Raw genomic sequence first — 55407 nt, forward strand, 5'->3', positions numbered from 1 at the left:
GCCGGTGGCGCGCTCGGTGGCCTCATGCAGAACCAGCCTGGGCAGCAGCCGGTCCCGCAGCAGGGCATCGGTCAAGCAGGCTCTGGCCAGCAGGCCGCGCCGGCTCAGCAGGGCGGCGGGGGAGGCGGCGCGAGCGCCGCCGACCAGATCCGCGAGGCGAAGTCGATGCTGGACGAGGGCCTGATCACCCAGGAGGACTTCGACGCGCTCAAGCGCAAGGCTCTGGGCCTCTAGCCGCTGTTCCTCGGAGGACCCATGACTGAGCCCACCAGCTCCCCGGGCTCGCCCGCGCCGCAGCCCCGCGGCGCCGGCGAGCCGCCCATCAGCGAGAACGCTGACCCGCGCCTGATCGACACGACCACCGGCCAGGCGCACGGCCACGACGACTGCCCGCGGTGCGGCAGCACCGAGGTCAGCCGCAAGGGCAACACCATGAGCCTCATCTGCGGATTCTGTCGCTACGAATGGGTGGGGATGCGGCTCGAGGAGGCGCACGGTCTGGGTGAGGGCATCGGCGACCTCGCAGGGCGCGTGATGACGTCGGGAGCGACGGACATCACCAGCGCGGACACTCTCATCACGATCAAGTGCACAGGCTGCGGGTCGGAGGTCGTGGTCGACACCGAACGCACGCTCGAGGCGCGCTGCCACTGGTGCCGCTCGATCCTGTCGATCAACGACAAGATCCCCAACGGTGCTGTGCCGGACGGCATCCTGCCCTTCCACGTCACCAAGCAGGACGCGATGGCGCGCATCGGCGAGTTCGCGGGCAAGCGCACGTTCTTCGCCCTCAAGAAGTTCCGCGAGGAGTTCAAGGCGGACAACGTGCTAGGCGTGTACCTGCCGTACATGACCGTCGACGGCAACGTCAACGCTCGCCTGCACGGGCAGGGAGAGGTGCTGACGCGCAAGTACACGGTCCAGACCGGCAAGAACTCGCGCACCACCTACTACGACGCGGACGTGTACGACGTGGTCCGCGACTTCGACCTGCACATCGACGACCTCATCGTCGAGTCCTCCGCGACGCGGTCGAACATCGACAATCGCTCGAACACGAACAACATCATCAACTCGCTGCTGCCGTTCGATGTCAAGAACATGGTGGCCTTCGACAGCAACTACCTGGGCGAGGCCTCCGCAGAGAAGCGGGACCTCAACATCGACGACGTCGCGCGCAAGGCGCACTCGCAGTTCCTCACCATGGCACGCGAGTCGATCCGTGATGACATCACAGGCTATGACCGCGGCGTGCGCTGGACGCATGAGGAGATGGACGTCCACGGCAGTCGGTGGGCGTCGTTGTTCCTGCCCATCTGGCTGTACAGCTACGCGGAGACGCAGGACGACGGCCAGGTGATGGTCCACTACATCGCCGTCAACGGTCGCCACGGGAACGTGATGGGCTCGGTTCCCATCAACAAGTCTCGCCTGTGGGGTGTGACGTTGCTGTCCACTGCACTGGCAGCGGCCGTGATGTGGCCCATGGCGTTCCTGGTGACGGTGGCGGCGTGATCGCGGCTCAGGTCCAGGGGAGCGCGGCCGTGGTCCTGGCCTCGGACGGCGAGGGCGGTGCCGCGCTGTTCGGACTGGTGCTGTTCGCAGCGCCGTTCGTGATCGGCTGGTTCGTCTACACGACGCTCTACCGCCGCTACCGCAATCAGAACGCGCGCTACCTGTTCGAGCACACCACCTCGGCCAAGCGCAGCAACCTTCAGCGGTGGGACACGTTCACGCGCGCCAAGAACCGCCAGCGCAGCTCGAAGATCGATGGGCGCAACGACGATGAACCGCTGGAGCGCACGGCGCACTCGGTGGTGCGCGAGGCCATGGAGCCGCGGCAGGCTCAGGAGGAGCGCGTCGCCCAGGAGGCGCGCCTGGCGCAGGAGGCGCGCGAGGCGCAAGGGGCGCGCGAGGGCGCGCCTGAGCGACAGGCGGATGCGCCGCGCACCGAGCCGCCTACGCCCAGCGCCGGTGGCGGCCAGCAGGGGCCATCCGTCTGACCTGGTCATTGACCGTGCGCCCACCTACGCTGGGATGATGAGCGACGACACCCAGACCAGCAGGCCCTACGGCGGCAACACCCGAGCGGCGTGGCTCGCGACGGCCACCGGGATACCCATCTACGTGATCCTGAGCGCGGTGGTGTGGGGCCCTGGCGTGGCGCTGTATGCGGCGATCGCCGACGAGCCGGGCGCGACGGTCGACTCCGCAGCACTGGCCGTGATCGCCGCGGTGGGCATCCTCATCGCTGTGGTGGGCATCGCGTTCGTGGCACACACCGTGGGCCGCGTGGTCTTCGCCCGCACCAACGACCAGGAGCTGGGCAAGGCGGCGGTCGCCTTCGGAGCGATGGCCGCTGTCCTGGCCGTGGTCCCCGTGGTGCTCATCGCCATGGGCCAGGACGATCCCTGGGCTGCCGCGGCCGCATCCGTGGTCATCATCCTCTTCCCGTGCGCGCTCACGTCCGCCGCGACACGCGCCCTGCTGCCCTCGGTCGATCGCTTCGCGGCGTTGAGGACGGCCGTGATCGTGCTGCTGGTGCTTGCGGTGATCGCCGTGGTGGTGTTCACCTTCTACGCGTTCGTGTAGCCGCGCCGCGACGGGGCTCGGCCCCGATAAGCAGAAGCGGCGGCCACCCCCGTGGGATGGCCGCCGCTGAGCTGCGGTGAGAGCGCCTGAGCGCCCCCCGTCACTTGTCGCGGTCAGTTGCCTCGTTGTACTTCTCCGCGACGGCGTCCTTCGCGTCCTCGACCTTGTCCTTGGCGTCTGCCTTGGTCTGGTCCCACTTGCCCTCGGCCTCAAGCTGCTCGTCGTCCGTCGCCTTGCCTGCGCCTTCCTTCATCTTGCCCTTGGCGTCCTCGGCGGCGTTGTCCAAACGGTCTGAACCACTCATGGCTCTGCTCCTTCTCCTAGGGGTGTCCTGCACCCACGAGAACGCCAAGGGGGCGTCCCCACATTCCGAGGCAGCGGCGAACCGTTCAGTCCCGTGCCAGCAAAAACGCGATGCAGGCGGGAAGCGCGGAGGCGATGTCCAGCGCGGCGACCGGTCCGCCGGCGCCGGCCCGCTCAGCAGCCCGGGCGTGGATCCACGCCGCCCCTGCTCCCGCATCGGCCGCCGTCAGACCCGCCGCCAGCAGCGTGCCGGCAATCCCGGCGAGCACGTCGCCGGCGCCGGCCGTCGCCAGCCATGCAGGGGCCTCGGGGAGCTCGATGAGCAGCCCACCGGGCGAGGCGACGATGGTGCGCGCGCCCTTGAGGAGCACGGTCGCGCGAGCAGTCTCCGCGAGCAGCCGAGCATGGCCAGCACGGTCGGCCGCGATGTCCATGACGGTGACGTCGTGGCGCAGCGCCTGCAGGGTGCGCATGAGCTCCTCGGCATGCGGAGTCAGCAGGACCCGATCCGCAGCCGTCTCGCGCGACCCCGACGCGCGCGAGCGAGCGACGGCCTCGAGCCCGCCGGCGTCGACCACCATGGGCGCTCCCGAGGCCATGACCGCGCCGATCGCGGCGTCCTGCTCGGGGTAGTCCGCCACGCCTGGGCCCACGACCCACGCCTGTGCGCGCGGCAGCGACTCGGCCGCGTCGCCAGGATCGTGCACCACGCACTCGGGACGGAGGCTGAGCACCAGGTCCTGGGCGCGCCGCGGTCCCACGTACCTGACCATGCCGGCGCCGGAACGGACCGCTCCTGAGGTGACGAGCGCGGCCGCGCCCGGGTAGGCGTCGGACCCGGCGACCACCCCCACCACGCCGCGCGAGTACTTGTCGTCGGACTCCGTGGGCACGGGCCAGCGCTCGCGCACGTGCCGCGCAGACCATGTCGTGGGCTCAGTCACCTTCCCAGGGTGTCACAGCGGGACTGCGGTTCCGAGGATTGACCAGCCACGATGGAGCGGGCGTCGTGCCGTGAGACAATGCCGGGCATGGCCATGCGTGAGATCCGGACCACCGGCGACCCCGTCCTGCGCACCGTGTGCGAACCCATCACCACCACCGACGACCGTGTCCGCACGCTCGTCGAGGACCTGCTCGAGACCGTCGACCACGACGGGCGCGCGGGTCTCGCGGCGAATCAGATCGGGGTGAGCCTGAGGGCCTTCTCCTGGAACATCGACGGCGACATCGGCTACATCCTCAACCCGGAGATCGTCGAGCGCTCCGAGGAGCTCCAGGAGCTGGGGGACGAGGGATGCCTGTCCGTCCCCGGGCTGTGGTACCCGTGCGAGCGTCCCGCCTACTCCCGTGCCGTGGGCACGGACCTCGACGGTAACGAGGTGGTGGTCGAGGGCGAGGAGATCTGGGCCCGGCTCATCAACCACGAGGTCGACCACCTCGACGGCAAGCTCTACCTCGACCGCCTGGCCCGCGACGTCCGCAAGCGAGCGATGCGGGAGCTGCGCGAGTCGCTCGAGGCGGCGCAGTAGCCCCTGGTGCGCCTTCAGCGTCGGGGCACGCCCACGTCCGCGATCACCACGCGTCCAGCCGACGAGCGCGCAGGCTCGGTCACGAGGCACGGCTTGGCCGCGGTGAAGGTCACGGTGGCGTCCGCCTTCACGTGAGGTCCGTCGATCGCACCGTCGTCGACGCCCACGCCGCTCGGAACGTCGACCGCCAGCACGGCCGCTGTGTGCGGGATCGCGGCCACGAGCGTCGAGGCCGGCTCGCGCAGCCCGGGCCGCCCGCCGATCCCCACGATCCCGTCGATGACCAGATCCGCGCTCACGACTGCAGCGGAGGCTGACGAGGGATCCGTGCGTGCGTCGACGACCGATGCGCCGGCCGCCTGCGCCTCTCCCAGGCCCTGCTCGTGCCCGCTCGATCCCACCAGCGCCACCGTGACCTCCGCCCCCCGGTAGTGGAGGCGCGCACCCGCCAGCATGGCGTCGCCACCGTTCGCGCCGGATCCCGCCAGCACGGCCACGCGCGCACCGCGGATGCGTCCCGTGCGCTCCGCCAGCATCGCCTCTGCCTCCGCCGCCACCGCATCGGCCGCGCGTGCCATCAGCGTGCGCTCGGAGACCGTTCGCATCGCCCGAGCCTCCGCATCGCGGGTCTGCTGGACCGTCATCACCGTGGCCATGGGCCCAGGTTTCCACACGCCGGGGCGGCACGCTGGCGCATCGCCGCAGGATGAGGCACCATAGACACACACCCGGGCAGTCGGGAGTTCCTTCGAGGTCGTAGGGGAAGACGCACCTCAACAGGAAGGAAGAGTCATGGCTGCCATCACCCGCGGTGTTCTCTTCGTGCACTCAGCCACGCGCGCCATGTGCCCGCACATCGAGTGGGCGGCTCAGTCTGTGCTGGGTCCGCGCGCCTCCTTCGAGTGGACGGACCAGCCCGCAGGCACGGCGCTGTATCGCGCCGAGGTCGCCTGGCAGGGCACTCCTGGCACCGGTGCACGCCTCGCCTCGGCGCTGCGAGGCTGGGAGCACGTGCGCTACGAGGTGACCGAGGACCCGTCCTTCGGCTCGGACGGCGGCCGATGGTCGCACACCCCGTCGCTGGGAATCTTCCACGCCGTCACGGACGTTCACGGCAACATCGTGGTGCCCGAGGACCGCATCCGCGCAGTCCTCGAGTCCGGCGCCTCGGTCACCGAGTTCAAGCGCGCGATGGACCTCGCTCTGGGCGCGGCGTGGGACGAGGAGCTCGAGCCGTTCCGCTACGCCGGCTCCGGTGCTCCGGTACGGTGGCTCCACCGCGTCGGCTGACCAGCGCGGAGGAGGATCCGCCGCGGAAACGCCCAGCGGCGCACGAGGAGTGGACACATGCAGGAGCTGACCCGAGACGAGGCGCTGACCCTCCAGGCGATGGAGGAGGCCATGTGGCGGCCGGAGACGCGCTTCGACCCGCGCTACATGGATGCCGTGCTGGCGGAGAACTTCTCGGAGATCGGCCGCTCGGGACGCGCGTTCACCCGTGAGGACACCCTGGATCTCCAGCCCGTCGAGATCGACATCCAGCTGCCGCTGATGGACTTCACCGCCGTCGCGATCTGCGAGGACGTGGCACTCGTGCGCTACACGTCAGTGCCGTCGCGGGCATCGCGCGGAGCGACGCACCGCAGCAGCGTGTGGGTCAACGACGGCCGCTGGCGGCTGCGATTCCACCAGGCGACGCCCACAGACCTCTGAGGGGAGCCGCGCACGGCCTCACCCCGCATCAGCCGTCACGCGACACGCCAGCACGCGACCGGTGCTCGTGGGACGCAGGCGACGCGAGAGCGTGGACCGTGGCCCCACGGTCCTCACATGTCACGGCCGTGGGGAGGGCGACTCGCCACCCTGGCCGATGCGCGGTCTAGGCGTTCGTGAAGACCAGGGCGACGTTGTGCCCGCCGAACCCGAAGCTGTTGTTGATCGCGGCCACGTCGCCGTCCGAGGGCAGCGCGCGCGGGGAGTCGCGAACGAGGTCGACCTCGAGCTCGGGGTCGGGCGACGTCACGTTGATGGTGGGCGGTGCCGTGCGCGTCTCGAGCGCCTTGATCGTGAACACCGACTCCAGTGCGCCCGCACCACCCAGGAGGTGGCCCGTCATCGACTTGGTGGCGCTCAGCAGCACGTTCTCGGCGTGCGCGCCCAGCAGCCCGCGGATCGCGCGCGCCTCGATCATGTCGCCCACCGGGGTCGAGGTGGCGTGAGCGTTGACGTGCGAGACATCGGTCACGGTCAGGCCAGCCATCTCGAGCGCCTGTGCCATGGCGCGAGTCTGGCCCTTGCCCTCCGGCTCGGGCGCGGCGATGTGGTGGCCGTCCGCCGTGCGGCCGAGTCCCACCAGGTGTGCGTACACGCGTGCACCCCGCGCCGCGGCGTGCTCGGCCGACTCGAGCACGACGATCCCCGCACCCTCTCCCAGCACGAAGCCATCGCGCTCGGTGTCGTACGGACGCGACGCTCCAGCGGGGTCATCATTGCGCTTGGACAGTGCGGCCATGGCGGCGAATGAGGAGATCGGCAGCGGGTGGATGGCTGCCTCGGTGCCGCCGCACACGACCACGTCCGCGCGGCCCTGCTGGATCATCTCGTAGCCCATGGCGATCGCCTCCGCGCCGGAGGCGCATGCGGAGACGGGCGCGTGCGCACCGGCGCGAGCGGTGAGCTCGAGCGACACGTACGCGGCGGGGGAGTTGGGCATGAGCATCGGCACCGTCATGGGGAGGACGCGCCCGGCGCCCTTCTCCTTCATGGTGTCCCACGCGCTCAGCAGCGTCCAGACCCCGCCGATGCCCGAGGAGACCACGGCGCCCAGGCGCTCGGGGTCCACCTCGGGCGAGCCGGCGTCGGCCCATGCCTCGCGCGTGGCCACGATCGCCATCTGGGCGGACGGGTCCATGCGCTTGGTCTCGGGACGAGACAGCACCTCCGACGTGGGCACCACCAGCTGACCGGCGAAGTTCACGGCCATGCCGTAGGTCTCCGCCCAGTCGTTGTCGAGCGTCCGCACGCCAGAGCGGCCGGCGAGTGCGGCCTCCCAGGTGCTGTCCACGTCCCCGCCGAGCGGGTTGGTGGTTCCGAGTCCGGTGACGACGACTGTGGTCATGTGATGCTCCTGATGGGGGTGGTGCGGAAACTGCGGGAAGGGGTCAGCCCTGTGCGCCGGCGATGTAGTCGACGGCGTCGCCCACGGTGGTCAGGTCCTTGACCTTCTCGTCGGGGATGCGCACGTCGAACTTCTCCTCGGCGAGGGTGACGATGGTCATCATCGACAGCGAGTCGATGTCGAGGTCGTCGGTGAACGACTTGTCGAGCTGGACCTCGGCGGTCTCGAGGCCGGTCTCCTCGGCGACGATCTCTGCAAGGCCGGCGAGGATCTCGTTCTTGTCTGCCATGTTTCTCTCCTTGTGGTGGTGATGCGGGGGCATCGGGTTCGTGGTTGACCTCTGGAACTCTAGTAGCGGCCAGCGTCCTAGGGCAGGACGACGACCTGCGCGGCGTAGACCAGGCCCGCGCCAAAGCCGATCTGCAGCGCGAGGTCGCCCGACGTCGCGTCGCCGTCGCGAAGCAGCCGCTCCGTGGCAAGCGGGATCGACGCGGCGGAGGTGTTGCCTGAGTCGACGATGTCCTTGCCCACGGCGACGTGCGAGGGCAGGCCGATCTGCTTGACCATCTGATCGATGATGCGCACGTTCGCCTGGTGCGGGATGAACGCCTTGATGTCGTCCGGGGTGATGCCTGCCGCCTCGATGGCCTGCAGCGCGACCGGCGCCATCTTGAAGGAGGCCCACTTGAAGACGCTGGGACCTTCCTGGTAGAGCGTGGGGAACGCGGTGTCGGCGTCGTCCCGGACCTCGAGCCACGACGCCGTCTGGCGGATGAGCTGAGCACCGGAGCCGTCCGAGCCCCAGACCGTGGGGCCGATCCCGGGGGTGTCGGAGCCGCTCACGACCACCGCTCCGGCGGCGTCGCCCAGCAGGTAGGAGATGGACCGGTCCGCAGGGTCGACGAAGTCGCTCATCTTCTCCGCGCCCACCACCAGCACGTTCCGCGCCGAGCCGGACCGCACCAGCGCATCGGCCTGACCGATGCCGTAGCAGTAGCCGGCGCAGGCGGCGGAGATGTCGAACGCGGCTCCGGTCGAGCCGAGTCGATCCGCGAGCACCGGCGCGCCGCCGGGCGTCATGTGCGGATAGGTGATGGTGGACAGGATCACCGCGTCGATGTCGCCGCCCTCCAGGCCGGCAGCCTCGAGTGCCTCCCGGGAGGCGCGCTCGGACAGGTCGATCACCGACGTGTCCGCGTTGGCACGCACGCGAGTCGCGATGCCGGTCATCTTGCGAATCCACTCGTCTGAGGAGTTGATGGGCTCGATGATGTCCTCGTTGGGGACGGCATTCTCGCCGCGAGCGACGCCCAGTCCGGCGATGCGCGAGAACTCGGGGCCCCGGCGGATGTTCATGGTCGTCACGCGTGCTGCTCCAGGAGCTCTCGGGCTGCGGGGATGTCGTCTGGCGAGGTCAGCGCCACCGCAGGCACGCCCTTGAGGGAGCGCTTCGCGAGGCCGGTGAGAACGCCGCCGGGGGCCACCTCGATGATGCCGGTGACGCCCAGATCGAGCATACGCGCCTGGCAGAGGTCCCAGCGGACCGGGTTGGCGACCTGGCGGACGATGCGCGCGAGCGCATCCGGCCCGTCCGCCACCTCGGCTCCGTCCGCGTTCGACAGGAGCGCCGTGGCCGGAGCGACGGGGGCGACGGAATGTGCGGCCTCGGCGAGGGCCGCCACGGCCGGCTCCATGTACGAGGTGTGGAACGCCCCAGCCACCTGCAGCTCGATCACCCGCGTGCGCGCCGGCGGCTCGGCGGCGAGGGCCTCGATGCCGGCCTTCGAGCCCGCGGCGACGATCTGACCGCCGCCGTTCATGTTCGCTGGCGTCAGCCCCAGCTGCTCGAGCCGGTCGAGCACGTCCTGCTCGACGCCGCCGAGCACGGCGGCCATCGAGGTGGGCTCGGCGGCGGCCGCGGCTGCGGCCATCGCCTGCGCGCGCACAGTGACCAGGCGCATCGCCTCGGCTTCGCTCACGACTCCGGCGAGCGCGGCCGCACCCAGCTCGCCCACGCTGTGGCCGGCGACGAGGCCCGGGATCGCGCCGTCCAGCACCGCGCGGGCCGTCGCGAGACCGGCAGCGACCAGCAGCGGCTGGGCCACGGCGGTGTCGCGAATGGTGTCCGCGTCGGAGACCGTGCCGTGCGCGACGACGTCCGTGTCTGTGGCTTCCGACAACTCGCGCAGGTGTGCAGCGACATCGGCGTGCGCGAGCCATGGCTCCAGCATTCCGGGCTTCTGGGCTCCCTGGCCGGGGAAGAGTACGGCGATCATGCGTCTAGCATCTCCCATCTCGAGGATGCGCGCCGGGACGTGTGTCACCGATTCGTGCGCGTCGAATTGTGGACAGTCTACAAAGGCGTGTGGCTCGAGTCGCGCAGGCGACCGAGAGCGAAGGCAGTCTCAAGCACGTGTGCATCGCGGGTGGACAGCACGTCCCATCCCGTCAGCTGCGCCACCTTCTTGAGGCGGTAGCGGACCGTGTTGGCGTGGACGAACATGGTGCGCGCGGCGAGCTCGAGCGAGCGCCCGCAGTCGAGATAGGTGGCGATGGTGTCGCCGAGCGCGCCGCCCGCGCGCTGGATGGGGTCGTAGGCGATCGAGATGAGCCGCTCACGCGCGGTGGCGTCGCCGACGAGGACGCGCTCGGGCAGCAGATCGTCGGCAGCGGCGGGGCGCGGGGTGAGCGACCACGCAGGTGCGGCGACCACCCCGGACAGCGCCGCTCGCGTGGATCGCGCGACCTCGACCAGCGTGATCGCGGCCGGTCCGATCACGACGGGCCCCGGGCCGAACGACGTGAGCAGCTGTGTCGAGAGCGACTCGTGGCCGTCGTCCGCCCGCGCGATCACGATGAGATCCTCGCCGTGGATTCCCACCAGCGCGCCAGGGGCGGCTCGGCGGATGGTGCGTCGCAGCTCCGCGGACTGCACCTCTCCCAGGGTGCCGTCGGTGAGGCCGACCATCACGAGCGTGGGGCCGGGCTTCCAGCCGAGCGCGGCGGCACGGGAGGGGAGGTCGTCGTCCACCTCCCCTCGCACGAGCGCGTCGACCACCAGCGCCTCGAGACGCGCGTCCCAGGCGCCGCGGGTCTCGGCCGCACGCGCGTAGACCTCGGCTGCGGAGAACGCGATCTCGCGCGAGTAGACCAGGATCGCCTCCCGCACCTCGCGCTCCGAGCCAGGTGACGCGAACTCCCCGGCGTGCTCCTCGACCACCCTCACGACCGTGCGCACGATCGACAGGGTGTGCTGCAGCGACACGGACCTCGTGAGCTCCGGGGGAGCCGCGGCGAACACCTCGGTGGCGCTGCGCTGGCTGTGCTGCGGGTCCGCGTACCAGGACACGAACGAGTCGATCCCGGCCTGCGCGACCGTGCCCACCCACGAGCGCTCCTGTGCGGGCAGCTCCCGGAACCACAGGTACTCGGTGTCGAGACTCTTGAGTGCCGCCGTGGAGAGCCGGCCCGTCGCGGAGCGGAGCCGTCGCAGCGTCTCGGACCGCGCCTGAGTCATCGCCATGGGGCACAGCATAGGGACTCTTGTAGGCGATCGACAACGACGCGCCACGATCGACCGCAGGAACCCCGATTCGGAGCGCATCTGCTTGTTCGCTCCATCCAAACGCGCTGCCGTGCGCGGGGCGTTTGTCCTGCTAGCGCACGGGGTGTCGTATAGCGTGAGAGCACACGGAAGGGAGCATCACGATGACGGAAGCTCGACCGAGGCCTTGGACGGGCGCCCTGCTGGGACTGCTCCTGGGCGTGGTGGCGACAGGACTGCTGTGGCTCACGGGAGTGATCCCGCCCGATCGGCTCTCTCTGTTCGGCATCCTCGCCGTCTGCATCGTCGGCGCGATGGCGCTGACCACGCAGCGGCTGAGCGCTGCACGCGGAGGCGGCATCACGGTGATCGTGATCGCCTCGCTGCTGGGCGGCGTCGCCCTGACCGGCATTCCTGAGTTCGTGAGCGGCGGCGCGTTGTCCGAGCGCTGCACGTTCCAGGGCACCTCCTCACAGGAGGCGGACCCCGTCTCGCCCGCGGACACCTCCGCGCTCGACCCCTTCGATGTCACCACCACCGACACCGTCGAGTGGATGGGCACCGTGCCGGAGACCGCGACGGAGGCCGCGGTCGACGTGGGTCTCGAGGTGGGCGGCTTCACCATCCCGCTTTACTCGACCACGTACGCGAGCCCGTCGGGATCGACCGACTGGGGCGGCACGGTGGACGTCGCGAGCGCGCTGGCGGAGTTCAAGGATCAGTACGCCTTCGATCTCACGGGCACGTATCACTTCTCCGCACAGATCGAGGGCGAGGGAGACGGATGCACGGGCGCGGGCTACGCCCGCGTGCTGGCCCCCAGCGCGTTCGGCGGCGTGATGCTCGCGGTGCTGTGGGCGCTTCTCGCCGTCCTGCTGGTGGCGATCATCGTGGTAGCGGTGGTGGTGCGCCGCTCGATCTCGCACGCCGATGCCCTGGCCGCCACCACCTCCCGAGACCTGCCCCCGGAGGACTCGATCGGCACGGGAGGACCCATCGAGGACGATCCGTCACGCGGACGGACGGGAGGCGCTGGCGCCGCTGGTGCCGCAGCCGGCGCCAGCGCGGCGGGCGGTGGGGCCGCCCGTCGAGACGACGATGCCCCTGCCACCTCGACGAACGCCGATGCCGGCGCGGTGCACGCGCAGACGCCACCCGGGCAGGCGGGAGTCTCCCCGGAGCCGGAGCCGGAGCCGGAGCCGGAGCGGGAGCCGGAGCCGTTGCCGTCGGAGGCCGATCAGCCCACGGTGACGGAGTCATCTGGCGACGGGGGCGGCCCGGAGACGGAAGCATCGGCCGGGCAGACGCCCGCTCCGGAGGAGGGTCCTGCGCCAGAGGACGACCCCCGGAGCGGCCGCAGCTGACGTCATCCCTCCCGCGACGACGAGGGCCCCGCACCGGTGATGGTGCGGGGCCCTCGTCGTGAGCAGTGTCAGGCTCAGGCGTCTCCGCCCGCGTTGCCCGAGGTGCCCTTGGTCACGTCGTGGAGCTCGTAGCGCTCGATCGCGTCCTTGACGGCACTGCGGTCGATCTCGCCGCGCTTGGCGAGCTGCTGGAGCACGCGCACCGCGGTGGATGGTCCGTCGATCTTGAAGTAGCGCCGCGCAGCCGCACGGGTGTCGGAGAAGCCGTAGCCATCCGCTCCGAGCGTGGCGTAGTCGCCCGGAATCCACGCGCGAACCTGGTCGGGGACCAGGTGGTCGTAGTCCGTGGTGGCGACGAAGGGGCCCTTCGCGCCCTCGAGCTTCTGCGTGAGGTACGGCGTGCGAGCCTCCTCATCGGGGTAGAGGAACTCGTGCTGCTCGGCGTCGAGCGCGTCGCGTCGCAGCTCGTTCCACGAGGTCACGGACCACACCGTGGCGCGGACGCCGTAGTGCGCGGCCAGCAGCTCCTGGGCCTCCATCGCCCACGGCACCGCGACGCCGGACGCCAGGATCTGTGCCTCCGGTCCGTCGCCGGCAGGGGCGTCCGCGAACTTGTAGATGCCCTTGAGGATGCCCTCGACGTCGACATCCTCCGGCTCGGCAGGGTGCTGGATGGGCTCGTTGTACACGGTGAGGTAGTACATGACGTTCGGGTCGCGATCGTCGTCCCCGTACATCCGCTGGATGCCGTCCTTGACGATGTGGCGGATCTCGTAGCCGAACGCCGGGTCGTACTGCACCACGGCAGTGTTGGTGCCGGCCAGCAGGGGAGAGTGTCCGTCGCCGTGCTGCAGGCCCTCGCCCGCGAGGGTGGTGCGTCCCGCGGTGGCACCGATGATGAAGCCGCGGGTCAACTGGTCGCCCGCCGCCCAGAACTGGTCGCCGGTGCGCTGGAAGCCGAACATCGAGTAGAAGATGTAGAACGGGATGAGCGGCTCGCCGTGCGTGGCGTAGGAGGTGCCGACGGCCTGGAATGCGGCGGCCGAGCCGGCCTCGTTGATGCCGGTGTGCATGATCTGCCCGGCCTCGGACTCCTTGTAGCTCAGCATCAGCTCGCGGTCCACGGGCAGGTAGTTCTGCCCCAGCACGTTGAAGATCTTGGCCGAGGGGAAGATCGAGTCCAGGCCGAAGGTGCGGGCCTCGTCGGGGATGATCGGCACCAGGCGGTGCCCGAAGGCCTTGTCCTTGACCAGATCCTTGAAGAGCCGCACGAAGGCCATCGTGGTGGCGATCTGCTGCTTGCCCGATCCCTTCGCGAGCAGCTCGTAGGCCTTGTCGTCGGGCATCTCGAGCGACTTCTTCGGGTCGCGGCGCTCGGGCACGAAGCCACCCAGCTCCTTGCGGCGCTCCAGCATGTACTTCACCGCGGGATCGTCCATCCCCGGGTGGTAGTACGGCGGCCGGTAGGGGTCCTCCTCGAGCTGCTCGTCGGTGAACGGCAGGTCGTAGGCATCGCGCAGGACCTTGAGGTCCGCAGCGGCGAGCTTCTTCATCTGGTGCGTGGAGTTGCGCGCGGCGAAGTTGGTGCCGAGCCCGTAGCCCTTGATGGTCTTCGCGAGGATGACCGTGGGCTTACCGTTCGCCTCAGTGGTGGCCTTGGCATAGGCCGCGTAGAGCTTCTGGTAGTCGTGGCCGCCGCGCTTGAGCGCCCAGATCTCGTCGTCGGTCATGTCCTTGACGAGCTCCTTGGCGCGCGGATCGCCTCCGAAGAACTGGTCGCGGATGAACGCGCCGGACTCGGCGCGGAAGGTCTGGAAGTCGCCGTCGGGGACGGTGTTCATCAGGTTGACCAGGGCGCCGTCGTCGTCGCGCTCCAGCAGCGGGTCCCAGTTGCGGCCCCAGACCACCTTCAGGACGTTCCAGCCGGCGCCGCGGAAGTACGCCTCGAGCTCCTGGATGATCTTGCCGTTGCCGCGCACCGGGCCGTCGAGGCGCTGCAGGTTGCAGTTGACGACGAAGGTCAGGTTGTCGAGGTTCTGGTTGGCTGCCAGCTGCAGCATGCCGCGCGACTCGGGCTCGTCCATCTCGCCGTCGCCCAGGAACGCCCACACGTGCTGCTGCGACGTGTCCTTGATGCCGCGCAGGTGCAGGTATCGGTTGGTCCACGCCTGGTAGATGGCCGATGCGGGGCCCAGGCCCATCGAGACGGTGGGGAACTCCCACAGCTCCGGCATGAGCCTGGGGTGGGGGTAGGAGGACAGGCCGCGCCCGCTCGCCGACTTCTCCTGGCGGAACGAGTCGAGGTCCTCCTCGGAGAACCGTCCCTCGACGAAGCCGCGTGCGTACACGCCGGGGGCCGCGTGGCCCTGGAAGTACACCTGGTCGCCACCGCCCGGGTGGTCCTTGCCGCGGAAGAAGTGGTTCAGGCCCACCTCGTAGAGCGTCGCGACCGAGGCGTAGGAGGAGATGTGGCCGCCCACGCCCTTGTCGCCGGCCTGCGCGCGGGTCACCATGACCGCCGCGTTCCAGCGGATCCAGCCGCGGTAGCGCCGCTCGATCTCCTCGTCGCCGGGGAACTCGGGCTCGTCGTCCACGTGGATGGTGTTGACGTAAGGAGTGTTGAGGCTCAGCGGCACCGACAGCTGCTGCGACGCCGCGTGCTCCACCATCCGGTCGAGGATGTACTCGGCCCGCGACTCGCCGCCGCTCTCGATCAGTCCATCGAGCGATTCAAGCCACTCGCCGGTCTCGTTCGGGTCCTTGTCAACCTCGCCGTGTGATGCCACCGGTGACCTTCCTCTTGGGCGCAGGGGTGGTGCGCCGAACGCATAGGGGTGGAGGCGGATGTGCCGCCGCTCCCGCCATTCTTGCCATATCTGGCTCGATTGTCACGCCAGCCCCTGTGACGCAGTCCACGGGCGCCGAGGAGCGCTGCCGTTGCCACGCATCGCCGGCGGCATCTACTGTGAGTCCTGGGCGCGCACCTGCGCGCATCGCCAACGAAGGGAGCGTCGCCACCGTGGCGTCACAGGACGGTGCCAGCACCGTGGATGCAGGGATCATCGACCGGTTCGGATTCGAGCGCGGCATGGTCATCCAGGAGTTCGGGTATGACGACGATGCTGATGAGTCGCTCCGCGCCGCGATCGAGGATCTCACCGGAGAGGACCTCGTCGACGAGGACTTCGGCGATGTCACCGACGCGGTGCTGGTGTGGTTCCGCGACGGCGACGACGACCTCGCCGATCTGCTCATGGACGTGCAGTCGCTGCTCGACGACGGCGGCGGTGTGTGGCTGTTGACCCCCAAGGCGGGAACCACGGGCCACGTGCTCCCTGGGGACGTCCAGGAGGCCTCGTCGCTCGCAGGGCTGCACGCGACGTCGACATTCGTCGTGGGCGAGGGGTGGTCGTGCACCCAGCTCGCCGAGAAGGGGCGCAGCAAGTGAGCGACGGACTCGTCGGCCATCCCGCCCCGGATCTCACGCTCACGGACCAGCACGGTCGCCACGTCACGCTCAGCGACTACCGCGGTGCCGCGGTGCTGCTGGTGTTCGTGCCCTTCGCGTTCTCGGACACCTGCACCAACGAGCTGATCGACCTGCGGGACGCATCGGACCTCACGGAGGACCGCGCGCTCGAGGTGATCGTGGTGTCCTGCGACTCGATCTACACGCTCAAGGCGTGGGCGGACGCGCACGGCTACACCGGCGAGCTCCTCAGCGACTTCTGGCCACACGGCGAGGCGGCAAGCGCCTACGGCGTGTTCAATCCGCAGAAGGGCCTCGCCACGCGCGGCACCTTCCTGATCGATGCGGACGGCTCGGTCGCGTGGTCCGTGATCAACCCCACGGGTCAGGCCAGAGAGATCGACGCCTATCGCGAGGCCATCGCTCAGCTGGGTCGACCTGCGGCGCGCTGACTCGACCCGTCGAGCCGATGCGCAAGAATGGGGCGCGGGCCCTTAGCTCAGCTGGTTAGAGCACTGCGTTTACACCGCAGGTGTCGTCGGTTCGAGTCCGGCAGGGCCCACGCGACAGCCGGACGAGGGGAGCCTTCACCGTGGCCGAGCCCATGGGCGCCAGATATGACGCCTACGCGAAGCGCACTGACACCTGGATGGCCGTGCTCGCCATGGTGTTCCTCGTGGTGTGGTCTGCGCGCATCATCTTCTTCGAGTCGATCCCCGGAGCCCTGAACGGCACGCTGCTCGCGGTGCAGGGATGGATCTGGCTGGTCTTCCTGGTCGACATCGTCGTGCGCACCGTGATCTCGGAGAAGTCCTGGAAGTTCCTGTGGACCCATCCCCTCGACGTGATCGCGGTGCTGATCCCGGCCGCCCGCCCGTTGAAGGTCCTCACCGCCTTCACGCAGGGAGCGGCCTTCGCCTCCGCCAAGGGTCGCATGCGGACCATGCAGGCGGTGGTGATCTCGGTGGTGCTGCTGCTGTGGATCGGCTCCGTCGCGGTGCTCTCGGCAGAGGGCGAGGTCGAGGACTCGGCCATCGACAACTTCGGCGATGCGCTGTGGTGGGCGATCGTCACCGTGACCACGGTGGGCTATGGCGACTTCTCGCCGGTGAGCATCACCGGCCGCATCGTCGCCGTCATCATGATGCTGCTCGGCATCGCGCTCATCGGCGTCGTGACGGCCTCGGTGGCCGCGTGGTTCGTCTCGGTCACGTCCGGCGAGGGCGACCGCGAGGAGGAGCAGCGCGAGGTCGACCGCCACTCCGAGCTCCAGGAGCGCATCGACCGCCTGGAGGCGAAGATCGACCGGCTGGTCGAGTCCGCATCCGACGAGCGCCGTTCCGACTCCTCCTAGCGAGTCGGCGGCGGTCCGCTGAGGCCGGTACCGTGGCCCCATGGCCACGGTCGCTGACATCGCCGGGATCCTCGAATCTCGCTTCCGTCCCGAGCTCGCAGAGCCGTGGGACGTCAATGGTCTCGCAGTCGGAGACCCCCAGGCCGCGGTCACTCGCGTGCTGTTCGCCGTCGACCCCACGCTCGCCGTGGTGGAGGAGGCGCTCGACCAGGGCGCGGACCTCATCGTCACCCACCATCCGCTGCTGCTGCGTGGCGTCACGTCCGTGTCGGCCTCGACGCCCAAGGGCGCGGTGGTGCACCGCCTCATCCAGGCCGGCGTGAGCCTGTACAACGCGCACACCAACGCCGATGCGGCGGCCGGGGGAGTATGCGATGCGCTCGCCGCCGCGATCGGCGTCGTCGACGCCGTCCCCCTGCTCCCCGCCGCGGACAGTGCCTCCGAGGGCACCGGACGGGTGGGCATGCTCGCGGGCCCGCTGACTCTCGAGGAGTTCGCCCGAGCCGTCGCGTCCGTGCTGCCTGCGACCGAGCACGGCGTGCGCGTGGCGGGGGACCTCGACGCGCTCGTGACCACGGTCGCCGTGGTCGGCGGCGCCGGAGACGGCTTCTTCGACGCGGTGCGCCGCAGCGGCGCCGATGCCTACGTCACCGCGGACCTGCGTCACCACCCGGCGTCGGAGGCGCGCGAGTACGCCGAGCTCCACGACGGCCGGCCGTATCTCGTGGATGTCTCGCACTATGCGTCCGAGTGGGCGTGGCTCGCTGACGCCGCGGAGCATGTCGCGGACGCCGCCGCCGTGGACACGATCGTGTCCACTCTCTCGACCGACCCCTGGACCGCGCGCTTCAGCGCCTGACACCCCTTTCACGGAGGACCCCTGTGCCCACTGCCCCCCACGACCATCAGCTGAGGCTCCTGGCCGTCCAGGATGCGGACCTGCGCATCCAGCAGGCGCAGCATCGTCGCGCGACGCTGCCCGTGCTCGCCCAGATCGACGAGCTCGTCCAGCTCGACCGGGGACTCGAGGAGGAGGCGGTGGCGCGCGGCACCGAGGTGAACGATCTTCGCCGGGCTGTCGCGAAGGCGGAGGACGACGTCCAGTCCGTGAGGGATCGAGCGGAGCGCGACCGGGCGCGGCTTGCCTCCTCGTCGACCTCGCCCAAGGACCTGCAGGCGCTTCAGGCGGACCTGGAGATCCTCGAGCGCCGCACCAGCGACCTCGAGGACGTCGAGCTCGAGGTGATGGAGAGCCTCGAGTCAGCGGAGGCCGCCCAGGCCGAGGTCGTGGCCCGCCGCGAGAACGGCGTGAAGCGGCTGCGGGAGCTCGAGCACGAGCGCGATGTCACGTTCCGGTCGATCGACTCCGAGATCGAGGAGGCCGCGCAGGAGCGCGCGGCGGCCGCAGAGGGCCTCGACGCCGGGCTCGTGAGCCTGTACGAGCGGCTCCGCGAGCAGCACGGTGGCGTGGGCGCGGCGGCTCTCGAGGGCGGCACCTGCATGGGCTGCCACATGTCTCTCAACCCCGCGGACCTGCGCACGATCGACACTGCGCCGGCCGAGCAGATCGTGCGATGCGAGGAGTGCGGACGGATCCTGGTGCGCAAGGAGCGCGCGTGACGGATCGCCATCCGGAGGACACGGGCCCCGACGCAGGACCGGAGTACGACGACCACGTTGAGTCCGCCACCGCGGATGACACCCCCGTCGAGTCCTCTCAGACGCGTGGACGTTCGCTCTTCGCGGTCGCCGGCGGCGACCTCGTCAGCCCGCTCACCATGGTTCTGGTGCGACATGGCGTGACGGACATGACGCTCTCGCACGCTCTGTCCGGCTCGAGCGTGGTGGGCCCGGCGCTGAACTCCCAGGGACGCATCCAGGCGGCCAAGGCCGCGGATGCCGTGTACCGCATCGGCCGTCGCGACTGGGACCGCGTCGCCCACGTGACTCGCGTGTTCGCCTCTCCCATGACCCGCACCCAGGAGACGGGTGCTGCGCTGGGCCGGCGCATCGGCGCCCATGTCGAGACCGAGGACCGCGTGCGCGAGATCGACTTCGGCCACTGGGAAGGCCTCACCGGAGACCAGGTGGCCGAGCGCTTCGGCGACGCGATCCACCGCTGGAGGTTCGGCGAGATCGCGGCGCCCGGCGGCGAGTCCATGCCTCAGGTGGGGGAGCGCTTCGACGCCTTCCTCCGGGACGCGGCGCGCGAGCATGCGCAGCTGTGCGCCGACGGCAGCGACATCGCGCGTGCGTGGGCCGTCGCCTCCCACGCCGTCGCCATCAAGTCCGCCGTGGGCGTCTCGACGGCGATGCCCGTGGACCACTGGGGACACATCTGGCCGCAGCCCGCGTCGCTGACGCTGCTGCAGCTGAGGGTGCGCTCCGACGGCGAGATCGCCGAGCGTCACGTGCTGTGCGTGGGCGCTCCCACGCATTGAGGCGACGGATGGCTGACCGAACGGTGCTGCTGCGCGAGCCCTGGCACGCGATCCTGCGGCGCCTCGCGGTCCGCGTCGCGATCCTGCTCGGCGGACTTGCCTTCGCCGGCATACCGGGGGTGTGGGTCGGGCTCGTGGCCTCGCCCGTGCTGTGGGGGCTGGGCAGTCTGGTCGCCCTCCTCGGCGCGCTGTTCGTGGTCCTGTCGCTCGCGAACCTGGTGCGCACGCGCCGCGCGCTGCTGGTGCTCGAGCCCTCGGGCGCGATCCGGCGCCCCGCCTCCGTCCAGGAGGGCTGGCTCAAGCGCCCCGTCGAGCGCGTGGAGGGCGCGGATGTGGTGGTCACTCCCGCACTGAGCTCGGTGATGGGGTCGAAGGCGGATCCGCGCGTGACGCTCACCGCGGGCGGTCGCTCCATCGCAGACGTGCCGCTGTGGGGGGTCGACGTCGAGGATTTCGTCGCGCGCACCAACGCGCTGCTGGATGGCGACCGCCTGCGCTACGCGCCGCCGCAGATCCCCGGCGACTGACGCATCGGCCGTTCGCGGCTGTCACGCCTCCGTGTCGCCGCTGCGCTTGCGCATGAGCCGCTGAGCGTCGTTGGCGTAGGCGTAGTACCAGCCGATCAGCAGCCCTCCGCCCACAAAGTTGCCGAGGAGCACGATGCCTACGTTCCCCAGCGCCAGGCCCACATCGATCCCGTTGCTGAGCCCCATGATCGTGAAGAGCACCGTGTTGGCGACCGAGTGCTCGAAGCCCACGAAGGCGAACACGAAGACGCTCATCACCATCGTCACGGCGGAGGTGAGGTCGTCGCGGATGCGGCCGTTGTAGACCAGCAGCATCGCGAGGTTGATCATGAAGTTGCACAGCACCGCGCGCATGAACAGGTCCGACCACCCGCCGACGCCGCCCGCGACGTAGTCGAGCTTGTGGTCCACGCTCATCTGCATCTGATCGCCCACGGCGCCGTCCGCGAGCGTCGACGCCGCGACCATGAGGGCCACCGCGAGACCGCCCATGACGTTGCCGGCGTAGCAGTACAGCAGGATGCGCAGGGATCGCAGCGGCGTGGTGCGCCGGTAGTACGCGCCGATCGCGACGATCATCATGTTCGACGTCAGCAGCTCGGACTTGCTGTAGTAGATGAACACCAGCGCGAACCCGAACACGGCGGCTCCCACCATGCGGCCGATCGCGATCAGGTCTCCGTCGCCCACCTCCGCGAACCCCGCCAGGACCGCGTAGTAGGTGAGGTACATGACGCCTATCAGCGCACCGGCCATGGCGGCTCGCATGATGTAGACCCGAGCGAGCTGACCGCTCATCGCCGTCTTGGTCTCGAGGGCGTCCAGGACGGTCGAGATGAACGTCGAGCCCGGGAAGAGCCGGTCTTCTGCTGTCATGGCACCACGCTACTCAGGTCCCGGGGGTGCGGGATGTCGCGAGTCGCTCAGGCGGCGACCACGAGCGTCAGCTCGTGCTCGGTGAGCGTCACGTCGATCACACCGTCGATGGTGCGCGCGGCGTCGGCCAGGTCCTGAGCGGTCTCCGGCACCGCATCGGCCCTCACCAGCGCGCCCGTGAGGAGGCCGCGAGTGTGCTTGGCCATGTGGCTGACGACGGTGCGCCTGCCGTGCAGCTCGCGCTCGACGCGCACGGACACGTGGGGGATCCCTGCGGGGCGCCAGGCGGCGACGTAGGACGAGCTGCGGCAGTCGACCACCAGGCGGCCGTGGGCGAGGTGTCCCAGCTCCGCGGCCAGGTGCTGGCGCCAGAACGACGCCAGGGGGCCGATGCGCCCCAGGCTCGTCGACATCGACAGGCGGTAGGCAGGGATGAGGTCCGAGGGGGAGACGGCGCCCCACAGCGCGGACACGATCCGCACGCGCTCGGCGGCGTGCTCGAGGTCTGCGCCGGTCCAGTGCGCGGCGCCGGCGGCGTCGTAGAGCACGCCGGTGTAGACGGCCGATGCGGGAGCGGCGGGGTTGTCCCAGAGCGTGCGATTGCGTTCGACCTCGGCTCCCAGGCTCGCGCCCACGCCGAGCACGTCGTAGGCGTTGCGCTGGGCGCTCACCTTCGCGAGCGCGTCGCCCACGCGACGGCGTGCGCGCGCGAGGCCCGGGTGGGCGAGCGACTCCAGATCCACCGGGGGACCGGAGGCGGGCGCGGTCTTGCCTTCGGACGGCGGGAGCAGGATCAGCACGCCACCAGGGTACGGGCCGGATGCCGGGCTCGGACCGTTCGGGTGAGCGTGGCCGCCCACCCCGGGTAGTCTGGAGGCGCGGATGAGCTGGCCAGGCGGCCGCGTGGTCCTTCACGGATCCCGAGGAACGTCCGGGCTCCGCAGGGCAGGGTGATGGCTAACGGCCACCCGGGGTGACCCGCGGGACAGTGCCACAGAGAGAAGACCGCCTCCCGGCGTCGCAAGGCGCCGGGCGGTAAGGGTGAAAGGGTGAGGTAAGAGCTCACCGCGCGACTGGTGACAGGAGCGGCACGGTAAACCCCACCCGGAGCAAGGCCAGACAGAGAGCGCTTGAGGGCTGCCCGCCCGATGCTCTCGGGTAGGTCGCTGGAGCCCTGGAGCAATCCAGGGCGTAGATGGATGGTCGCCCGGTGCGAGTGCAGCAATGCGCGCACCCGACAGAACCCGGCGTATCGGCCAGCTCATCCGCCTCAGGGCTGGCTCGCGGCAGCTCTCGTCAGAGGGTGCTGGCGTCAGCGTTTGCTAGAGTCGCCTCAGGCGGCTCACCCGCGCCTGTCCCGCACGATGTCCCGATCAGGGCACATCAGCGGTCGTTCACCCCGGCGATCGAGAGCGGGCACCACCCCCGGTAGCGCAGCAGTGGCCACCAGCGTCCGCGTCGGGGTCACAGGCGCGGCTCCGGCGCTCGGCGTGCAGGCGGGTTGCTCCGCCGACGCGCACCTGCGTGGAGACACGAGGGAGCGGACGGCGGTCCAGCCGCCGCGTGGCGGACTCGTCTCGAACGCGAGGCGTGCCGTCCCGATGGCGACACCACGAACAGGAGGCTCAGTGTCTCGATCAGCTCAGGGGCGCTCCGGCCGTGCGCGCGCCAAGGGCGGCACGCCGCGCCCTCGAGGCGGTGGCCGGAAGCAGCAGGCGACCAGGCCCCGCGAGAAGGGCCTCATCCCGCTGCTCGCAGCGCTCGCGAACGATGTCGACCGCGCACTGCAGCGTCCTCCTGTTCGCGCCAGCGTGCGCACCACCTTCCAGGTCGTGGCGCTGCTGGTGCGCGAGGAGCGGGCGGCGGTGAAGGACGACGCATCGCTCAGCTCTTCCGCGCGAGAGGAACGCCTGCGCAGGCTCGACGGCGTCGGGGAACTGCTCGCGAAGACTGCCGCGCGCGACACGTCGCTGCTGACGCTGCTCGCGGAGGACGCGCGCGTGAGCGACGCGGCTCGCGGCCTGAGGCTCGACGTGCTGCGCCAGGCGGGACGCGACGTACCGGACGAGCCCGAGCCTGCGCACGAGCCTCCTGCCGCGCCGTCGCCTGGTGCCGAGAAGCAGGTGGTGCCGCAGTCCGCGCTGTCGCGCCAGATGGCGAACCCCTTCCTGGCACCGTCCTTCGGTGCAGCCCGCGAGCAGGAGGCCGCACGGCCTCGACGTCTCGCAGGGTGGGAGCTCCTCACCCCGCTGTTCCGCTCCTTCGAGCACGACTCGCCGGGAGTGCCCGCGTGCATGGCGCTGCCCGAGCGAGGGTCGACCGCCGGAGCGACACGCCTGCCGCTCGGCCGCTCTCTGATGCCGCACCAGGACCAGGTGGTCGGAGCCGCTGCACGAGGGCATCGCACCTTCCTGCTCGCCGACGAGCCCGGACTCGGCAAGACGGCCCAGGCGCTGCTCGCCGCGCAGGCCGCCGACGCGTACCCGCTTCTCGTGGTGGCGCCGAACGTCGTGAAGACCAACTGGGCGCGCGAGGTCGACATGTGGACTCCGGGCCGCCGTGCGACGGTGGTCCACGGTGACGGCGACGACGTGGATGCCTTCGCTGACGTGGTGATCGTCAACTACGACATCCTGGACCGCCATGCCGGGTGGTTCGGCACCCACGGATTCCGCGGAATGGTCGTGGACGAGGCGCACTTCATCAAGAACAAGTCGTCGCAACGCTCGCAGCATGTGCTCGAGCTGTCAGCGCGCATCCAGCAGCGCACCACCCGCCCGCTCCTCATGGCGCTCACCGGCACGCCGCTGATCAACGACATCGAGGACTTTCGGGCGATCTGGCAGTTCCTCGGCTGGATCGACGAGGACAAGCCGCGAGGGCCGCTCATGGCGGCGCTCGAGGCGACAGGCTTGGATCCGAGCGACCGGGGATTCTTCGCGGCCGCGCGTTCTGCTGTCATCGATCAGGGGATCGTCCGCCGGCGCAAGGTCGACGTCGCGGCGGACATCCCGTCGCGGCGCGTCGCTGACCTGCCCGTCGAGCTCGACGGACCCGCCGGTCGCACCATCCGTGCTGCCGAGGCCGCTCTCGCCGAACGGATGGTCGCCCAGTACCGGCGCGCCGTCAGCGCCCGCGAGGACGGCGAGCCGGTCGACGGCGTCGACCTCGGCATCGCACGCGCGATCGCAACGGCCGAGCTCAAGGATGCGGCCTCCAAGAAGTCTGGCGACACCGTGTTCGCTCTGGTCCGTCGCATCGGCCAGGCGAAGGCCGGGCTTGCGGCCGACTATGCGGCGCAGCTGGTTCGCAACGTCGGCAAGGTCGTGTTCTTCGCCAAGCATGTCGACGTCATGGACGAGGCGGAGCAGACCTTCGCGGACCGTGGGATCGGCTATGTCTCGCTGCGCGGCGACCAGAGCGCCAAGGCGCGAGAGCGGAGCATCGCCTCGTTCACGGACGATCCTGATGTCCACGTCATCGTGTGCTCGCTCATGGCCGCCGGAGTAGGCGTGAACCTGCAGGCTGCGTCGAACCTCGTGCTTGCTGAGCTGTCGTGGACCGATGCAGAGCAGACGCAGGCCATCGATCGCATCCACCGCATCGGCCAGACCGAGCCAGTGACCGCGTGGCGCATCATCGCGACGCAGACCGTCGACTCAAGGATCGCGCAGCTCATCGACAGCAAGTCCGGACTCGCGGCTCGCGCGCTCGACGGAGCTGTGGGCGACGACGCCGAGCCCTCGGCTTCGGCTCAGGTCGAGGCCCTGGTGGGGCTGCTGGTGGATGCGCTCGATGCCGAGGCCGCCGACTGACCCTGCGCGTCACGAATGTGCCCTCCCAGTACCATCGAACGGTGCCTCCTCACACTGCCAGCTCCGTCCTGGTCGAGATCGTGATCGATGACGTCGAGGGTGCGGTGGTCGCCGAGCGCGAGGGCGCCGACCGCGTGGAGCTGTGCGCGGACCTGGGCCAAGGAGGAACCACGCCGTCGATCGGGATGATCCGGCAGGTGCTGGCGCGCGTGGCACGCGTGGGAGTGCAGGTGATGGTGCGGCCACGCGGCGGTGACTTCGTGTACGACGAGGACGAGGTCGCGGTGATGGTCGAGGACGCGCGGGCGATCCGCGACCTGGCCGCCTCGGCGCGCGTGAGGGTGGGCATCGTGACCGGGGCTCTCACGGCGGAGGGCGCCGTCGACGAGCAGACCGTCGCGCGCATCGTCCAGGCAGCGCAGCCGGTCCCGGTGACGTTCCACAAGGCCATCGACGACGCCGCGGACCTCGACGCGGCGTATGCCGGGCTCGCGCGACTGGGGGTCGAGCGCGTGCTCACCTCTGGCGGTGCGCCCACGGCGGCGCAAGGAGCCGATGCGCTGGCGCGGCTGGCGGCGGCGCCGTTCGGGCCCGCAGTGCTCGCCGGCGGGGGAGTGCGTCCGCACAACGTGGGCGCCCTGCTCGCATCGGCTCCCGTGCGCGAGGTGCACCTGCGCGCGCAGTCGCCCAGCCTCCGCGGCGACGGCACCCTGCGCACTGACCCTGAGACCGTGCGGGCGGCGGTGGAGGCCGCCCGTTCCTGAGCGTCCGGCGGGCGGCGGATGTCGACTTCGCCACTTGTGCGCGTGCTGCAGACGAAAGTCGCGCGTCTCGCGACTACCGTGTCGGCATGCGCAACGCAGCGATCATCGTGGCCTCCCTGTCCCTCGCGGCCTGCTCGGCCCCTGCGGCTGACGGCTCCGTCGAACCCGCGCCGGTGGAGACCACGGAGGGCGCGCCTGCGGCCCCAACCCAGTCGGCAGCACCCACCTTCTGGGAGCTCGCGCCGCTGGGTGAGGGCGAGCACCTCAAGGTTCACATCGATGATCGGGCGCGCGCCGGCGACTGCGAAGAGCTCGAGGTTCAGTTCGAGCGTTGGGTCGAGGCCGACCTCATCGAGGGCTTCACCCATGAGGTGCTCGCGTACATCGAGGCTCAGACCCGGGGCGCCGGCTGCGCCACCTAGGTGCGCGCGGGGTGGTGGCCGCCCCGGCACGTCGCGCGCCGCATCTGGCACTGCGAGCGCTAGCCTCGCAGGGTGACTTCCACGGGCGGTGGCGACCGCAGCAAGCGTGACGGCGCCCCGGGCGCACGCCGGCCCATGCCGCCGTCGATCCAGCCCAAGCAGCCCTCGAGCTCCGGGTCCGGACCACGCCGCGTGCACGCCTACCCTCCCGGTCGCGACGCGGTCGACGAGACGCGCGTGATGCCGCCGCAGAAGGGTCCGCAGCAGCAGGGAGGCCGTCCACCGCAGCCCGCTGGGCGTCCCGCTCCACGCCCGCCGCAGCGACCAGCCGGAGGGCAGGGCGCGCGTCCAGCCGCGCCCCGGCCGCGCAGGCGCCGCCGCCACCGCTGCTGCACGGCGGCCTTCGTGCTGATCCTGCTGGTCGCGATCCCGGTGATCGGGTTCATGCTGTGGGCCCAGGGGCAGATCCAGACGGTGCCCGCGCTCAGCGCAGCGCCGGACACTCCCGGACGCACCTACCTCATCGTGGGCTCGGACTCGCGTGAGGGCCTCGACACTGGCGACCCCACCGAGGGTGCGCGCACGGACACCATCATGCTGCTCCACCAGCCCGAGTCCGGTCCGACGGCTCTCATCAGCATTCCGCGAGACTCGTACGTCGAGATCCCGGGATACAGCGCGAACAAGGTCAACGCAGCCTTCGCGTTCGGGGGCCCGGAACTGCTGGTCGAGACGGTCGAGAACCTGAGCGGACTCACGATCGACGGCTACCTCGAGGTGGGCTTCATGGGAGTCGCGGACATGGTCGACGCGGTGGATGGCGTCGAGCTCTGCTACGACCAGGACGTCTCCGACGAGCTGAGCCAGCTCGAGTGGGAGGCGGGCTGTCACCTCTCTGACGGGGAGACCGCCCTCGCGTTCTCACGCATGCGCTACAGCGACCCGCTCGGCGACATCGGCCGCGCCCAGCGCCAACGCCAAGTCGTGGGTGCCGTCGCGGAAGAGGTGCTCAGCCCCTCGACGCTGCTCAACCCCTTCCAGCTCGTGCCGGTCACCTCGGCGGCGCTCGGCGCCTTCACCTTCAACGACGACACCGGCGTGATCGACATCGGCCGCATGGCATGGGTGCTTCGCTCCGGACTCGGAGGCGAGGCCGTGACAGGCACGCCGCCGATCGCGGACATGGGGTACGGCGTCGACGGGGTGGGCTCCACCGTGCTGCTGGACCCGGATCTGGTCGATCAGTTCTGGGACGACATCGCTCAGGGCGCGTACCCGCCTGGCGCCACCGTGGGCGGCGTCGAGTAGTGCAGGCGCGGCGCTTCCGACACCTCGCGAGCCACCACCGCCCAGCGAGATAGAATCGGGTGCTCATCCGGCGAGAGCCAGCCAGACTCGCCGCGCCCGACGTGGGCGCCCACCCTCGAGGAGTAGCCCCGCCCATGCCCAGCACCCCGATGCAGGCCGCTCGCCGCCGCCTCTCGTCGACGGCGGGACAGAGCGCCATCACCATCTGGGTCGTGGTGCTGCTGATGTCGGGACAGGGCTTCCGCTACCTCGTGGGCCTGCCCATGTACGGGGCGATGTGCGCGCTGACGGTCGTCACGGTGGTCGTGGCCTTCCGCACCACCTGGCGCGACCTGCGCCCACCGCTGCTGGTGGGGGCGTTCGTGGGCCTGGCGGCACTGAGCATCCTGTGGTCCGCGACTCGCGCGATCACCCTGCTCGCCGTCGTGGTGATGCTGGTGACCACCTACATCGCGATCGTGACCGCCCGGGGCACCTCCGCGACCGAGTTCATGGTGAGGCTGTACCGAGGGCTCCAGATCAGCCTGGCGCTCGGGATCATCTTCGAGATCGTGGTCGCGTCGCTGTTCCTGGGGCAGATCGGCCCGTTCATGCCGGACCTCGTCAACATCGCGGGAGAGGGCTCCGGCCTCAAGGAGGTCGTGTGGTCCGACGGCGTGCTCTTCCAGGGCGGCCCCATCCAGGGCTTCGTGGGAAACCGCAACCCGTTCGGTGCGATCGCCCTGTTCCTCGTGATCGTCACGTTCGTGCTCATGCTCGAGCGGCGCATCGGCCGTACGGAGGGGTGGGTGTCCATCGGCGCGGCCGCGGGCGTCCATCTGCTGACGCAGTCCGCGACGGTCACCGCATCGGCGGCATACCTCGTCGCGATCGCGGTGGGCGCGATCGTGATCCGCAGGGTGCCCCTGCGCACCAAGCGCGTCCTGTCGTTCACCATCCTTGCTTTCAGCGCCGTGGCGGCCGTGCTGACCCTCAAGTACAGCCAGGGGATCTTCGCGCTCCTAGGCCGCGACTCGGACCTCACCAGCCGCACCGAGATCTGGGAGGACGTGATCGCGTTCGCCCAGCAGCGTCCCGATGGCTGGGGCTTCGTGGGCTACTGGCCCATCTGGCAGTACCCGTACTCCGAGATCGGCACCGAGGTGAAGTGGGTGCGCCCCACGCACGCCCACAACGCGTTCCTGGACGTCTGGCTCCAGCTCGGGCTCATCGGACTCGTGCTGCTGGTCGCGATGCTGGTGCTGCTGTTCGGAAGCGCGTGGCGCCTGGTGGAGCGCGCCGGCAAGGGCGACACGTTCATCCCGCTGGGCTGGGCGCTGCTCACCGTCGCGCTGTCGCTCCAGGCCCTGACGGAGTCTCGCCTCCTGGTCGAGGGCGGGTGGTTCCTGCTCGTGGCGCTGTACTGCATGGGTCCACCGGTGTTCCGGCTCACCATCGTCGATCCCGAGATGGTGCACTCGGGTGTGCGACGCAAGGACCGCCGGATGGCGGGAACGATCACCGAGTTCACGGGCATCGATCACGTCCTGCTGACCATCCCGGTGGGTGGCGAGGAGCAGGCGCGGCGCTTCTACGGCGAGGTGCTGGGGATGGTCGAGGTCCCGCGCCCCGACACCATCCGCCACCCCGACGCCTGCTGGTTCGAGGCCGGGGACGTGGTGCTGCACCTGGTCCCGGACGATCGCTTCGAGCCCATCCGCACCGGCCATCCGGCGATCGTCGTCGAGGATCTGGGCGCGATCGAGGCGGCGTTGAACGACGCTGGCCACGCGACCGAGCGCTCCGACCACTCGCTGCCGGGCATCCGGCGCTTCCACACCACGGATGTGTTCGGCAACTCCCTGGAGTTCCAGCAGGCCTGACCGGCGGATGCGCGCTAGCCGAAGGCGCTCGGGTCAGCTCTTCTTCGAGGACTTCTTGTCCGCGTCCTTGCGCTTCTTCTCGTCCTTCTTGTGCTCGGAGGCCGCCCATGCCGCCGCCCCCACGATGCCCGCACCGTTGCGCAGCTCAGCGGGGATGATGGGAGCCCGCAGCGTGAGGTGGGGAAGGAACATGTGGTGCGACTTCGAGACTCCGCCGCCCACGATGATGAGATCCGGCCACAGCAGCTTCTCCATCTCTGAGTAGAAGCGCTGCAGGTTCTTGGACCACGCGTCCCAATCCAGCCCGAGCCGCTCGCGAGCGGAGTCCGCCGCGAACGACTCGGCCTCCTCGCCGCCGATGTCCGTGTGGCCCAGCTCGGTGTTGGGCACGAGCTGACCGTCCACGATCAGCGCCGAGCCGATGCCCGTGCCGAGCGTCGTCATGAGGATCACGCCGTCCTGTCCATGTGCGGCGCCATGCTTGTACTCGCCGTAGCCCGCCGCGTCCGCGTCGTTCATGACGTAGACGTCATGCCCGGCGTAGTCGCGGATGATGTCGCGCAGGTTGGTGCCGATCCACGCGTCGTCCACATTGGCCGCCGTCTTCACCACGCCGTTCTGGACCACTCCGGGGAATGCGACGCCGATCGCGGTCTTGCGACCGGGGGAGAACTTCGCGATGCACTTGGCGACCGTCCTGGCGACCGCGTCCGGCGTCGATGGATCGGGGGTGGGGATGCGGTAGCGCTCCTCCTCGAACTCTCCCGTCTTGAGGTTGACGGGCGCGGCCTTGATGCCAGTGCCGCCGATGTCGACTCCGAGTGCGATGTGCTTGCTCATGGCTGCGTCAGGACCTCCGGGCCATCGTCGGTGATGAGGATCGTGTGCTCGAACTGGGCGACCCACGAGCCGTCGTCCGTGACGACGGTCCAGCCGTCGTCCCACTCGTGGTTGGACTCGGAGCCCGCGCACAGCATCGGCTCCACGGTGAACACCATGCCCGGCTCGATCACGTCCGCATGCGCGGGTGCGGCGTCGTAGTGGGGGATCACCAGGCCCGTGTGGAAGGCGGGACCGACACCGTGACCGGTGTAGCTGCGCACGGACTCGAATCCGTGACGCTTCGCGTACTTCTCGATCACGCGTCCGATCACGTTGACCTCGCGCCCGGGCTGCGCCGCCTTGATGCCGCGCATCATCGCCTCGTGGGTGACCTCCACCAGCGACCGCGCCTCGTCGGAGCCGTCGCCGGCGATGAAGGATCCGCAGTTGTCTCCATGGGCGCCATCCTTGAAGGCCGTGATGTCGACCTTGACGATGTCGCCCTCCTCGACCACGGTCGAATCGGGGATCCCATGGCAGATCACCTCGTTGACGGAGGTGCACAGGGCCTTGGGGAACGGGGGGCGCCCGGCGGCGCCCGGGTATCCCAGGGTCGATGGGTAGGCGCCGTGGTCCAGGACGAACTCATGGCCGATGCGGTCGAGCTCGTCTGTCGTGACGCCCGGGACGACGTTGCGCCCCACCTCCGCGAGCGCCTGAGCCGCGATGCGCGCGGAGACGCGGATGCGCTCGAGCATCTCGGCATCGTGGACGTCGCCACCGTTCCAGCGGGTGGCCCGCGCTCGTCCCACGTACTCCGGCCGGGGGATGGACCGCGGTACGTCGCGCCACGGGGACACGACACCCTTCACGACGCTCTCGCGGACGGGACTCATACCTGGCAGTCTATTCATGGAGGCGATGCGGATGTCATTCGACGGTACGGAGCAGGTCGAGTACTTCTTCAACACGCGCACGCGCATGGTGGAGAAGGGCAGGCAGAGCTCGTGGGAGCACCTGATGGGTCCCTACGGCTCGGCCGAGGAGGCCGCGCGCGCTCTCGAGAAGGCGCAGGAGCGCACGGAGGCATGGGACGAGGACGACGCCGAATGGCGGGGCGACGACTAGCGTGACGCGGCTCGTCCTCTGAGCGCTGCCACCAGGAATCCCACGGCGGAGCCGATGGCGTGCCACCAGATCGCGGCAAGCGTCAGGACGAGCACGATCCCGCTCCACGCCACGTTCGGATCCCTGGGCGCCGGGCTCAGCGCGATGACGCCGGCCAGTTCGATCGCGGACGCGCCGAGGCCCATCCAGCCCCAGCGGGCCTGAGTGGTCACGCCTGCTGCCATGGCGGTGAGTGCGGCGACGGCGCACAGGGTCAGCGTGAGCGTCCAGCCTGCCATGGTGACCCGGCCACCGGCCTCGAGCCACAGGGAGGCCTCGGCCCACAGTCCCAGCAGCAGCACGGGAGCGGTCACCATCGCGAGCGCTGCTAGCACCCACACGCCCCAGCGCTTGCGGCCGGTGCTCTCGACCGCGGCCACGGGGTCACTCATCGAACGTGTGGTCCTCCGACGGGAACGAGCCAGCCTTGACGGCCTCGACATAGCCGGCGGCTCCCTGCTGCATCACGGCGCCCACCTGCGCGAACTGATGCGAGAAGCTGGGGTGCCAGTCGCCCACGCCCAGGGCGTCCAACCACACGAGCACCTGGCCATCGGTGCCTGACCCCGCGCCGATGCCGATCGTGGGGATGTCGAGGGCTGCCGTGATCTTCTCCGCCACCGGCGCGATCACCATCTCCAGCACCACGGCGAACGCCCCCGCCTCCTGCAGCGCCAGCGCATCCGCGAGCATCTCGTCGTACGCGCCGTCTCCGCGACCCTGGATCCGGCGCCCGCCCAGAGCGTTCTCGGACTGCGGGGTGAAGCCCAGGTGGCCGCAGAAGGGGATGCCCGCATCGGTCACCGCCCGGACCTGCGAGGCGATGCGGCGGCCGCCCTCGAACTTGATCGCCTGGGCTCCAGAGAGCTTCATCATCCGGATCGAGGACTCGACGGCCTGCTGCGGCGAGACCTCGTACGAGCCGAACGGCAGGTCAGCCACCACGAAGCTGTGCGGCGCGCCCTTCGCGACGGCACGTGCGAACGGGATCATCTCGTCCAGCGTGAGCGGCACGGTCGAGTCGTACCCGAGCATGTTGTCGCCGACGGAGTCGCCCACGAGCAGCATGTCCACGCCAGCCTCGTCGAAGGCGCGGGCGGTGGGGAAGTCGTACGCGGTGAGCATGGTGATCTTCTCGCCGCGCTGCTTCATCTGAGCGAAGTGGTGGATGCGGACCTTCTTGCGTTCCATGCCTTCACTCTAGGCGGCTGCGCCCGTGCCCGAGAATGGGACGGTCAGCCGTTCTCGCGCCAGCGGCTCGTGATGGGCAGGCGGCGGTCGCGCCCGAAGGCCAGCGCCGTCACCTTGGGGCCGGGCGGGTACTGGCGGCGCTTCCATTCGGCGCGGTCCACGAGCGACAGCACCTTGTCCACCACCGCCGCATCGAAGCCCCTCGCCAGCAGCTCCTCGCGGCCCTCGGCGTGCTCCACGTAGGCGTCCAGCACCTCATCCAGCAGCTCGTACGGGGGCAAGGAGTCCTGATCCGTCTGGCCGGGCCGCAGCTCCGCGCTGGGCGGCTTGGTGATCGAGCTCTCGGGAATCGGTTCCACCTCGCCGCGCGACCGCGCGTAGGCGTTGCGCCACCGGGCGAGGTCCCACACCCGCGACTTGTCCACGTCCTTCAGCGGAGCGAAGCCGCCGATCGATCCCGCGTCGTAGATCGTGGCGTACCCGGTCGCGAGCTCGGACTTGTTGCCCGGCGCGATCACCAGGTGCCCCTCGCGGTTGGACAGCGCCATGAGGATCACGCCGCGCAGTCGTGCCTGCAGGTTCTCCTCCGCGACGCCCTCGAGGGCGAGCTGTGCCTGGAACGCGTCGACCAGGCTCGCGATGGGCTCGACCCGGTAGTCCGCGCCGATGCGCTTGGCGAGGTCCGCGGCATCGTCCCGCGAGTGCTCGGACGAGTACGGCGACGGCATGGAGACGCCCACGACGTTGCCGCCGCCGAGGGCGTCCGCGGCGATCGCCGCCGTCAACGCCGAGTCGATGCCGCCTGACAGTCCCAGCACCACCGAGCCGAAGCCGTTCTTCAGCACGTAGTCACGCAGTCCCGTCACGCACGCCCAGTACACCTGCTCGGTGTCGGTGGTGCGCTCCGCGATGGTCGACGGCGCGGGAGTGTCGAAGTCGTCAGGGACCTCCCACACCACCAGCGCATCGGTGAAGCCGGGCGCGGATGCCAGGGCGCGACCATCCGCGCCGACGATGAAGCTGTGGCCGTCGAAGACGAGGTCGTCCTGACCTCCCCACAGGTTCACGTAGGCGACAGGTGCGCGGACCTCTCGCGCACGGCGTTGGGCGAGCTCGGTGCGCACATGCCCCTTGCCCTCCTCGAACGGCGAGCCGTTGAGCACGGCGAGCAGGTGGATGTCCGCATCGTCCATCTGGGACACGGGCCCGCCGTCCTGCCAGATGTCCTCGCAGATCACCACGCCCACGCGGTGGCCCCTCACGTCGACCACGCAACGATCCTCGCCAGCGGCGAAGATGCGGCGCTCGTCGAACACCCCGTAGTTGGGGAGGTGATGCTTGTTGTAGCGGGCCTCGACCGCTCCGTCGCGGATCACCACCGCCTGGTTGAAGGGCTTGCCGCCGCGGCTCACGCCCAGCGTGCCCAGGATCACCACCAGATCCGCAAGGCCCTCGTCCGCGAGCGCAGCGGCGATGCTCTCCACGGAGCGCTCGGCCGCGCGCTGGAAGCTCTCGCGCAGCGCGAGGTCCTCGATGGGATAGCCCGTGGTGGTCATCTCCGGAAAGATCACGAGGTTCGCTCCCAGCCGGTGGGCGGCGCGACAGCGATCCATGACAAGCGCGGCGTTACCAGCGATGTCGCCCACGCAGGTGTTGATCTGGGCGAGTGCGATTCTCAAGCCTGGCATGCGGTCAGCGTAGCCGCCGGCGCGTGGCCGGGTCGCGTGACGCGAATGAAACACAGGTAGGGCAGGATGGGCACATGGACAAGCAGCAGGAATACGTGCTCCGCAGCGTCGAGGAGCGGGACATTCGCTTCATCCGTCTCTGGTTCACCGATGTGCTCGGCATCCTCAAGTCGGTGGCCATCGCGCCGGCCGAGCTCGAGAACGCCTTCAGCGAGGGGATCGGCTTCGACGGCTCAGCTGTCGAGGGCCTGACCCGCGTCTACGAGGCGGACATGCTCGCCAAGCCCGACCCCTCGACCTTCCAGATCCTGCCGTGGCGTGGCGCCGAACACGGCGTCGCGCGCATGTTCTGCGACATCTCGACGCCCGATGGCGAGCCCGCGCTGTCCGACCCCCGCCAGGTGCTCAAGCGCAACCTCGACCGCGCATCGGACCTGGGCTTCACGTTCTACACCCACCCCGAGATCGAGTTCTACCTGCTCGAGAAGCCCCAGCCGGGGGAGCTGCCCAAGCCGGTCGACAAGGCCGGTTACTTCGACAACGTGCCGCGCGGCACCGCTCACAACTTCCGCCGCGAGGCGATCACCATGCTGGAGTCGATGGGCATCTCCGTCGAGTTCTCGCACCACGAGGCGGGACCCGGCCAGAACGAGATCGACCTGCGGTACGCGGACGCGCTCACCATGGCGGACAACATCATGACGTTCCGCACGGTCATCAAGGAGGTCGCGCTCGAGCAGGGCGTGTTCGCGTCGTTCATGCCCAAGCCGCTCGCGGACGGCCCCGGCTCCGGGATGCACACTCACATGAGCCTGTTCGAGGGCGACCGCAACGCTTTCTACGAGGCCGGTGCGGACCACCAGCTGTCTCCGGTCGCCCGCCAGTTCATGGCAGGCCTGCTGCAGTACGCGCCGGAGATCAGCGCGATCACCAACCAGTACGTGAACTCGTACAAGCGCCTGTGGGGCGGCGCCGAGGCCCCTTCCTTCGTGTGCTGGGGCTCGAACAATCGCTCCGCGCTGGTGCGCATCCCCATCCACAAGCCCGGCAAGGGCCAGTCGACGCGCGTCGAGTACCGCGCGATGGACTCGGCCGCGAACCCCTATCTCGCGTTCTCCGTCCTGCTGTCCGCAGGGCTCAAGGGCATCGAGGAGGGGCTCGAGCTGCCGGACGGCGCGGAGGACGACGTCTGGAACCTCAGCCCGGCTGAGCGCAAGGCGATGGGCTACCAGGCGCTGCCTTCGTCGCTGTCGCAGGCCATCGAGGTGATGGAGCGCTCGGAGCTCGTCGCGGAGACGCTCGGCGAGCGCGTGTTCGACTTCGTGCTGCGCAACAAGCGCGCGGAGTGGCAGGCCTACCGGGCTCAGGTGACGCCGTACGAGCTCGAGCAGTACCTGCCCGTGCTGTAGGGGAGCCGTGAGCTCTCGAGAGGTCTCCCTCGCGACGAGGCTGCGGCGCGCCGGAGTCTCCGACACCGAGCGCGCGCTCAGCCTGATCCAGCAGATCGAGCACGTCGCCGGGGTGGGTCTGGAGGATCCGGCGCTCGCGGTGTCGTACCTCGCGGATCCCGAGACCGGTCTGCTCCAGCTGCTGCGACTCGCGGAGGCGGCGCGCGACAGCGGCCACCTGGAGGACCTGGTCGCGCTGCGCGACCGCCGCGCCGGAGCGCGGTTGGGGGTGCTGCTGGGCGCATCCGTGGCGCTGGGTGACTTCCTGGTCCGCCACCCGGAGTACATCGCGGACTTCGATGCCTGGCCCGAGGACGATGCTCTGGGCACCGTGGACCAGCGGCGGGTGCTGCTCGAGGCGGTAGGCGCGGACCCGGATGCGGACGTTCCTGTCGCATCGATGGCGGGGTCGGACGGCGTCGCCGCGATGCGCGTCGCCTACCGACGCCAGCTGATGCGGGTCGCTGCCGTCGACCTGTTCGAGGACGTCCCCGCCACCGTCTTCCCCGCCGTGGCGGCCGTTCTGGCCGACCTCGCTGGGGCGGCGCTCGAAGCGGGCCTCGCGATCGCGCGTGCGGACGAGCCCGACCATGCCCTCACGAGGCTCGCGATCATCGGCATGGGCAAGTGCGGCGCGCGCGAGCTCAACTACGTGTCCGACGTCGACGTCATCTTCGCCGCCGAGCCCGCCGAGGGGGCGGAGGACGACGTCTCGCTCAAGATCGCGACCCGGCTCGCCGCCGCGGCCTCCCGTGCCTGCGACCGGCCCGGGCCGGAGCCCGCACTGTGGCAGGTCGACGCGAACCTGCGCCCGGAGGGCAAGGACGGTGCGCTGGTGCGCGGCATCGGCTCGCATCAGGCGTACTACGAGCGCTGGGCGCAGACCTGGGAGTTCCAGGCGCTGCTCAAGGCCCGGCCCATCGCAGGCGACCCGGAGGTGGGACAGCACTACCTCGATGCGATGTCCCCCTTGGTGTGGAACGCCGTCGAGCGCGACGGTTTCGTCGAGAGCGCGCAGGCCATGCGGCGTCGCGTCGAGGAGCATGTTCCCGCTCACGAGCAGGAGCGGCAGATCAAGCTGGGCCCCGGTGGACTTCGCGATGTCGAGTTCACCATCCAGCTGCTGCAGCTGGTTCACGGCCGCCACGATCCCTCCCTGCGATCGCGCACCACGCTGGACGCCTTGGCAGCCCTGCGTCGTGGCGGCTACGTGGGACGGCCCGATGCCGCCAAGATGGACCGCTCGTACCGGCAGCTGCGGGTATGGGAGCACCGCCTGCAGCTGCGCAAGCTCCAGCGCACTCATCTGATGCCCGTGGACGACGCGGACAAGCGAGTGCTGGCGCGAGCGTCCGGCTTCGCCACCGTCGAGTACATGGAGGAGGTGTGGCACGACATTCGCCGCGACGTGCGCGCGATGCATCTTGAGATGTTCTACCGGCCGCTGCTGCCGGTGATGGCGTCGCTCAGCGCGGACGAGGCGCGCCTCGACGACGCCGCCGCGCGCGATCGTCTCGCCGCGGTGGGCTTCGACGATCCGCAGGCGGCGCTGCGCCACATCACGGCGCTCACCGAGGGCGTGTCGCGCCGTGCCGCGATCCAGCGTCAGCTGCTGCCAGCGATGATCGGCTGGTTCGCCCAGGGCGCCGATCCCGACTCCGGGCTCCTGGCGTTCCGCAAGCTCTCCGAGCAGCTGAAGGACGCGCAGTGGTACTTGAAGCTGCTGCGCGACTCGGGATCGGCGGCAGAGCGCCTGGCGCGCCTGCTGTCCACCTCCGTGTACGTGACCGATGCGCTCCTCGCCTCGGCGGAGGACGTCACCTGGCTGGGGGATACCGCGGCGCTGTCCCCGCGAGCGCCCGAACGTCTGGCGCGCGAGGCCGATGCGATCCTCACGCGCTCCGACGACGCCGACCAGTGCATCACCGCCCTTCGGGGCCTGCGCCGCCGGGAGCTGGCACGCACCGCGGCGGCGGATGTGCTGGGCATCATCGACTCCGTGCAGGCCGCCGCATCGGTGTCGACGGCGGCGGACGTGCTCATCGCCGGCGCGCTGCGCATCGCGAGTGCGGTGGTGGCGCGCGAGGAGGGGATGGACGATCTCCCCATCGAGTTCATCGTGGTGGCGATGGGACGCTACGGCGGCTCCGAGATGTCCTACACCTCGGACGCGGACGTGCAGTTCGTGTTCGACGGCGATCACCCGGACGCCGCGTCACTCGCGGTCAAGGTGGCCAAGCGCATCCAGCGACTTCTGAAGCAGGTCAATCCGCAGCCGGCGCTCGAGATCGACGCGGACCTGCGTCCCGAGGGACGCAACGGTCCGCTGGCTCGGTCGCTCGCCTCCAGCACCGAGTACTACGAGCGATGGTCCGACCCCTGGGAGGCGCAGGCGCTGCTGCGCGCACGACCCTGTGCGGGGTCGCCCGAGCTCCTGGAGCGCTTCACCGCGATGATCGACGCCGTGCGCTATCCCGCCGAGCTGCCTGCCTCCGCTCTCAAGCAGATGCGCACGCTCAAGGCCCGCATGGAGTCCGAGCGGCTGCCACGCGGCGTCGATCCGCGCCGGCATCTCAAGCTGGGACCGGGCGGACTGTCCGACGTCGAATGGACCGTTCAGCTGCTCCAGCTCCAGCATGCTCACCGTGTTGAGGCGCTGCGGACCACGCGCACGCGTGAAGCCCTGCACGCGGCGGTCTCTGCGGAGCTGATCTCAGCCGAGGACGCCGCGGAGCTCGACGAGGCATGGGTGCTCGCCACCGATCTGCGCGGTGCGTTGGCGCTGCGAGGCCGTGAGCGCACGCCGGACGTTCTGCCCGGCGACACTCGCGAGCTCAAGGTGCTGGCAGAGATCATGAACGTCCGCGACACTGGTGCCGAGCTCCTCGACCGCCACGGCCGGGCCACCCGTCACGCGCGGGCTGTCACGGAGCGAGTGTTCTTCGGATGGGAGAGTGGCACGTGAGCCTGCTGAGGACGGTTGTCTCCGCGCTGTGCGTGCTGGCCGGCGCGTTCCTGATCGCCTCGTGGGCGGTGAGCTCCGTGGTCGTCACGTCCGTCGAGGACGGCACCGCGCTGCGGGGCATCACCGAGCGTGCGCTCGAGTCTCCTGCCGTGCGCAGCCTCGTGGCGGAGCGCATGACGGACCGGGCCGTCGCCGCGTTCGCGGACGCAGGCGTCGACGCGAACGGCCCGGTGGTTCGCACCGCGCTCGAGTCCGGCATCGCGGCCGCAGTGGGCACCGAAGCGTTCAAGACCAGCGTGCTGAGCGAGGTCGAGGCAGCGCACGGCCAGTTCTCCGAGCAGCTGACCGACTCCTTGCGCGAGCCCGCACCGCTCGTTCTCGACGTCGATGTCTCGGACACCATCAACGCGCGTCTCGACGAGATCCCGGTCGTGGGCGAGGCCATCCCGGATGTCTCCGTGAGCACGGTGAGCGTCGAGGTGCTGAGCGCCGGGACGTTCGAGGTCACTCGCGACACCTACCGTCAGATCGAATGGGCAGCGCAGTGGGGCCTGTGGGCAGGCATCGCGCTCCTCCTCGTGGGCATCCTGGTGTCTCAGCGCCGTCGATGGTTCGTCGCGAAGCTGCTCCTGGCGCTGGGGTTGATCTGCCTGCTGTTCGGCGGCGCGATCGCCCTGCTGGGCCCTGACACGATCATCACCTTCATCCCCGGCGGCACGGACGGGCCCCTGTCGACCATCTGGCGCGACATCATCACCGAGGAGACGGCTCCGCTGGTGATGGAGCGGAGCCTGTGGGTCGCCGGCTTCGCGTTCGCGGGAGCATTGGTCGCGATGCTCCTGGGCGCGATGCTGGGCGGCCGTCGGCGTTGACGCGCGCTCCGGCATCGCAGCACTGACGCTCGACGCTCGCCCGCGATCACCTCGAGTGGCCGGGTGCAGACGGCTCCACGGCCGTCAGACGGGAGGGCGGTGCGTCACCGCGCCGCAGCGTCGCGAGGACTCGATGTCGACGTGCGCACCACGAGCTCGTACGGCAGGGCCTCGTTCGCCGGTGGGGAATCGTCGCCCTGGAGCTGATGCAGCAGCGTCTCCACGGCGCGCCGACCTTGCACCTCGGGGAACTGGTCCACCGTGGTCAGCCCGAAGAATCCGGCGAGATCGTGGCCGTCGATGCCCACCACGGACACATCTGCCGGGACCTCTCGACCCAGGTCGCGCGCGGCGAGCATCGCGCCGATGGCCATCTCGTCCGATGCCGCGAAGATCGCAGTGGGGTGGATCCATGGATCGCCGAGCAGCTGCAGCGTCGCGTCGTAGCCTCCTGCGATGGTGAAGTCCGCAGAGCGGACCAGCGAGGGGTCGGGGGCGAGGCCAGCGGCCTTCAGTGCGTCCTCGTATCCCGCGCGTCGCGTGGTGGGCAGGTGGAAGTCGAGCTCGAAGTCGGAGTCGCCCGCGATGTGCGCGATCTGGCGGTGGCCGAGCGCGAGCAGATGCTCGGTGGCCAGCCGTGCGATCGCACGGTCGTCGACGGACAGGGTGGGCACGCCGGGCAGGGGGCCCCCGATCCCCACCACGGGCTTGCCGAGGCTGCGCATGCTCTCGAGCTCGTTCGCGTCGAGCTCGAGGCTCACGGCGATGAGCGCGTCCACGCGCTTGCGGCGCAGGAACTCCTCGAAGAGCCGCCGTCGGCGTGGGTTGTGCTCGGCAGGAAGGTCCGCCCCCACGTTCGTGTCGAGGTGGTAGAGCGTGAGGTCATAGCCGGCGTCCGACAATGCCCGCTGCACCCCGCGCAGCACGGTCATGTAGAACCACGAGCTGAGGAACGGCAGCACCACACCGACGCTGCGAGTGCGTCCCGAGGCCAGGCTCGATGCGCTCGCCGACACGACGTAGCCCAGCTCCTTGGCGGCGCGCTCCACCCGGGCGCGCGTCGCGGGGGACACCGTGGGCTTGCCGGCGAGCGCGCGGGACACGGTGGCGGTGGAGACGCCGGCGAGCTCTGCGACCTTCTCGATCTTCGCCATCGTCTCCTCCTTGAGCGCGAGGCCCGCAGCGATCAAGGCGCTGCAGGTGCCTGCGGCGATGGTATCCCGGCATCCAAGCCCCGATCACCTCGCCATCGGGCCCACCGATGCGCCTGCGTGCGCGTGCAGAGCCACGCTGGGCGCCAACGCAGCGACGAGCGTCAGGAGCGCGTGAGCCAAACGGTCGTGTCGGGAGGGAGCGCGCCGTCGACCTCCCCAGAGGCGAGGAGCACGTCACCTCCGGGCAGGTCGAGAGGCGCATCTCCGAGGTTCGTCATCACGGTGACATCGCCCACCTGGAACGCCAGTCCGTGCTCGGGCACGTCCAGCCAGCTCAGCTGCGCCGTCGCCAGGCCGTGCTCCCGCCGCAGCCGGAGCGCGCTGCGGTAGAACTCGAGCGTCGACCCATGTGCGCCCTCCTGCTGGTCGCGTGCCAGGTCCGCCCACACCGCCGGCTGAGGAAGCCATGACGCCCCTGTCGGCGAGAAGCCGAACGCGGGCGCATCGGCGTTCCACGGGATGGGGACGCGGCAGCCGTCGCGGCCGTACCGCTCACCCTGGGTCCGATGCCACGTGGGGTCCTGGCGTGCGTCCGCCGGGATGTCGAGCACCTCCGGCAGGCCCAGCTCCTCGCCCTGGTACATGTACGCGGAGCCCGGCAGCGCGAGCATCAACTGCGTGGCAGCGCGGCCCCGGCGCAGTCCGGTCGACGCGTCTCCCAGGCCGGGGGTGTCCACGCCGATGCCTTGTCCCTGAGGGTTCGGGGCAGTCAGTGCGAGGCGCGACGGGTGGCGCACCACATCATGGTTGGACAGCACCCAGGTGGCGGGGGCCCCCACGGATGCGAACGCGTCGAGCGATGCATCGATCACGTCGCGCAGCGCCCGCGCATCCCAACCCGTCATGAGGTAGGGAAAGTTGAAGGCCTGGTGCATCTCATCGGGACGAACCCAGGCGGCCATGTCCGCCAGCGGCTCGACCCAGGCCTCCGCGGTGAGGATGCGGTCGTCGTACTTGTCGACCACTGCGCGCCAGCGCCGCCAGATCTCGTGCACGCCCTCCTGCGCCCAGGCGGGGTGGCCCATCTGCGCGGCGCCCATCGAATCGATGTCCTCCGTGATGACGAAGTCGGGCAGATCGGGCGCCTTGGCGAGCCCATGCGCGACATCCACGCGGAAGCCATCCGCGCCCCTGTCCATCCAGAAACGCAGGATCCGGTCGAACTCGACCCGAACCTCCTCGTTGGTCCAGTCCAGGTCCGGCTGGCTGGAGTCGAACAGGTGCAGGTACCACTGCTCGGGAGTGCCGTCCGGGCGAGTGAGCCGGGTCCAGGCGGGCCCGCCGAACACGGACTCCCAGTTGTTCGGCGGCTCGTCGCCGTCCGGGCCGCGACCGTCGCGGAAGATGTACCTGGCACGCTCCGGCGAGCCAGGCTGCGAGGCCAGCGCGGCCTGGAACCACGCGTGCTCGCTCGACGTGTGGTTGGGGACGATGTCGACGATGACCTTCAGGCCCAGGTCGTGGGCCCGCTCCAGCATCGTGTCGAAGTCCTCGAGCGTGCCGAACAGTGGGTCCACGTCCGTGAAGTCCGCGACGTCGTAGCCCGCGTCGCGCTGCGGCGAGGTGTAGAACGGCGAGAGCCAGATCGCGTCGACCCCCAGGGCGGCGAGATCGTCGAGCCGCGAGGTGATGCCGGCGAGATCACCGATTCCGTCCCCCGAGGCGTCCGCGAACGATCGCGGGTAGATCTGATAGATGACGGCGGTGCGCCACCATTCGGTCCGAGTCGCTGCGGATTCCATCCGTCCATCCTAAGCACCTTCGCGCACGGGTCGAGGCGCGAAACCGGAGCCCGCGCACGGCGCACGTAGAGTGGAGCAGGACGCGCCGATGTGGGCGCCCCGAGACGCGAGGAGGCGTGCGTGGGAGTGACGGACGACGCCGGCCCCGGCGCCTACCCCACGCTCCTGAGCCCCCTCGAGTTGGGCCATGTCACCCTGCGCAACCGCGTGGTCATGGGGTCGATGCATCTGGGGCTCGAGGACTCGAGAAGCGACCTGCCCAAGCTCGCCGCCTTCTACGCCGAGCGGGCCCGGGCTGGTGTCGCTCTGATCGTCACCGGCGGCTTCGCGCCGACGCGGACGGGATGGCTGACGCCGTTCGCAGGAGCGATGACGAACGCGCGCGCCGCAGCCGCCCACCGACCTGTGACCGAGGCCGTGCACGAGCACGACGGTCGCATCCTGCTGCAACTCCTCCACGCCGGGCGCTACGCCTACCATCCCCTCGCCGCGAGCGCCTCGGCGGGGAAGTCGCCCATCACGCCGTTCCGCGCGCGCGCGATGACGGGCCGCGAGGTGGACCGCACCGCGACCGCCTTCGCGCGCGGCGCCGCTCTCGCACGTCGCGCCGGCTACGACGGCGTCGAGATCATGGGCTCCGAGGGCTACCTGATCAACCAGTTCCTGGCCGCGCGCACCAACCGCCGCACGGACGCCTGGGGCGGCACGCCCGAGCGGCGCATGCGGTTCCCCCTCGAGGTGGTGCGCCGCACGCGCGACCTGGTGGGCGCGGACTTTATCGTGCAGTTCCGCCTGAGCGTGCTCGATCTGGTGGAGGGTGGCCAGACCTGGGACGAGACCATCGCCTTCGCGCACGCGCTCGAGGCTGCCGGAGTCAGCGTCCTCAACACGGGCATCGGCTGGCACGAGGCGCGGGTGCCGACGATCGTGACCTCGGTGCCGCGCGCCGCCTTCGTCGACGTCGCCGCCCGCTTGCGCGCCGCCGTTGCGATTCCCGTGGCGGCTACCAACCGCATCAACCGGCCAGAGGCGGCCGAGGAGATCCTCGCGCGCGGGGACGCGGACCTCGTCACGCTGGCCCGGCCACTGCTCGCGGACGCCGAGTTCGTGGCGAAGGCCACAACCGGCCGCAGCGATCAGATCATCACCTGCATCGCCTGCAACCAGGCCTGCCTGGACCACGCCTTCTCCCGCAAGCGCGCGACGTGCCTGCTCAACCCTCGATCCGGCTACGAGACGGAGCTGGTGCTGGGACCCACAAGGCGAGCGCGGCGGATCGCCGTCGTGGGCGCCGGGCCCGCAGGCATGGCTGCCGCGGTCGAGCTCGCCGGGCGTGGACACCGGGTCGAGCTGTTCGAGGCTGCGGACGCTCTCGGGGGCCAGTTCCGCCTCGCGGCGCGCATTCCAGGCAAGGAGGAGTTCTCGACGTCCCTGGCGTACTACGCGCGCATGCTCAAGCTGCGCTCGGTCGACGTCCATCTCGCGACCCGCGCCACAGCCGATGCGCTGGCGGCCTTCGATGAGGTGGTCGTGGCGACCGGGGTCGTGCCGCGGGTGCCTGACATCCCCGGCATCGATCACCCATCGGTGCTCACCTACCAGCAGGTGGTGGGGGAGGGTGCGCATGTGGGTGAGCGCGTGGCCCTGCTGGGTGCGGGCGGCATCGGGTTCGATGTCGCCCAGTTCCTGCTGCGCGACGCGGACGAGAGCGTCGATCACTGGCGGGCACGGTGGGGCGTGGGCGATCCGCGTGAGCATGCGGGCGGGCTCGCGCCACACGCAGCGCAGAGCCCGCGCCGCGAGGTGTACCTGCTCCAGCGCAAGCGCTCGCGTCTGGGCGTGGGCCTCGGCAGGACCACCGGGTGGGTGCACCGTGCCGAGCTGCGCGAGGGCGGCGTCGCGATGCTCAGAGGCGTCGAGTATGTCCGCGTCGACGACGCAGGCCTTCACGTGACCGTGCCCGTGGACCCCGACGACAGGCGGTCCGCTCGGGAGGCGCGGGTGCTCGAGGTCGACACGATCGTGCTGTGCACCGGGCAGGTCTCCGTCACCGACCTGGTGGAGCCGCTGCGCGAGCACGGCGTGGCCACCCACGTGATCGGCGGTGCTGACGTCGCCGCCGAGCTGGACGCCAAGCGTGCCATTCGCCAAGCGACGGAGCTGGCGGCGACGATCTAGGAGGACCCTTGTCTGCACCTGTGCTGTTCCGCGTGTCCGATGGTCTGGCGCACCTCACGCTGAACCGCCCCGACCGCCTCAATGCGATCGACGCTGCGATGGCAGGCGCGTGGGCGGACGCCACGCGGGAGATCGCGAGGCGTGACGACATCGGCGCTGTGCTGATCGACGCGGCCGGGCCGGCATTCTGCGCCGGCGGCGACGTGCACGCGATGGCGAGCTCGCCCCGCGCCGCGGAGGTCACGGCGCTCGCGCAGATCCTCAACGAGGGCATCGTCGCACTCGTCACCAGCGCTGTCCCGGTGGTGGCCGCGGCGCATGGGACCACCGCTGGCGGTGGGCTGGGGCTGCTGCTGTGCTCGGACTACGCCGTGGTGGGTGCAGACTCCGTGATCGGCAGCCGCTACGCGCAGGTGGGCCTGACGCCGGATCTGTCCGTGACCGCCCAGCTGTCGCGCGCGGTGGGGGAGCGTCGTGCGCTGCAGCTGCTGCTGAGCGATCGCATGCTGACCGCGTCGGAGGCGCTCGAGTGGGGACTCGTCGCCGAGGTCGTCGACGGCGACGGACACGAGCAGATCGCCGATGCGGTGCGCGAGCGTGCGCAGGCCGTGGCATGGTCATGGCTGGACGGCGCGACCGCGGCGTACGGGCACGCGAAGCGCCTGGTCCGCGCGTCCCCCGAACGGTCTCTTGCGGAGCAGCTCGCGGATGAGGCGCGGTCCATCGGGACTGCGGTGGAGACGGCCGATGCCCGAGCTCGCATCGCCCGGTTCGCTCGCCGCGCGCAGGCCAACGGAGGCGAGCAGACCGACCGCCGCGGCTGAGCCCACGCTCACGGCTGCTCCGAGCGCTGTGCGCACCGCGCGCAGCATGCGCCACACGGTGCCTCTCAGAAACTCTCATATGCGACAAATCAGACTGGGAGTTGCCAGAGGTCGCTGCCGCCTTCGAGCGTGCGGGGCCACCACCCAAGACAGGGAGAGAGCATGCTGAAGAAGTCCATCGGCGCGGCCACGCTTGCGTGTGCGGCGATCGCACTCACGGCGCCCAGCGCTGCAGCAGGGCCGCATCACGGCGGCTACGACCCGTGCGAACGGCGCACCAACGGCTCGATCGACAAGCTTCTCGACTGCGTCGACGCAGACGGAGCGATGGAGCACCTCGAGGCCTTCCAGGAGATCGCGGACGCCAACGGCGGCTCGCGCGCCTCGGGAACCAGTGGATACGACGCGTCGGCCGAGTACGTCGCCGCAGTGATGCGCAAGGCCGGCTATCGGGTGTCCATCGAGCCGTTCTCGTTCGAGCTGTTCGAGGAGCTGTCGGAGCCGGTGCTTGAGCAGATCGCTCCGGTCCCCACGACCTACGCGACTGACGCCGAGCCGGGCTTCAGCACCATGGAGTACTCGGGTTCCGGCGACGTGACCGCCGCCGTCGAGGCCGTCGACGTGGTGGTGCCCCCGGGCGCCGAGGCGAACACCTCGACCTCTGGGTGCGAGCCTGAGGACTTCGCGGACTTCACCGCAGGCAGCATCGCCTTGCTGCAACGCGGGACCTGCGCGTTCGGAGACAAGGCAGCCAACGCCGAGGCCGCGGGCGCCGTGGGCGCCGTGATCTTCAACGAGGGCCAGGAGGGTCGGGCAGAGAACCTCCTCGGCACGCTCGGCGGACCCGGAGTGACGATTCCTGTGGTGGGGGCGTCCTACGAGATCGGTGCGGAGCTCGCGCAGGCCGAGGGCGCCCAGGTGCGCCTCGCGGTCGATGCCCAGGTCGAGACCCGCGAGACCTCCAATGTGATCGCCGAGTCCCGCTGGGGCGATGACGACAACGTCGTGATGGCGGGAGCGCATCTCGACTCCGTCGCGGAGGGCTCAGGCATCAACGACAACGGCTCCGGTTCCGCCGCGATCCTCGAGGTGGCCCAGGCCATGGCCAAGGTGCGCGGCGAGAACAAGCTGCGCTTCGCGTGGTGGGGTGCGGAGGAGTCGGGTCTGATCGGCTCGTACGAGTACACGGAGGCGCTCAGCGACGAGGAGATCGAGGACATCGCCCTCTACCTCAACTTCGACATGGTCGCCTCGCCCAACCACATCTTCGGAATCTATGACGGCGACGGCTCCGACTTCGGCCTCGCCGGGCCCGAGGGCTCCGACGCGATCGAGGCGACGTTCGAGGAGTTCTTCGAGCGTGCCGGCGAGCCCTCGCAGGGCACGGAGTTCTCAGGACGCTCCGACTACGCCGGGTTCATCGACGTGGGCATTCCCGCTGGTGGCCTGTTCACGGGGGCCGAGGGCATCAAGACCGAGGAGGAGGCCGCGCTGTACGGCGGCACCGCGGGCGAGGCGTACGACCCGTGCTACCACTCGGCGTGCGACGACCTCAGCAACCTGAACCTCGAGGCGTTCGACACCAACATCGACGCCATCGCCTACTCGTTGCTCACGTACGCGCGCAGCACCGAGGACGTCAACGGCGTGGTGCCTGACAGGGGCCACGGCAAGGGCCACGGCAAGCACTGGGGCGACAAGGGCCACGGCAAGGGCGACCAGCGCCCGGGCCGTAGCGGCTGGGACGACTGACCGCGCACCGGCGCCCATGGACGACGAAGGCCCGCCGCCCCTGTCGGGGTGGCGGGCCTTCGTGCCGTGTGCGCTACGACTCAGACGTCGTAGTAGAGCTCGAACTCGTGGGGGTGCGGACGGAAGCGCAGCGGGTCGATCTCGTTGGTGCGCTTGAAGTCGATCCACTCCTCGATGAGGTCCTCGGTGAACACGCCGCCCTCAGTGAGGAACGCGTGGTCCGCCTCGAGGGCGTTGAGCACCGCGGGGAGCGAGTCGGGGACCGTCGGGATCTGTGCGTGCTCCTCCGGGGGCAGCTCGTACAGGTCCTTGTCGATCGGCGCCGGCGGCTCGATCTTGTTCTTGATTCCGTCCAGGCCCGCCATCAGCAGTGCCGCGAACGCGAGGTACGGGTTGCCCGACGAGTCAGGCGCGCGGAACTCGATGCGCTTGGCCTTGGGGTTCGAGCCCGTGATCGGGATGCGGACCGCAGCGGAGCGGTTGCGCGCCGAGTACACCAGGTTGACGGGAGCCTCGTAGCCCGGCACCAGACGGTGGTAGGAGTTCACCGTGGGGTTGGTGAACGCCAGCAGCGAGGGGGCGTGCTTGAGGATGCCGCCGATGTACCAACGGGCGACGTCGGAGAGGCCGCCGTAGCCGGACTCGTCGTAGAACAGCGGCTCGCCGTCCTTCCAGACCGACTGGTGCACGTGCATGCCGGAGCCGTTGTCGCCGAACAGCGGCTTGGGCATGAAGGTCGCAGTCTTGCCGTTCTTCCACGCGACGTTCTTGACGACGTACTTGAACTTCATGATGTCGTCCGCAGCGTGGAGCAGCGTGTTGAAGCGGTAGTTGATCTCCTGCTGGCCGGCGGTGCCCACCTCGTGGTGCGCGCGCTCGAGCTCGAGGCCGACCTCGCCCAGGACGGTGCAGATCTCGTCGCGGATGTCCGCCATCTGGTCGCCGGGGGAGACGGGGAAGTAGCCGCCCTTGTAACGGGTCTTGTAGCCCAGGTTGGGGGAGCCGTCGAGCTCGGTCTCCTTGCCGGTGTTCCACCAGCCCTCGGAGGACTCGATGTGGTAGTAGCCCTCGTGCTGGTTGGTGTCGAAGCGCACGGAGTCGAAGATGAAGAACTCGGCCTCGGGGGCGAAGAACGCGGTGTCGCCGATGCCGGTGGACTTCAGGTACTCCTGCGCCTTCATCGCGACGTTGCGCGGGTCACGGGAGTAGGGCTCGTCGGTGAACGGGTCCACCACCGAGAAGTTGACGACCAGCGTCTTCGCCTTGCGGAAGGGGTCGACGTAGGCGGTCTGAAGGTCCGCGATGAGCTTCATGTCCGACTCGTTGATGGCCTGGAAGCCACGGATCGAGGATCCGTCGAATGCCGCGCCATCCTCGAGGACGGTCTCGAACTGGGCTGCGGGGACATTGACGTGCTGCATCGAACCCGGAAGGTCACAGAAGCGAATGTCGATGTACTCGACGGCCTCGTCCTTCACAAAAGCGATCGCCTCTTCGGCAGTCTTGAACATCCGTTTGCTCCTTGCAATGTCAGGTGTGCTCGGGCTAGCAAGGCCCACCCTAGGGGTAGGCCGTTTCCCCCAGGTTCATGGCGTGTTACAAAACTGTTTCCTACCACCTGGGAGCGCGCGTCAGCATCGGCGCTGTCACGGCGTCGTCGTCGAGCCTAGCCCACCGCGCCTACCATGGTCAGGTGTCCGAAGCCCCCTCCCCGCGCCCCAGCGCGCTCGTCGGAAGGCGGCTGCTCGGCATCGTCATCGACTGGGTGCTGTGCCTGCTGATCTCCTCCGCGTTCTTCACCTCCGCATCGGCCGCCGCGGTCGTGACCACGGGTATCGAGCGCGTGCTGCTCTCCGGTGATCAGTTCGCCACGCTCGGCATCTGGGCGCTTCAGCACCTGATCCTCGTGGCGACCATCGGCACCACGGTGGGACACCGCGTCGTCGGCGTTCGGGTGGTGCGCATCGACGGCGCTCCGTACGTTGGCGTGGCCAAGGCGCTCGCGCGCACCGTCCTGCTGCTGCTCGTGATCCCCGCGGTGGTGTGGGATCCGGACGGCCGAGGGCTTCACGACCGTGCAGCGCAGACCCGCATCGTCAGCACGCGAGGAGGTGGCGATGCCTGACCTCGACGTGGCAGGCGTGCTGTGCGACATGGACGGCACGCTGGTCGACTCGAATGCGCTGGTCGACGTCATGTGGAACGAGTTCGCGGATGCCCACGGGCTGGACGCCGCGGAGGTGCGCCACTTCGCGCACGGCCGGCCCTCGCGCGCGACCATCGCCCGCTACGTGGACGACTCCGACGGCCGTGCCCACTGGCAGGAACGCATACACGAGATGGAGGCCACCCGCTTCGACGGCGTGGTCGAGATCCCGGGGGCGCGCTCCTTCACGCGGGCGCTACCGCACGGTCGCTGGGCGCTCGTGACCTCCGCGATGCACGCTCCGGCCCGCGCCCGCCTCCAAGCGGTGGGGATCGAGGCTCCGAGCATCGTGATCGGCGCCGACGACGTCGAGCACGGCAAGCCTCATCCCGAGGGATTCTCCCGCGCAGCGCGAGAGCTGGGTGTCGACCCCCGTGACTGCGTCGTGTTCGAGGACACCGACGCCGGCATCGAGGCCGGACGCGCGGCCGGCTGCACCGTGGTCGTGGTGGGAGGCAATGACTCCGCGCTCACGCGCGCTCTGCCGCGGGTCGCGGACATGCGTCAGGTGCGCGTCCGTGTCAGGGGAGCGCGCATCGGCCTTTCGCTTCCGGGCTGAGCCCGGGACGGCTCAGCGTCCGCGCATCGCCTTGCGGTCGGGGCGAGCGCGCATGGGGTCAACGCCCTTCGGGACCGGCAGCCTTTGCCCGCCGATGGCATCCAGGCGGGCCGTCACCGCGGCCCGCTCACTCTTGGACAGCACCTTCTTGGGGCCCTTGACCGCCTTGGTGAGCTTGCTGAGCGGGACCTCATCGGCATGAGTGCCCACGTAGATGGTGTGCACCGGCACGCCCGGCACGAGCTTGTTGATGCGTCGCGTGGCGGCGGCGACCTGCTTGGTGGCTGCGTTGCCGCCCTCGGCGATGAGCACCACGCCGCCCTTGCCGACGCCACGGAACACGATCGACTTCCCGCGCGGGTCCACCGAGATGGGGTCGTCCGCGAACTGGTAGCTGCCGCGCATGTTCTGTGCGATCGACAGCGAGGCGCCGATCTGCCCCTCCATGCGCTGGAACATCACCTTCTCGAAGCGGCGCGTCAGGGTGAACAGGCCCGCGAGAGCCGCGGCCAGCACACCGAAGATGATCACGTACACGAGCACGATCGTGTTGTCGAACAGCAGTCCGATCACCACGGACAGCGCGATGATCGCCACCGGGATGATGATGATCAGCGGCAGTAGCCACCTGTCGTGCGGCGCGGCGGCCTGGTAGGCCTGCGCGATCAGCTTGTACCAGCGGGGCTTCTTCTCGGGTTCCTTAGCCATGATGGCGCCCAGTGTAGTCGCTCAGGTCACCCTGTTCCCCTCCCCAGAATTTGGCACCATTTTCATCGCTCAAGGTACGAAACGATGAAGAACGCTCCGCTGCGGTGAGCGGTATCGCGGCCGAAGCATCGGACGCACAGGCGCCTGTCGGGTAGCCGGGACTGGGTCGAAGCGAGACGCGCCCACGGACGGTGCGGCGAGCATCGGCTGCATTGGCGCCGATGCGGTGGAGACTTCTTCCTCATCAACGCCCTTGGGCGATGAAAGTGGTGCCAAATTCTGGAGGGAGGGGAGGTGACTCAGCAGGACGGGCGGGCTGCTCGCGAGAGCAGGGTCGATGCCTCCTGGCGTGCCTCCATGGGCTCGCCCAGGTGCGCCAACGCCTCCGGGATGGCACGGCCCTTGCGGGTCATCGCCTGGCCCCAGAGCCGGCCCGCGCGGTAGCTCGAGCGGACCAGCGGCCCGGACATGACTCCCAGGAAGCCCATCTCCTCGGCGGCGTCGGAGAGCTCGACGAACTCCTCCGGCTTGACCCAGCGCTCGACCGGGTGGTGGCGCGGGCTGGGACGCAGGTACTGGGTGATCGTGATGAGGTCGCAGCCGGCGTCGTGCAGATCCTGAAGCGCCTGCACGGCCTCATCGAACGTCTCGCCCATTCCCAGGATGATGTTCGACTTGGTGACCAGGCCGTCCTTCTGAGCCTCAGTGATGACCTGCAGCGAACGCTCGTACCGGAACGCCGGGCGGATGCGCTTGAAGATGCGCGGCACGGTCTCGACGTTGTGAGCGAGCACCTCGGGCCGCGAGGAGAAGACCTCGGCGAGCTGCGCGGGCTCTGCGTTGAAGTCGGGGATCAGCAGCTCGACGCCCGTGCCGGGGTTCAGCTCGTGGATCTTGCGCACCGTCTCCGCGTAGAGCCAGGCACCGCCGTCGGCGAGGTCGTCTCGCGCGACTCCGGTGACCGTCGAGTACTTCAGGCCCATCTGCTGGACCGACTGTGCCACCTTGGTGGGCTCCATGCGGTCCAGGGGGGAGGGCTTGCCGGTGTCGATCTGGCAGAAGTCGCACCGGCGGGTGCACTGGGCGCCGCCGATGAGGAACGTCGCCTCGCGGTCCTCCCAGCACTCGAAGATGTTGGGACAGCCCGCCTCCTCGCACACGGTGTGGAGGCCGCCGGACTTCACCAGGCCCTTGAGCTCGTTGTACTCGGGGCCCATGGTGGCCTTGGTGCGGATCCACTCGGGCTTGCGCTCGATCGGGGTCTCCGCATTGCGAGCCTCGACGCGCAGCATCCGGCGTCCCTCGGGTGCGATGGTCACACGGTCTCCTTGGGGTGATCGGGGACAGGCGTGGCGCTGCCTGTGGGCTGCGCCGTCTCCCAGCGTACGTCCGTCAGGGCGCTTTCCAGGAATCCCAGGGCTGCGGGCACGACGTCCGCGATGGCGACGTCGCGACCCAGCTCCTGCGACAGCGAGGTGACGTCCGCATCGGCGATCCCGCACGGCACGATGCGGTCGAACTCGGCGAGCGCGGGGTTGCAGTTGAATGCGAAGCCGTGCATGGTCACGCCCTTGGCGACGCGCACTCCGATCGCGCAGATCTTGCGCTCGCGCCGGACGTCCGTCGCAGGGAGCCAGACGCCGGAGCGATCCTCGACCCGCAGGGTGTCCAGGCCGTAGGAGGCGCACAGGTCGATGAACGCCTGCTCGAGCGCCCGCACGTACTTGACCACGTCGACCGGCTCGCGCAGGCGCACGATCGGGTACCCCACGAGCTGGCCGGGACCGTGCCACGTGATGCGGCCGCCGCGGTCGACGTCGACCACAGGCGTGCCATCGACGGGTCGATCCCACGCTGCGGTGCGCCGTCCCGCGGTGTAGACGTCCTCGTGCTCGACCACGATCACCGTGTCCGCGCGTGCGCCAGCCACGCGATCGGCGTGGACGGCGCGCTGCAGATCCCATGCCTCGTGATACGGCACGGCACGCGTCCCGAGGTCGAGGTCGATGATGTCCATAGGTCTCCAGGCTAACCGGTGGGAATGCGGTCGAATTCCCCGCGTTGAGGCACGATATGAACATGTCCTCTCGCGCGTGGCTCCGGCCCATCCTCGTCGTTCTCGTCATCGTCGGCTGGCTCGCGATCGGGGGTGCGGGCGGGCAGACGTTCGGCAAGCTCTCCGACGTCCAGGAGAACGACGCTGCGGCGTTCCTGCCCGAGTCCGCGGAGTCGACCCAGGCAGCCGAGCTGCACGCGCAGTTCGTTCCCGTGCAGGCCGTCCCCGGCATCTTCGTGGTCGATGGCATCTCCGGACCCGAGGACATCGCGACTGTCGAGGAGTTCGTCGCTGCCGTGGTGAGCGTGCCGATCGAGGGCGACACCCAGGGCAGGACCGTGGGCGACGTGCTGTCGCCGCCCGCATCCGAGTCCATGCCTCAGGTGGTGCCCTCGGAGGATGGCGAGGCCGCGCTGGTGGCCTTCAACATCGATCCGTCGGTGATCGAGGAGACCGTGGGCGAGGAGTCGCTGGGCCAGCTGGTCGCGGAGACCATCAGGGCCGAGTGGGCGGAGCTCGACTCCGAGCTGGATGGCCACCTCACCGGCGCGCTCGGCGTCCTCGCGGACCTGCTGGCGGCCTTCGCTGGCATCGATGGCATCCTGCTGGTGGTCGCGCTCGCCGTGGTGCTGGTGATCCTCCTGGTCGTCTACCGCAGCCCCGTGCTGCCGTTCCTGGTGCTCTCCACGTCTCTGATCGCGCTCACGGGCGCCATCCTGGCGGTGTTCGCGCTCGCCGATGCGGACGTGATCACCCTCAACGGCCAGTCCCAGGGCATCATGTTCATCCTGGTGGTAGGTGCCACGACCGACTATGCGCTGCTGCTCGTCGCCCGCTATCGCGAGGAGCTGCTGCGGATCGAGTCCCCGTACTCCGCCCTCTGGCGCGCGTGGCGACGCTCCCTCGAGCCCATCGCCGCATCGGCGGGCACGGTCATCCTGGGCCTGCTGGTGCTGCTGCTGAGCGACCTGAAGTCGAACGCCGCGCTCGGCCCTGCCGGCGCCTTGGGAATCGCGGCCGCGCTGGTGGCCGCGCTGACGCTGCTGCCTGCGCTGCTGCTGATCGGCGGCAAGCACGCCAGGGGAGTGTTCTGGCCTGCGATGCCGCGCTACTCCGCCGAGGCCGGGGCCGCCGCGGCGGACCCGTCCGCTGGCTCTGGCTTCTGGCCGAGGGTGGCCCGCGGCGTCGACGCGCGGCCGCGCCGCACGTGGATTCTCGCCGCTCTGGGCCTGGTGGCCTTCGCCGCGTTCCTGCCCACGTTCAAGGCGGGCGGCCTGGGCGAGCAGGACGTGTTCACCCGCGAGACGGACTCGGTCCAGGGCACCGCCGTGCTCGAGGACCACTTCGCCGCGGGCGCGACGTCACCCATCCGCATCATCGCTCCGCAGGATCAGGCCGATGCGGTGGTCGACGCCGCGAGCGGCGTCGACGGAGTCGAGCAGGCGTACATCCTGACGCCGTCCGTCGCTCAGGGCGCGCCTCCCGGCGTCGCCGGTCCGGAGGACCCCATCGTCGTGGACGGCATGGTCGAGGTGGTCGCGGTGACCCAGGTGTCCTCGAGCTCCGCAGAGGCCTCTGACATCGTCCAGGACGTGCGCGACGCCGTGCATCCCGTCGACGAGGCGGTGCTGGTGGGCGGATCTGCCGCTGAGCAGCTCGACACCCGGATCACCACGCAGCGTGACACGATGATCATCATCCCCACGATCCTCGCCGTGATCTTCGTGGTGCTGGTGATGCTGCTGCGGGCGATCGTCGCTCCCGCCCTGATCGTGCTCGCGAACGTGCTGTCGTATGCGGCGACCATCGGCCTGTCCGCGATCCTGTTCAACCACGTGTTCGACTTCCCGGGGTCCGACCCCGCCGTGCCGCTGCTGGGCTTCGTGTTCCTCGTGGCTCTGGGCGTGGACTACTCCATCTTCCTGATGTCGCGCGCGCGCGAGGAGTCGTTGCAGCACGGGACGCGGCCAGGAGTGCGCCGCGCCCTCGCCGTCACCGGAGGCGTGATCACCTCTGCGGGCATCGTCCTCGCCGCCACCTTCGCCGCGCTGGGAGTGATCCCGCTCATCTTCCTCGCGCAGATCGCGGTCATCGTCGGCCTCGGCGTCCTGGTCGACACCTTCGTGGTGCGCTCGCTGCTGGTGCCCGGGCTCGTGGCGGACATCGAGCGTCCCGTGTGGTGGCCCTGGACCAGACGCATCCCGCGCTGATCCTGTGGATAACGTCCGCGGTGCCGCCACGCGCGGCATCGTGGATGCATGACCAGCGCCCGCGAGACTGAGCCGACCCGCCGCACGCTGCTGCGCTCGCTTGGGCGCGGCGACGACGTTCTCGCACGAGCGCAGTCCCGTGCCGGCGCACTCGCCCAGCTCGCTCATCCCGCCGTCCTGACGGCGTCCAGCGTCCACGCAGGCGCAGACGGCGAGGTCGTGGTCGCCGTGCCTCGCATCGACGCGATCGATCTGGCCGAGCTCGCGAGCCGCCGTCGCCCGCTTGCGCTCGAGGAGTGCGTATGGCTCGGGGCGAAGATTGGCGAGGCGCTCGAGGCGATGCACGGCTCGGGGCTCGTGCACGGCGACGTCGCTCCTGCGAACGTGCTGCTCACGGGAGACGGGGTGATGCTCGTGGACACCATGAGCGCCATGCTCGAACATGAGTCCGGAACGCCCGGCTTCCGCGCCCCCGAGCGGCGCGAGGGCGCGACCGCGCCTGGGGACATCTACG

Annotated in this window: 53 protein-coding genes, 1 tRNA gene and 1 other RNA gene (2 of these 55 only partly in view); 33 read left to right on the forward strand and 22 right to left on the reverse strand. The window is 69.9% G+C overall.

Going from position 1 to position 55407, the window contains the following annotated elements:
- The 4 genes in view from Dac01nite_RS11435 to Dac01nite_RS11450 are tightly spaced (at most 37 nt apart) and all read left to right on the forward strand, a layout consistent with a single transcriptional unit that may run on beyond the window.
- Positions 1 to 234 carry the 3' portion of an SHOCT domain-containing protein gene (locus Dac01nite_RS11435; RefSeq protein ID WP_203657099.1) on the forward strand. Its footprint begins 996 nt before the window's first position, so 234 of the gene's 1230 nt are visible here — the last part of the coding sequence; the start codon falls outside the window, past its left edge; it ends in the stop codon at positions 232 to 234.
- A 21-nt stretch (positions 235 to 255) separates the two neighbouring features.
- Positions 256 to 1515 carry a TFIIB-type zinc ribbon-containing protein gene (locus tag Dac01nite_RS11440; protein ID WP_203657101.1) on the forward strand — a complete coding sequence of 420 codons (1260 nt, stop codon included), beginning with the start codon at positions 256 to 258 and terminating at the stop codon, positions 1513 to 1515.
- Entirely contained in the window at positions 1512 to 2003 is a 492-nt protein-coding gene (locus Dac01nite_RS11445; protein WP_203657103.1) for a hypothetical protein, read from the forward strand. Before Dac01nite_RS11440 ends, Dac01nite_RS11445 begins: the two co-directional genes overlap by 4 nt.
- 37 nt (positions 2004 to 2040) lie before the next feature.
- Positions 2041 to 2592, forward strand: coding sequence for a hypothetical protein (locus Dac01nite_RS11450; protein WP_203657104.1), 552 nt, complete (start codon positions 2041 to 2043; stop codon positions 2590 to 2592).
- A 100-nt stretch (positions 2593 to 2692) separates the two neighbouring features.
- Here the strand turns inward: Dac01nite_RS11450 and Dac01nite_RS11455 are convergent, their stop codons facing one another.
- Together Dac01nite_RS11455 and Dac01nite_RS11460 are read right to left on the reverse strand one after the other, a co-directional pair.
- Positions 2693 to 2896: a CsbD family protein gene (locus Dac01nite_RS11455; protein WP_203657106.1), complete on the reverse strand. Its 204-nt coding sequence runs from the start codon at positions 2894 to 2896 to the stop codon at positions 2693 to 2695.
- 85 nt (positions 2897 to 2981) lie between these two features.
- The gene (locus Dac01nite_RS11460; RefSeq protein WP_203657108.1) at positions 2982 to 3839 is read right to left on the reverse strand and encodes an NAD(P)H-hydrate dehydratase; all 858 of its coding nucleotides are present in this window, start codon (positions 3837 to 3839) and stop codon (positions 2982 to 2984) included.
- Between the two features lie 87 nt (positions 3840 to 3926).
- Here Dac01nite_RS11460 and def point away from each other — a divergent pair, with 87 nt between their 5' ends.
- Positions 3927 to 4427, forward strand: a complete 501-nt coding sequence (gene def / locus Dac01nite_RS11465; protein WP_203657111.1) for a peptide deformylase — start codon at positions 3927 to 3929, stop codon at positions 4425 to 4427.
- Positions 4428 to 4441: 14 nt separating this feature from the next.
- Here def and Dac01nite_RS11470 read toward each other — a convergent pair whose 3' ends face one another.
- Positions 4442 to 5083: an NAD(P)H-hydrate epimerase gene (locus Dac01nite_RS11470; RefSeq protein WP_203657118.1), complete on the reverse strand. Its 642-nt coding sequence runs from the start codon at positions 5081 to 5083 to the stop codon at positions 4442 to 4444.
- Between the two features lie 136 nt (positions 5084 to 5219).
- Here Dac01nite_RS11470 and Dac01nite_RS11475 point away from each other — a divergent pair, with 136 nt between their 5' ends.
- Complete coding sequence (locus Dac01nite_RS11475) at positions 5220 to 5717, forward strand: DUF3145 domain-containing protein (RefSeq protein WP_203657120.1); 498 nt, start codon at positions 5220 to 5222, stop codon at positions 5715 to 5717.
- A 57-nt stretch (positions 5718 to 5774) separates the two neighbouring features.
- Positions 5775 to 6140: a nuclear transport factor 2 family protein gene (locus Dac01nite_RS11480; RefSeq protein WP_203657122.1), complete on the forward strand. Its 366-nt coding sequence runs from the start codon at positions 5775 to 5777 to the stop codon at positions 6138 to 6140.
- A gap of 166 nt (positions 6141 to 6306) precedes the next feature.
- Here Dac01nite_RS11480 and Dac01nite_RS11485 read toward each other — a convergent pair whose 3' ends face one another.
- From Dac01nite_RS11485 to Dac01nite_RS11505, 5 genes are all read right to left on the reverse strand, one after another.
- The gene (locus Dac01nite_RS11485) at positions 6307 to 7545 is read right to left on the reverse strand and encodes a beta-ketoacyl-[acyl-carrier-protein] synthase family protein (RefSeq protein ID WP_203657124.1); all 1239 of its coding nucleotides are present in this window, start codon (positions 7543 to 7545) and stop codon (positions 6307 to 6309) included.
- Between the two features lie 43 nt (positions 7546 to 7588).
- A complete protein-coding gene (locus tag Dac01nite_RS11490; RefSeq protein WP_203657126.1) occupies positions 7589 to 7834 on the reverse strand; it encodes an acyl carrier protein in 246 nt (81 codons plus the stop codon).
- Between the two features lie 77 nt (positions 7835 to 7911).
- Positions 7912 to 8901 (reverse strand): beta-ketoacyl-ACP synthase III, encoded by a 990-nt coding sequence (locus tag Dac01nite_RS11495; RefSeq protein WP_203657255.1) that lies wholly within the window; start codon positions 8899 to 8901, stop codon positions 7912 to 7914.
- Positions 8902 to 8906: 5 nt separating this feature from the next.
- A complete protein-coding gene (locus Dac01nite_RS11500; RefSeq protein ID WP_203657128.1) occupies positions 8907 to 9821 on the reverse strand; it encodes an ACP S-malonyltransferase in 915 nt (304 codons plus the stop codon).
- A gap of 77 nt (positions 9822 to 9898) precedes the next feature.
- Positions 9899 to 11068 (reverse strand): PucR family transcriptional regulator, encoded by a 1170-nt coding sequence (locus Dac01nite_RS11505; RefSeq protein ID WP_239066637.1) that lies wholly within the window; start codon positions 11066 to 11068, stop codon positions 9899 to 9901.
- 185 nt (positions 11069 to 11253) lie between these two features.
- Here Dac01nite_RS11505 and Dac01nite_RS11510 point away from each other — a divergent pair, with 185 nt between their 5' ends.
- Positions 11254 to 12453 (forward strand): hypothetical protein, encoded by a 1200-nt coding sequence (locus Dac01nite_RS11510; RefSeq protein ID WP_203657132.1) that lies wholly within the window; start codon positions 11254 to 11256, stop codon positions 12451 to 12453.
- A gap of 74 nt (positions 12454 to 12527) precedes the next feature.
- Here Dac01nite_RS11510 and aceE read toward each other — a convergent pair whose 3' ends face one another.
- Positions 12528 to 15239 (reverse strand): pyruvate dehydrogenase (acetyl-transferring), homodimeric type, encoded by a 2712-nt coding sequence (aceE, locus tag Dac01nite_RS11515; protein WP_239066638.1) that lies wholly within the window; start codon positions 15237 to 15239, stop codon positions 12528 to 12530.
- Between the two features lie 233 nt (positions 15240 to 15472).
- Between aceE and Dac01nite_RS12135 the strand changes: the two genes are divergently transcribed.
- The 8 genes from Dac01nite_RS12135 (at position 15473) to Dac01nite_RS11555 (ending at position 20244) form a co-directional block, all read left to right on the forward strand.
- Positions 15473 to 15901 carry a DUF3052 domain-containing protein gene (locus Dac01nite_RS12135; protein ID WP_239066639.1) on the forward strand — a complete coding sequence of 143 codons (429 nt, stop codon included), beginning with the start codon at positions 15473 to 15475 and terminating at the stop codon, positions 15899 to 15901.
- Complete coding sequence (locus tag Dac01nite_RS11525) at positions 15898 to 16374, forward strand: peroxiredoxin (RefSeq protein ID WP_203657136.1); 477 nt, start codon at positions 15898 to 15900, stop codon at positions 16372 to 16374. Before Dac01nite_RS12135 ends, Dac01nite_RS11525 begins: the two co-directional genes overlap by 4 nt.
- Before the next feature lie 36 nt (positions 16375 to 16410).
- A tRNA-Val gene (locus tag Dac01nite_RS11530) sits at positions 16411 to 16484 on the forward strand.
- Between the two features lie 42 nt (positions 16485 to 16526).
- On the forward strand, positions 16527 to 17276 hold the full coding sequence (locus Dac01nite_RS11535) for an ion channel (protein WP_203657138.1): 750 nt from the start codon (positions 16527 to 16529) through the stop codon (positions 17274 to 17276).
- A 40-nt stretch (positions 17277 to 17316) separates the two neighbouring features.
- A complete protein-coding gene (locus Dac01nite_RS11540; protein ID WP_203657145.1) occupies positions 17317 to 18135 on the forward strand; it encodes a Nif3-like dinuclear metal center hexameric protein in 819 nt (272 codons plus the stop codon).
- Positions 18136 to 18158: 23 nt separating this feature from the next.
- Positions 18159 to 18896: a zinc ribbon domain-containing protein gene (locus tag Dac01nite_RS11545; RefSeq protein WP_203657146.1), complete on the forward strand. Its 738-nt coding sequence runs from the start codon at positions 18159 to 18161 to the stop codon at positions 18894 to 18896.
- Positions 18893 to 19717, forward strand: coding sequence for a histidine phosphatase family protein (locus tag Dac01nite_RS11550; RefSeq protein ID WP_203657147.1), 825 nt, complete (start codon positions 18893 to 18895; stop codon positions 19715 to 19717). The genes Dac01nite_RS11545 and Dac01nite_RS11550 overlap by 4 nt, the downstream gene beginning before the upstream one ends.
- Before the next feature lie 8 nt (positions 19718 to 19725).
- Positions 19726 to 20244 carry a hypothetical protein gene (locus Dac01nite_RS11555; RefSeq protein WP_203657148.1) on the forward strand — a complete coding sequence of 173 codons (519 nt, stop codon included), beginning with the start codon at positions 19726 to 19728 and terminating at the stop codon, positions 20242 to 20244.
- A 21-nt stretch (positions 20245 to 20265) separates the two neighbouring features.
- Here the strand turns inward: Dac01nite_RS11555 and Dac01nite_RS11560 are convergent, their stop codons facing one another.
- Positions 20266 to 21120, reverse strand: a complete 855-nt coding sequence (locus tag Dac01nite_RS11560; protein ID WP_203657150.1) for a formate/nitrite transporter family protein — start codon at positions 21118 to 21120, stop codon at positions 20266 to 20268.
- Positions 21121 to 21167: 47 nt separating this feature from the next.
- Positions 21168 to 21920 carry a YaaA family protein gene (locus Dac01nite_RS11565; RefSeq protein ID WP_203657152.1) on the reverse strand — a complete coding sequence of 251 codons (753 nt, stop codon included), beginning with the start codon at positions 21918 to 21920 and terminating at the stop codon, positions 21168 to 21170.
- 83 nt (positions 21921 to 22003) lie between these two features.
- Between Dac01nite_RS11565 and rnpB the strand changes: the two genes are divergently transcribed.
- The 6 genes from rnpB to Dac01nite_RS11595 all read left to right on the forward strand — a co-directional run bounded on the left by rnpB (position 22004) and on the right by Dac01nite_RS11595 (position 29291).
- Positions 22004 to 22388, forward strand: an RNA gene (gene rnpB, locus Dac01nite_RS11570) — RNase P RNA component class A.
- A gap of 360 nt (positions 22389 to 22748) precedes the next feature.
- The gene (locus Dac01nite_RS11575) at positions 22749 to 24935 is read left to right on the forward strand and encodes a DEAD/DEAH box helicase (RefSeq protein WP_373307252.1); all 2187 of its coding nucleotides are present in this window, start codon (positions 22749 to 22751) and stop codon (positions 24933 to 24935) included.
- Positions 24936 to 24976: 41 nt separating this feature from the next.
- Complete coding sequence (locus Dac01nite_RS11580) at positions 24977 to 25699, forward strand: copper homeostasis protein CutC (RefSeq protein ID WP_203657156.1); 723 nt, start codon at positions 24977 to 24979, stop codon at positions 25697 to 25699.
- Positions 25700 to 25785: 86 nt separating this feature from the next.
- A complete protein-coding gene (locus Dac01nite_RS11585; RefSeq protein ID WP_203657158.1) occupies positions 25786 to 26121 on the forward strand; it encodes a hypothetical protein in 336 nt (111 codons plus the stop codon).
- Between the two features lie 72 nt (positions 26122 to 26193).
- Positions 26194 to 27429, forward strand: a complete 1236-nt coding sequence (locus Dac01nite_RS11590) for an LCP family protein (RefSeq protein WP_239066640.1) — start codon at positions 26194 to 26196, stop codon at positions 27427 to 27429.
- Positions 27430 to 27563: 134 nt separating this feature from the next.
- A complete protein-coding gene (locus Dac01nite_RS11595; RefSeq protein WP_203657166.1) occupies positions 27564 to 29291 on the forward strand; it encodes an O-antigen ligase family protein in 1728 nt (575 codons plus the stop codon).
- Positions 29292 to 29324: 33 nt separating this feature from the next.
- On the opposite strand, the gene ppgK is transcribed toward Dac01nite_RS11595, so the two are convergent.
- Together ppgK and map are read right to left on the reverse strand one after the other, a co-directional pair.
- Positions 29325 to 30131, reverse strand: a complete 807-nt coding sequence (ppgK, locus tag Dac01nite_RS11600) for a polyphosphate--glucose phosphotransferase (protein ID WP_203657168.1) — start codon at positions 30129 to 30131, stop codon at positions 29325 to 29327.
- On the reverse strand, positions 30128 to 31009 hold the full coding sequence (gene map, locus Dac01nite_RS11605; protein WP_203657173.1) for a type I methionyl aminopeptidase: 882 nt from the start codon (positions 31007 to 31009) through the stop codon (positions 30128 to 30130). Before map ends, ppgK begins: the two co-directional genes overlap by 4 nt.
- 31 nt (positions 31010 to 31040) lie before the next feature.
- Between map and Dac01nite_RS11610 the strand changes: the two genes are divergently transcribed.
- Positions 31041 to 31241 (forward strand): SPOR domain-containing protein, encoded by a 201-nt coding sequence (locus tag Dac01nite_RS11610; RefSeq protein ID WP_203657174.1) that lies wholly within the window; start codon positions 31041 to 31043, stop codon positions 31239 to 31241.
- Here the strand turns inward: Dac01nite_RS11610 and Dac01nite_RS11615 are convergent.
- From Dac01nite_RS11615 to Dac01nite_RS11625, 3 genes are read right to left on the reverse strand one after another with little or no spacing between them, the layout of a single operon-like run.
- Positions 31238 to 31672, reverse strand: coding sequence for a hypothetical protein (locus tag Dac01nite_RS11615; RefSeq protein ID WP_203657175.1), 435 nt, complete (start codon positions 31670 to 31672; stop codon positions 31238 to 31240). The genes Dac01nite_RS11610 and Dac01nite_RS11615 overlap by 4 nt on opposite strands.
- Positions 31665 to 32471 (reverse strand): 3-methyl-2-oxobutanoate hydroxymethyltransferase, encoded by an 807-nt coding sequence (panB, locus tag Dac01nite_RS11620; RefSeq protein WP_203657179.1) that lies wholly within the window; start codon positions 32469 to 32471, stop codon positions 31665 to 31667. Before panB ends, Dac01nite_RS11615 begins: the two co-directional genes overlap by 8 nt.
- 44 nt (positions 32472 to 32515) lie before the next feature.
- The gene (locus Dac01nite_RS11625; RefSeq protein ID WP_203657180.1) at positions 32516 to 34159 is read right to left on the reverse strand and encodes an NAD+ synthase; all 1644 of its coding nucleotides are present in this window, start codon (positions 34157 to 34159) and stop codon (positions 32516 to 32518) included.
- Positions 34160 to 34233: 74 nt separating this feature from the next.
- Between Dac01nite_RS11625 and Dac01nite_RS11630 the strand changes: the two genes are divergently transcribed.
- The 3 genes from Dac01nite_RS11630 to Dac01nite_RS11640 are packed head-to-tail and all read left to right on the forward strand — an operon-like array spanning position 34234 to position 39444.
- Positions 34234 to 35568, forward strand: a complete 1335-nt coding sequence (locus Dac01nite_RS11630) for a glutamine synthetase family protein (protein WP_203657181.1) — start codon at positions 34234 to 34236, stop codon at positions 35566 to 35568.
- 7 nt (positions 35569 to 35575) lie between these two features.
- Complete coding sequence (locus Dac01nite_RS11635) at positions 35576 to 38572, forward strand: bifunctional [glutamine synthetase] adenylyltransferase/[glutamine synthetase]-adenylyl-L-tyrosine phosphorylase (protein WP_203657182.1); 2997 nt, start codon at positions 35576 to 35578, stop codon at positions 38570 to 38572.
- Positions 38569 to 39444 (forward strand): hypothetical protein, encoded by an 876-nt coding sequence (locus tag Dac01nite_RS11640; protein ID WP_203657183.1) that lies wholly within the window; start codon positions 38569 to 38571, stop codon positions 39442 to 39444. Before Dac01nite_RS11635 ends, Dac01nite_RS11640 begins: the two co-directional genes overlap by 4 nt.
- A gap of 104 nt (positions 39445 to 39548) precedes the next feature.
- On the opposite strand, the gene Dac01nite_RS11645 is transcribed toward Dac01nite_RS11640, so the two are convergent.
- Both Dac01nite_RS11645 and Dac01nite_RS11650 read right to left on the reverse strand, forming a co-directional pair.
- Entirely contained in the window at positions 39549 to 40598 is a 1050-nt protein-coding gene (locus tag Dac01nite_RS11645; RefSeq protein WP_203657184.1) for a LacI family DNA-binding transcriptional regulator, read from the reverse strand.
- Between the two features lie 161 nt (positions 40599 to 40759).
- Entirely contained in the window at positions 40760 to 42400 is a 1641-nt protein-coding gene (locus tag Dac01nite_RS11650) for a glycoside hydrolase family 13 protein (RefSeq protein ID WP_203657185.1), read from the reverse strand.
- A gap of 120 nt (positions 42401 to 42520) precedes the next feature.
- On the opposite strand from Dac01nite_RS11650, the gene Dac01nite_RS11655 reads away from it, so the two are divergent.
- From Dac01nite_RS11655 to Dac01nite_RS11665, 3 genes are all read left to right on the forward strand, one after another.
- Positions 42521 to 44578 carry an NADPH-dependent 2,4-dienoyl-CoA reductase gene (locus tag Dac01nite_RS11655; protein ID WP_275404554.1) on the forward strand — a complete coding sequence of 686 codons (2058 nt, stop codon included), beginning with the start codon at positions 42521 to 42523 and terminating at the stop codon, positions 44576 to 44578.
- A gap of 8 nt (positions 44579 to 44586) precedes the next feature.
- Entirely contained in the window at positions 44587 to 45402 is an 816-nt protein-coding gene (locus Dac01nite_RS11660) for an enoyl-CoA hydratase/isomerase family protein (RefSeq protein ID WP_203657186.1), read from the forward strand.
- A gap of 162 nt (positions 45403 to 45564) precedes the next feature.
- Complete coding sequence (locus tag Dac01nite_RS11665; protein WP_239066641.1) at positions 45565 to 47154, forward strand: M28 family metallopeptidase; 1590 nt, start codon at positions 45565 to 45567, stop codon at positions 47152 to 47154.
- Between the two features lie 80 nt (positions 47155 to 47234).
- On the opposite strand, the gene glnA is transcribed toward Dac01nite_RS11665, so the two are convergent.
- Positions 47235 to 48665: a type I glutamate--ammonia ligase gene (gene glnA / locus Dac01nite_RS11670; RefSeq protein WP_203657189.1), complete on the reverse strand. Its 1431-nt coding sequence runs from the start codon at positions 48663 to 48665 to the stop codon at positions 47235 to 47237.
- Positions 48666 to 48847: 182 nt separating this feature from the next.
- Between glnA and Dac01nite_RS11675 the strand changes: the two genes are divergently transcribed.
- The gene (locus Dac01nite_RS11675) at positions 48848 to 49279 is read left to right on the forward strand and encodes an RDD family protein (protein ID WP_239066642.1); all 432 of its coding nucleotides are present in this window, start codon (positions 48848 to 48850) and stop codon (positions 49277 to 49279) included.
- The gene (locus tag Dac01nite_RS11680; protein ID WP_203657193.1) at positions 49272 to 49919 is read left to right on the forward strand and encodes an HAD-IA family hydrolase; all 648 of its coding nucleotides are present in this window, start codon (positions 49272 to 49274) and stop codon (positions 49917 to 49919) included. Before Dac01nite_RS11675 ends, Dac01nite_RS11680 begins: the two co-directional genes overlap by 8 nt.
- 12 nt (positions 49920 to 49931) lie before the next feature.
- Here Dac01nite_RS11680 and Dac01nite_RS11685 read toward each other — a convergent pair whose 3' ends face one another.
- The 3 genes from Dac01nite_RS11685 to lipB form a co-directional block, all read right to left on the reverse strand.
- On the reverse strand, positions 49932 to 50627 hold the full coding sequence (locus tag Dac01nite_RS11685) for a DUF4191 family protein (RefSeq protein ID WP_203657194.1): 696 nt from the start codon (positions 50625 to 50627) through the stop codon (positions 49932 to 49934).
- 299 nt (positions 50628 to 50926) lie between these two features.
- Positions 50927 to 51946: a lipoyl synthase gene (gene lipA, locus Dac01nite_RS11690; protein ID WP_203657197.1), complete on the reverse strand. Its 1020-nt coding sequence runs from the start codon at positions 51944 to 51946 to the stop codon at positions 50927 to 50929.
- Positions 51943 to 52644: a lipoyl(octanoyl) transferase LipB gene (gene lipB / locus Dac01nite_RS11695; protein WP_203657198.1), complete on the reverse strand. Its 702-nt coding sequence runs from the start codon at positions 52642 to 52644 to the stop codon at positions 51943 to 51945. The genes lipA and lipB overlap by 4 nt, the downstream gene beginning before the upstream one ends.
- Before the next feature lie 62 nt (positions 52645 to 52706).
- Between lipB and Dac01nite_RS11700 the strand changes: the two genes are divergently transcribed.
- Together Dac01nite_RS11700 and Dac01nite_RS11705 are read left to right on the forward strand one after the other, a co-directional pair.
- Positions 52707 to 54893 (forward strand): MMPL family transporter, encoded by a 2187-nt coding sequence (locus Dac01nite_RS11700; protein WP_239066643.1) that lies wholly within the window; start codon positions 52707 to 52709, stop codon positions 54891 to 54893.
- Positions 54894 to 54941: 48 nt separating this feature from the next.
- Positions 54942 to 55407: the start of a protein kinase domain-containing protein gene (locus tag Dac01nite_RS11705; RefSeq protein WP_203657200.1), read on the forward strand. It continues 824 nt past the right edge of the window; the window shows 466 of its 1290 coding nt (coding positions 1-466); its start codon is at positions 54942 to 54944; its stop codon lies beyond the right edge, outside the window.

The sequence above is a fragment of the Demequina activiva genome (assembly GCF_016862815.1).
Lineage (GTDB): Bacteria > Actinomycetota > Actinomycetes > Actinomycetales > Demequinaceae > Demequina > Demequina activiva.

What these genes read in the sequence shown, in the direction of transcription:
- Dac01nite_RS11440 (WP_203657101.1), top strand. Translation starts at nt 256, where the DNA reads ATGACTGAGCCCACCAGCTCCCCGGGCTCGCCCGCGCCGCAGCCCCGC.
- Dac01nite_RS11450 (WP_203657104.1), top strand. Translation starts at nt 2,041, where the DNA reads ATGAGCGACGACACCCAGACCAGCAGGCCCTACGGCGGCAACACCCGA.
- Dac01nite_RS11455 (WP_203657106.1), bottom strand. Translation starts at nt 2,896, where the DNA reads ATGAGTGGTTCAGACCGTTTGGACAACGCCGCCGAGGACGCCAAGGGC.
- def (WP_203657111.1), top strand. Translation starts at nt 3,927, where the DNA reads ATGGCCATGCGTGAGATCCGGACCACCGGCGACCCCGTCCTGCGCACC.
- Dac01nite_RS11470 (WP_203657118.1), bottom strand. Translation starts at nt 5,083, where the DNA reads ATGGCCACGGTGATGACGGTCCAGCAGACCCGCGATGCGGAGGCTCGG.
- Dac01nite_RS11475 (WP_203657120.1), top strand. Translation starts at nt 5,220, where the DNA reads ATGGCTGCCATCACCCGCGGTGTTCTCTTCGTGCACTCAGCCACGCGC.
- Dac01nite_RS11480 (WP_203657122.1), top strand. Translation starts at nt 5,775, where the DNA reads ATGCAGGAGCTGACCCGAGACGAGGCGCTGACCCTCCAGGCGATGGAG.
- Dac01nite_RS11485 (WP_203657124.1), bottom strand. Translation starts at nt 7,545, where the DNA reads ATGACCACAGTCGTCGTCACCGGACTCGGAACCACCAACCCGCTCGGC.
- Dac01nite_RS11490 (WP_203657126.1), bottom strand. Translation starts at nt 7,834, where the DNA reads ATGGCAGACAAGAACGAGATCCTCGCCGGCCTTGCAGAGATCGTCGCC.
- Dac01nite_RS11495 (WP_203657255.1), bottom strand. Translation starts at nt 8,901, where the DNA reads ATGAACATCCGCCGGGGCCCCGAGTTCTCGCGCATCGCCGGACTGGGC.
- Dac01nite_RS11500 (WP_203657128.1), bottom strand. Translation starts at nt 9,821, where the DNA reads ATGATCGCCGTACTCTTCCCCGGCCAGGGAGCCCAGAAGCCCGGAATG.
- Dac01nite_RS11505 (WP_239066637.1), bottom strand. Translation starts at nt 11,068, where the DNA reads ATGGCGATGACTCAGGCGCGGTCCGAGACGCTGCGACGGCTCCGCTCC.
- Dac01nite_RS11510 (WP_203657132.1), top strand. Translation starts at nt 11,254, where the DNA reads ATGACGGAAGCTCGACCGAGGCCTTGGACGGGCGCCCTGCTGGGACTG.
- Dac01nite_RS11535 (WP_203657138.1), top strand. Translation starts at nt 16,527, where the DNA reads ATGGGCGCCAGATATGACGCCTACGCGAAGCGCACTGACACCTGGATG.
- Dac01nite_RS11540 (WP_203657145.1), top strand. Translation starts at nt 17,317, where the DNA reads ATGGCCACGGTCGCTGACATCGCCGGGATCCTCGAATCTCGCTTCCGT.
- Dac01nite_RS11555 (WP_203657148.1), top strand. Translation starts at nt 19,726, where the DNA reads ATGGCTGACCGAACGGTGCTGCTGCGCGAGCCCTGGCACGCGATCCTG.
- Dac01nite_RS11560 (WP_203657150.1), bottom strand. Translation starts at nt 21,120, where the DNA reads ATGACAGCAGAAGACCGGCTCTTCCCGGGCTCGACGTTCATCTCGACC.
- Dac01nite_RS11585 (WP_203657158.1), top strand. Translation starts at nt 25,786, where the DNA reads ATGCGCAACGCAGCGATCATCGTGGCCTCCCTGTCCCTCGCGGCCTGC.
- Dac01nite_RS11595 (WP_203657166.1), top strand. Translation starts at nt 27,564, where the DNA reads ATGCCCAGCACCCCGATGCAGGCCGCTCGCCGCCGCCTCTCGTCGACG.
- ppgK (WP_203657168.1), bottom strand. Translation starts at nt 30,131, where the DNA reads ATGAGCAAGCACATCGCACTCGGAGTCGACATCGGCGGCACTGGCATC.
- map (WP_203657173.1), bottom strand. Translation starts at nt 31,009, where the DNA reads ATGAGTCCCGTCCGCGAGAGCGTCGTGAAGGGTGTCGTGTCCCCGTGG.
- Dac01nite_RS11610 (WP_203657174.1), top strand. Translation starts at nt 31,041, where the DNA reads ATGTCATTCGACGGTACGGAGCAGGTCGAGTACTTCTTCAACACGCGC.
- Dac01nite_RS11615 (WP_203657175.1), bottom strand. Translation starts at nt 31,672, where the DNA reads ATGAGTGACCCCGTGGCCGCGGTCGAGAGCACCGGCCGCAAGCGCTGG.
- panB (WP_203657179.1), bottom strand. Translation starts at nt 32,471, where the DNA reads ATGGAACGCAAGAAGGTCCGCATCCACCACTTCGCTCAGATGAAGCAG.
- Dac01nite_RS11625 (WP_203657180.1), bottom strand. Translation starts at nt 34,159, where the DNA reads ATGCCAGGCTTGAGAATCGCACTCGCCCAGATCAACACCTGCGTGGGC.
- Dac01nite_RS11630 (WP_203657181.1), top strand. Translation starts at nt 34,234, where the DNA reads ATGGACAAGCAGCAGGAATACGTGCTCCGCAGCGTCGAGGAGCGGGAC.
- Dac01nite_RS11645 (WP_203657184.1), bottom strand. Translation starts at nt 40,598, where the DNA reads ATGGCGAAGATCGAGAAGGTCGCAGAGCTCGCCGGCGTCTCCACCGCC.
- Dac01nite_RS11650 (WP_203657185.1), bottom strand. Translation starts at nt 42,400, where the DNA reads ATGGAATCCGCAGCGACTCGGACCGAATGGTGGCGCACCGCCGTCATC.
- Dac01nite_RS11665 (WP_239066641.1), top strand. Translation starts at nt 45,565, where the DNA reads ATGCTGAAGAAGTCCATCGGCGCGGCCACGCTTGCGTGTGCGGCGATC.
- glnA (WP_203657189.1), bottom strand. Translation starts at nt 48,665, where the DNA reads ATGTTCAAGACTGCCGAAGAGGCGATCGCTTTTGTGAAGGACGAGGCC.
- Dac01nite_RS11680 (WP_203657193.1), top strand. Translation starts at nt 49,272, where the DNA reads ATGCCTGACCTCGACGTGGCAGGCGTGCTGTGCGACATGGACGGCACG.
- Dac01nite_RS11685 (WP_203657194.1), bottom strand. Translation starts at nt 50,627, where the DNA reads ATGGCTAAGGAACCCGAGAAGAAGCCCCGCTGGTACAAGCTGATCGCG.
- lipB (WP_203657198.1), bottom strand. Translation starts at nt 52,644, where the DNA reads ATGGACATCATCGACCTCGACCTCGGGACGCGTGCCGTGCCGTATCAC.
- Dac01nite_RS11700 (WP_239066643.1), top strand. Translation starts at nt 52,707, where the DNA reads ATGTCCTCTCGCGCGTGGCTCCGGCCCATCCTCGTCGTTCTCGTCATC.